53 protein-coding genes (1 of these 53 cut by a window edge) are annotated in these 55,657 nt (G+C 73.3%); 30 read left to right on the top strand and 23 right to left on the bottom strand.

The window, feature by feature from the left end; translation table 11 throughout:
- Positions 1-2,446, bottom strand: partial view of a glycosyl hydrolase gene (locus tag AB0D01_RS16510; RefSeq protein ID WP_363055869.1) — the 5' portion only. 335 nt of this gene lie to the left of the window's left edge; 2,446 of the gene's 2,781 nt are visible here — the first part of the coding sequence; the start codon lies at positions 2,444-2,446; its stop codon lies off the left edge, out of view.
- 242 nt (positions 2,447-2,688) lie between these two features.
- On the opposite strand from AB0D01_RS16510, the gene AB0D01_RS16505 reads away from it, so the two are divergent.
- The 4 genes from AB0D01_RS16505 to AB0D01_RS16490 all read left to right on the top strand — a co-directional run bounded on the left by AB0D01_RS16505 (position 2,689) and on the right by AB0D01_RS16490 (position 7,715).
- Positions 2,689-4,029 carry an extracellular solute-binding protein gene (locus AB0D01_RS16505; protein WP_363055868.1) on the top strand — a complete coding sequence of 447 codons (1,341 nt, stop codon included), beginning with the start codon at positions 2,689-2,691 and terminating at the stop codon, positions 4,027-4,029.
- A 225-nt stretch (positions 4,030-4,254) separates the two neighbouring features.
- Positions 4,255-5,256 (top strand): sugar ABC transporter permease, encoded by a 1,002-nt coding sequence (locus tag AB0D01_RS16500; protein WP_363055867.1) that lies wholly within the window; start codon positions 4,255-4,257, stop codon positions 5,254-5,256.
- A complete protein-coding gene (locus AB0D01_RS16495; RefSeq protein ID WP_363055866.1) occupies positions 5,253-6,107 on the top strand; it encodes a carbohydrate ABC transporter permease in 855 nt (284 codons plus the stop codon). The genes AB0D01_RS16500 and AB0D01_RS16495 overlap by 4 nt, the downstream gene beginning before the upstream one ends.
- Before the next feature lie 180 nt (positions 6,108-6,287).
- Positions 6,288-7,715, top strand: a complete 1,428-nt coding sequence (locus AB0D01_RS16490; RefSeq protein WP_363055865.1) for a GH1 family beta-glucosidase — start codon at positions 6,288-6,290, stop codon at positions 7,713-7,715.
- A gap of 42 nt (positions 7,716-7,757) precedes the next feature.
- Here the strand turns inward: AB0D01_RS16490 and AB0D01_RS16485 are convergent, their stop codons facing one another.
- The gene (locus AB0D01_RS16485; protein WP_363055864.1) at positions 7,758-8,072 is read right to left on the bottom strand and encodes a hypothetical protein; all 315 of its coding nucleotides are present in this window, start codon (positions 8,070-8,072) and stop codon (positions 7,758-7,760) included.
- 323 nt (positions 8,073-8,395) lie between these two features.
- Here AB0D01_RS16485 and AB0D01_RS16480 point away from each other — a divergent pair, with 323 nt between their 5' ends.
- From AB0D01_RS16480 to AB0D01_RS16450, 7 genes are all read left to right on the top strand, one after another.
- A complete protein-coding gene (locus tag AB0D01_RS16480; protein WP_363055863.1) occupies positions 8,396-9,163 on the top strand; it encodes an NPP1 family protein in 768 nt (255 codons plus the stop codon).
- Positions 9,164-9,240: 77 nt separating this feature from the next.
- Positions 9,241-9,651, top strand: coding sequence for a VOC family protein (locus tag AB0D01_RS16475; protein ID WP_363055862.1), 411 nt, complete (start codon positions 9,241-9,243; stop codon positions 9,649-9,651).
- Between the two features lie 178 nt (positions 9,652-9,829).
- Positions 9,830-10,225, top strand: a complete 396-nt coding sequence (locus AB0D01_RS16470) for a hypothetical protein (RefSeq protein WP_363055861.1) — start codon at positions 9,830-9,832, stop codon at positions 10,223-10,225.
- 151 nt (positions 10,226-10,376) lie between these two features.
- A complete protein-coding gene (locus AB0D01_RS16465) occupies positions 10,377-10,655 on the top strand; it encodes a polyprenyl synthetase (RefSeq protein WP_363055860.1) in 279 nt (92 codons plus the stop codon).
- Positions 10,648-11,700, top strand: coding sequence for a polyprenyl synthetase family protein (locus AB0D01_RS16460; protein WP_363055859.1), 1,053 nt, complete (start codon positions 10,648-10,650; stop codon positions 11,698-11,700). Before AB0D01_RS16465 ends, AB0D01_RS16460 begins: the two co-directional genes overlap by 8 nt.
- An 88-nt stretch (positions 11,701-11,788) precedes the next feature.
- Positions 11,789-12,952 carry an oxygenase MpaB family protein gene (locus tag AB0D01_RS16455; protein WP_363055858.1) on the top strand — a complete coding sequence of 388 codons (1,164 nt, stop codon included), beginning with the start codon at positions 11,789-11,791 and terminating at the stop codon, positions 12,950-12,952.
- A gap of 206 nt (positions 12,953-13,158) precedes the next feature.
- The gene (locus tag AB0D01_RS16450; RefSeq protein WP_363055857.1) at positions 13,159-13,893 is read left to right on the top strand and encodes an alpha/beta hydrolase; all 735 of its coding nucleotides are present in this window, start codon (positions 13,159-13,161) and stop codon (positions 13,891-13,893) included.
- Between the two features lie 55 nt (positions 13,894-13,948).
- Here AB0D01_RS16450 and AB0D01_RS16445 read toward each other — a convergent pair whose 3' ends face one another.
- The 3 genes from AB0D01_RS16445 to AB0D01_RS16435 form a co-directional block, all read right to left on the bottom strand.
- On the bottom strand, positions 13,949-14,299 hold the full coding sequence (locus AB0D01_RS16445) for a hypothetical protein (protein ID WP_363055856.1): 351 nt from the start codon (positions 14,297-14,299) through the stop codon (positions 13,949-13,951).
- A gap of 184 nt (positions 14,300-14,483) precedes the next feature.
- A complete protein-coding gene (locus AB0D01_RS16440) occupies positions 14,484-16,031 on the bottom strand; it encodes a glycerol-3-phosphate dehydrogenase/oxidase (RefSeq protein WP_363055855.1) in 1,548 nt (515 codons plus the stop codon).
- On the bottom strand, positions 16,028-16,627 hold the full coding sequence (locus AB0D01_RS16435; protein WP_363055854.1) for a helix-turn-helix domain-containing protein: 600 nt from the start codon (positions 16,625-16,627) through the stop codon (positions 16,028-16,030). The genes AB0D01_RS16440 and AB0D01_RS16435 overlap by 4 nt, the downstream gene beginning before the upstream one ends.
- Before the next feature lie 20 nt (positions 16,628-16,647).
- Between AB0D01_RS16435 and AB0D01_RS16430 the strand changes: the two genes are divergently transcribed.
- The 4 genes from AB0D01_RS16430 (at position 16,648) to AB0D01_RS16415 (ending at position 20,802) form a co-directional block, all read left to right on the top strand.
- The gene (locus AB0D01_RS16430) at positions 16,648-18,285 is read left to right on the top strand and encodes an FAD-binding oxidoreductase (protein WP_363055853.1); all 1,638 of its coding nucleotides are present in this window, start codon (positions 16,648-16,650) and stop codon (positions 18,283-18,285) included.
- The gene (locus tag AB0D01_RS16425; protein ID WP_363055852.1) at positions 18,180-19,205 is read left to right on the top strand and encodes a diacylglycerol kinase; all 1,026 of its coding nucleotides are present in this window, start codon (positions 18,180-18,182) and stop codon (positions 19,203-19,205) included. The genes AB0D01_RS16430 and AB0D01_RS16425 overlap by 106 nt, the downstream gene beginning before the upstream one ends.
- Positions 19,206-19,508: 303 nt before the next feature.
- Positions 19,509-20,210: a M24 family metallopeptidase gene (locus AB0D01_RS16420; RefSeq protein ID WP_363055851.1), complete on the top strand. Its 702-nt coding sequence runs from the start codon at positions 19,509-19,511 to the stop codon at positions 20,208-20,210.
- 85 nt (positions 20,211-20,295) lie between these two features.
- Positions 20,296-20,802, top strand: coding sequence for a tRNA adenosine deaminase-associated protein (locus AB0D01_RS16415; protein ID WP_363055850.1), 507 nt, complete (start codon positions 20,296-20,298; stop codon positions 20,800-20,802).
- A 53-nt stretch (positions 20,803-20,855) separates the two neighbouring features.
- Here AB0D01_RS16415 and AB0D01_RS16410 read toward each other — a convergent pair whose 3' ends face one another.
- From AB0D01_RS16410 to AB0D01_RS16400, 3 genes are all read right to left on the bottom strand, one after another.
- The gene (locus AB0D01_RS16410) at positions 20,856-21,176 is read right to left on the bottom strand and encodes an excalibur calcium-binding domain-containing protein (RefSeq protein ID WP_363055849.1); all 321 of its coding nucleotides are present in this window, start codon (positions 21,174-21,176) and stop codon (positions 20,856-20,858) included.
- Between the two features lie 109 nt (positions 21,177-21,285).
- Positions 21,286-22,875: a prepilin-type N-terminal cleavage/methylation domain-containing protein gene (locus tag AB0D01_RS16405; protein WP_363055848.1), complete on the bottom strand. Its 1,590-nt coding sequence runs from the start codon at positions 22,873-22,875 to the stop codon at positions 21,286-21,288.
- 68 nt (positions 22,876-22,943) lie between these two features.
- The gene (locus AB0D01_RS16400; RefSeq protein WP_363055847.1) at positions 22,944-23,579 is read right to left on the bottom strand and encodes a hypothetical protein; all 636 of its coding nucleotides are present in this window, start codon (positions 23,577-23,579) and stop codon (positions 22,944-22,946) included.
- Positions 23,580-23,875: 296 nt separating this feature from the next.
- Between AB0D01_RS16400 and AB0D01_RS16395 the strand changes: the two genes are divergently transcribed.
- Both AB0D01_RS16395 and AB0D01_RS16390 read left to right on the top strand, forming a co-directional pair.
- Positions 23,876-25,102, top strand: a complete 1,227-nt coding sequence (locus tag AB0D01_RS16395) for a hypothetical protein (RefSeq protein WP_363055846.1) — start codon at positions 23,876-23,878, stop codon at positions 25,100-25,102.
- A 127-nt stretch (positions 25,103-25,229) separates the two neighbouring features.
- A complete protein-coding gene (locus AB0D01_RS16390; protein WP_363055845.1) occupies positions 25,230-27,236 on the top strand; it encodes an FG-GAP-like repeat-containing protein in 2,007 nt (668 codons plus the stop codon).
- Between the two features lie 165 nt (positions 27,237-27,401).
- Here AB0D01_RS16390 and AB0D01_RS16385 read toward each other — a convergent pair whose 3' ends face one another.
- The 3 genes from AB0D01_RS16385 to AB0D01_RS16375 all read right to left on the bottom strand — a co-directional run bounded on the left by AB0D01_RS16385 (position 27,402) and on the right by AB0D01_RS16375 (position 29,399).
- Positions 27,402-27,953, bottom strand: coding sequence for a PadR family transcriptional regulator (locus AB0D01_RS16385; protein WP_363055844.1), 552 nt, complete (start codon positions 27,951-27,953; stop codon positions 27,402-27,404).
- A 155-nt stretch (positions 27,954-28,108) separates the two neighbouring features.
- Positions 28,109-28,927, bottom strand: coding sequence for a prepilin peptidase (locus tag AB0D01_RS16380; protein ID WP_363055843.1), 819 nt, complete (start codon positions 28,925-28,927; stop codon positions 28,109-28,111).
- 103 nt (positions 28,928-29,030) lie between these two features.
- On the bottom strand, positions 29,031-29,399 hold the full coding sequence (locus tag AB0D01_RS16375; protein ID WP_363055842.1) for a prepilin-type N-terminal cleavage/methylation domain-containing protein: 369 nt from the start codon (positions 29,397-29,399) through the stop codon (positions 29,031-29,033).
- A gap of 288 nt (positions 29,400-29,687) precedes the next feature.
- On the opposite strand from AB0D01_RS16375, the gene AB0D01_RS16370 reads away from it, so the two are divergent.
- The 6 genes from AB0D01_RS16370 (at position 29,688) to AB0D01_RS16345 (ending at position 38,744) form a co-directional block, all read left to right on the top strand.
- Positions 29,688-31,469, top strand: a complete 1,782-nt coding sequence (locus AB0D01_RS16370) for a GspE/PulE family protein (protein ID WP_363055841.1) — start codon at positions 29,688-29,690, stop codon at positions 31,467-31,469.
- A gap of 79 nt (positions 31,470-31,548) precedes the next feature.
- On the top strand, positions 31,549-32,760 hold the full coding sequence (locus AB0D01_RS16365; RefSeq protein ID WP_363055840.1) for a type II secretion system F family protein: 1,212 nt from the start codon (positions 31,549-31,551) through the stop codon (positions 32,758-32,760).
- Positions 32,757-33,191: a type II secretion system protein gene (locus AB0D01_RS16360; protein ID WP_363055839.1), complete on the top strand. Its 435-nt coding sequence runs from the start codon at positions 32,757-32,759 to the stop codon at positions 33,189-33,191. The genes AB0D01_RS16365 and AB0D01_RS16360 overlap by 4 nt, the downstream gene beginning before the upstream one ends.
- On the top strand, positions 33,188-33,712 hold the full coding sequence (locus AB0D01_RS16355; protein ID WP_363055838.1) for a type II secretion system protein: 525 nt from the start codon (positions 33,188-33,190) through the stop codon (positions 33,710-33,712). The genes AB0D01_RS16360 and AB0D01_RS16355 overlap by 4 nt, the downstream gene beginning before the upstream one ends.
- Positions 33,709-37,632: a hypothetical protein gene (locus AB0D01_RS16350; RefSeq protein WP_363055837.1), complete on the top strand. Its 3,924-nt coding sequence runs from the start codon at positions 33,709-33,711 to the stop codon at positions 37,630-37,632. Before AB0D01_RS16355 ends, AB0D01_RS16350 begins: the two co-directional genes overlap by 4 nt.
- Entirely contained in the window at positions 37,629-38,744 is a 1,116-nt protein-coding gene (locus AB0D01_RS16345; protein WP_363055836.1) for a type IV pilus twitching motility protein PilT, read from the top strand. Before AB0D01_RS16350 ends, AB0D01_RS16345 begins: the two co-directional genes overlap by 4 nt.
- Before the next feature lie 109 nt (positions 38,745-38,853).
- Here AB0D01_RS16345 and AB0D01_RS16340 read toward each other — a convergent pair whose 3' ends face one another.
- Positions 38,854-40,590: an amidase gene (locus tag AB0D01_RS16340; protein WP_363055835.1), complete on the bottom strand. Its 1,737-nt coding sequence runs from the start codon at positions 40,588-40,590 to the stop codon at positions 38,854-38,856.
- Positions 40,591-40,769: 179 nt separating this feature from the next.
- On the opposite strand from AB0D01_RS16340, the gene AB0D01_RS16335 reads away from it, so the two are divergent.
- Positions 40,770-41,423: a TetR/AcrR family transcriptional regulator gene (locus AB0D01_RS16335; protein WP_363055834.1), complete on the top strand. Its 654-nt coding sequence runs from the start codon at positions 40,770-40,772 to the stop codon at positions 41,421-41,423.
- 57 nt (positions 41,424-41,480) lie between these two features.
- Entirely contained in the window at positions 41,481-42,074 is a 594-nt protein-coding gene (locus AB0D01_RS16330; protein ID WP_363055833.1) for a hypothetical protein, read from the top strand.
- A 103-nt stretch (positions 42,075-42,177) separates the two neighbouring features.
- Here the strand turns inward: AB0D01_RS16330 and AB0D01_RS16325 are convergent, their stop codons facing one another.
- The 3 genes from AB0D01_RS16325 to AB0D01_RS16315 form a co-directional block, all read right to left on the bottom strand.
- Positions 42,178-42,552 carry a VOC family protein gene (locus tag AB0D01_RS16325; protein ID WP_363055832.1) on the bottom strand — a complete coding sequence of 125 codons (375 nt, stop codon included), beginning with the start codon at positions 42,550-42,552 and terminating at the stop codon, positions 42,178-42,180.
- Positions 42,553-42,603: 51 nt separating this feature from the next.
- The gene (locus AB0D01_RS16320) at positions 42,604-42,951 is read right to left on the bottom strand and encodes a VOC family protein (RefSeq protein WP_363055831.1); all 348 of its coding nucleotides are present in this window, start codon (positions 42,949-42,951) and stop codon (positions 42,604-42,606) included.
- A gap of 188 nt (positions 42,952-43,139) precedes the next feature.
- The gene (locus tag AB0D01_RS16315) at positions 43,140-43,721 is read right to left on the bottom strand and encodes a snapalysin family zinc-dependent metalloprotease (RefSeq protein ID WP_363055830.1); all 582 of its coding nucleotides are present in this window, start codon (positions 43,719-43,721) and stop codon (positions 43,140-43,142) included.
- 270 nt (positions 43,722-43,991) lie between these two features.
- Here AB0D01_RS16315 and AB0D01_RS16310 point away from each other — a divergent pair, with 270 nt between their 5' ends.
- Entirely contained in the window at positions 43,992-44,216 is a 225-nt protein-coding gene (locus tag AB0D01_RS16310; protein ID WP_356815647.1) for a hypothetical protein, read from the top strand.
- A gap of 168 nt (positions 44,217-44,384) precedes the next feature.
- Positions 44,385-45,224 carry an SDR family oxidoreductase gene (locus AB0D01_RS16305; RefSeq protein WP_363055829.1) on the top strand — a complete coding sequence of 280 codons (840 nt, stop codon included), beginning with the start codon at positions 44,385-44,387 and terminating at the stop codon, positions 45,222-45,224.
- Here the strand turns inward: AB0D01_RS16305 and AB0D01_RS16300 are convergent.
- The 4 genes from AB0D01_RS16300 to AB0D01_RS16285 all read right to left on the bottom strand — a co-directional run bounded on the left by AB0D01_RS16300 (position 45,193) and on the right by AB0D01_RS16285 (position 48,077).
- Entirely contained in the window at positions 45,193-46,506 is a 1,314-nt protein-coding gene (locus AB0D01_RS16300; protein ID WP_363056012.1) for an MFS transporter, read from the bottom strand. The genes AB0D01_RS16305 and AB0D01_RS16300 overlap by 32 nt on opposite strands.
- 20 nt (positions 46,507-46,526) lie before the next feature.
- Positions 46,527-47,066, bottom strand: a complete 540-nt coding sequence (locus AB0D01_RS16295; RefSeq protein ID WP_363055828.1) for a helix-turn-helix domain-containing protein — start codon at positions 47,064-47,066, stop codon at positions 46,527-46,529.
- A gap of 88 nt (positions 47,067-47,154) precedes the next feature.
- Positions 47,155-47,664: a hypothetical protein gene (locus AB0D01_RS16290; RefSeq protein WP_363055827.1), complete on the bottom strand. Its 510-nt coding sequence runs from the start codon at positions 47,662-47,664 to the stop codon at positions 47,155-47,157.
- Positions 47,665-47,753: 89 nt separating this feature from the next.
- Positions 47,754-48,077: a cupin domain-containing protein gene (locus AB0D01_RS16285; protein WP_363055826.1), complete on the bottom strand. Its 324-nt coding sequence runs from the start codon at positions 48,075-48,077 to the stop codon at positions 47,754-47,756.
- A gap of 71 nt (positions 48,078-48,148) precedes the next feature.
- On the opposite strand from AB0D01_RS16285, the gene AB0D01_RS16280 reads away from it, so the two are divergent.
- Positions 48,149-49,207 (top strand): helix-turn-helix domain-containing protein, encoded by a 1,059-nt coding sequence (locus tag AB0D01_RS16280; RefSeq protein ID WP_363055825.1) that lies wholly within the window; start codon positions 48,149-48,151, stop codon positions 49,205-49,207.
- Between the two features lie 66 nt (positions 49,208-49,273).
- Here AB0D01_RS16280 and AB0D01_RS16275 read toward each other — a convergent pair whose 3' ends face one another.
- Complete coding sequence (locus tag AB0D01_RS16275; protein ID WP_363055824.1) at positions 49,274-49,849, bottom strand: hypothetical protein; 576 nt, start codon at positions 49,847-49,849, stop codon at positions 49,274-49,276.
- Positions 49,850-50,020: 171 nt separating this feature from the next.
- Between AB0D01_RS16275 and AB0D01_RS16270 the strand changes: the two genes are divergently transcribed.
- Positions 50,021-52,141 (top strand): DnaJ C-terminal domain-containing protein, encoded by a 2,121-nt coding sequence (locus AB0D01_RS16270; protein WP_363055823.1) that lies wholly within the window; start codon positions 50,021-50,023, stop codon positions 52,139-52,141.
- A 58-nt stretch (positions 52,142-52,199) separates the two neighbouring features.
- Here AB0D01_RS16270 and AB0D01_RS16265 read toward each other — a convergent pair whose 3' ends face one another.
- The gene (locus AB0D01_RS16265; RefSeq protein WP_363055822.1) at positions 52,200-53,156 is read right to left on the bottom strand and encodes a DUF1963 domain-containing protein; all 957 of its coding nucleotides are present in this window, start codon (positions 53,154-53,156) and stop codon (positions 52,200-52,202) included.
- Between the two features lie 100 nt (positions 53,157-53,256).
- Positions 53,257-53,820, bottom strand: coding sequence for a DUF6817 domain-containing protein (locus AB0D01_RS16260; RefSeq protein WP_363055821.1), 564 nt, complete (start codon positions 53,818-53,820; stop codon positions 53,257-53,259).
- A 187-nt stretch (positions 53,821-54,007) separates the two neighbouring features.
- Between AB0D01_RS16260 and AB0D01_RS16255 the strand changes: the two genes are divergently transcribed.
- Positions 54,008-54,499, top strand: coding sequence for a hypothetical protein (locus tag AB0D01_RS16255; RefSeq protein ID WP_363055820.1), 492 nt, complete (start codon positions 54,008-54,010; stop codon positions 54,497-54,499).
- Positions 54,500-54,595: 96 nt separating this feature from the next.
- Here the strand turns inward: AB0D01_RS16255 and AB0D01_RS16250 are convergent, their stop codons facing one another.
- A complete protein-coding gene (locus AB0D01_RS16250) occupies positions 54,596-55,360 on the bottom strand; it encodes an FAD binding domain-containing protein (RefSeq protein ID WP_363055819.1) in 765 nt (254 codons plus the stop codon).
- Positions 55,361-55,657 lie beyond the last annotated feature (297 nt).

Genomic DNA, 55,657 nt, shown 5'->3' with positions numbered 1-55,657 from the left:
CCTGCCGCGCCTCGTAGACGGTCGGCCGGTACGGGGTGCCGTCCCGGTTGACGCCGTCGGCCGAGGCCAGGGTGTCCGCCCCGGCCGGGTCCGTGGTGGCGGTGGTCAGGACGCCGCCGGTCTTGAGGCGGAAGGTGTTGCCGGTGGACGGGCCCGGTTCCGGCGGGTCGGGGTCCTGACCGCCGGGGCCGGTGGCCGTGGCCGTCGAACGGGCCGCCACCGCGAGGGTCCTGCCGTCCGTGAAGGTCACCGTACGGGCGGTGGAACCGTGGTTGTGGGCGGTGTAGGTACGGACGCCGTTCCTGGTGAAGACGGCGGCGGTGGGCAGGTCCGCGCCGACCGTCGTGTCCGGCGCGCCGAGGGTGTCGAGCGTGCCGATCCAGTGGTAGGTGTGCGCCCTGGACTCCCCCTGTTCCGGGGTGTAGTTCCCGTTCACCGCATCCCACTTGGCCTTCGCCGAGGCCGGAGCGGCCAGCGCCTCGAACTCCCAGAGCAGGTCGCGCCACTCCTGGGCCGGGCCGCCGTTCTCGCGCTCCATCTCGGCGATGTTCCGGGTGATTGCGGCCTTCTCGCGGGCCAGGTGCAGTGAGCCACCGGTCACGGGAAGGACGTTGATGCCGTGGATCTCCTCCGGGTTGGCGGTCCACCAGGTGGAGTAGGCGGCGCCGCTCCCCCAGACCATGCCGACCGTCCCGTAACGGTACGACGCGGGGAAGACCTGTTCGTTCGCGTCGAACCAGTACTGGGTGATCGCCTCGGATTCGGTCGTCAGCAGGTAGCTGCCGAGGTCGCGCAGCGAGGTGTCGCCGGTCGCCGCGCCCCAGAGCACCAGCGCGGCGCTGAGGTTGGTGGACTCCGACGAGGACTCCTGGTTGTTGCCCGCCGCGAAGCCCTGGTGGCCGGAGGCCCAGCTGTGGCCCGCGTAGACGTCGAAGCCCCGCAGGAAGGGGTACGCGGCGTCGGTGCGGCTCGGGTTGGCCGTGTCGCGGATCAGGTGCTTGACCATCGTGCCCCAGGCCGAGTCCGCCGCCCAGGCCTGGTCGTACTGGGCGACGATCGCCGCCGCGTAGACGTAGTAGCCGTAGTGGAAGTGGTGGTCGTTGAGCTCGGTGTCACTGCCGTACGAGGCCGGATAGCCGGTGAGGGTCTTCCAGTCCCCGTCGTAGGCGAACCCACTGGCCCCGCCCGCCGTGAGCCACTCCTGGAGCCGGCCCTTCATCAGGCCGAGGAGCTTGTCGCGGGTCGCGGTCCGGCCGATCTGGTCGGCCACGGGCACCAGTTGGGCGAGCCGGCCGAGCGCCTTGCCGGTCCAGTAGGTGTCGGATGCCCCGGAGAACGGGTCGGAGGCGTTGGCGACCTCGTCGAGGTAGGCGCCGAGGCGGGCCCGGTCGATCCCGTCGGAGGCGGGCAGGGCGGGCACCACACCGCTGCTTCGCTGACTGGTGGTGAAGGAGGCGGACGCGCGCACCTTCATGGTGCCGCGCGGTGAGACGTACGTGTACGGGGTCAACGCGTCGGTGGTGTGGAGCCACTGGTGGCGGTAGAGGGCCTGGAGCGTGCCGCGTTCGGTGCCCTCCTTGGCCTCCGTGGTCAGGGTGTAGGTCGCCCGGACGTCGGCGCCGACGCTCTGCCAGGTCACCCGGGAGCCGGTGACGAAGCTGAACGCGTACGTGCGGTAGGTCGCCAGCGCGTCCGTGGAGGGCAGGACGGCGAGCGAGAAGTAGTCCTTGCCCGCCAGCGCGGCGGTGATGGTGGTGCCGGACACGTTCCAGTCGGCGCCGGTCGGGGCGAAGAGGGCGTAGTGGTGACCGGCGACCGTGATGCCGAGGACGTTGCCGTCGTCCGCGAAGACGGTGGGCGCGGAGGCGGTCGTGACGCGGGCGTCGCCGCCGGAGCCCTTGGCGTATACGAACGGCATGCCGTGGCCGATGGTGGCGCGGAAGGTCCGGGTGCCGTCCGCCCAGTACGGGGTGACGGTCCAGTCCGACCAGGCGTCGGCCTTGGTGTCGGGGGAGTTCAGGCCGGTGAGGCCTACGGTGAGATCGGCCTTGTGGGCGTACTCGTACTGCCGGCCGTCACCGACGATCGCGGGCGTGGTCGGGTAGCCGACCTCCAGGCCGGAGGCCTTGGCCTGGTACGTGAGGGGGTGACCGTACATGGGGGTGGAGTACGGGTTGTCGCCATAGCGCTGGTAGGCGAGCGAGGTCCACCAGTCGTTGGTCGGGACGGGCTTGTCCCGGGCGGCCGCCGTGAGCTTGGGGGTGACGGGTGCGCCGGTGTTCGTCGTGGGGCCGGACGTGCCGGCGGGTCGGACGTCGGTGTAACTGCCCGAACCGGCGGGGATGGTGGCGGCGACCGCGGGGGTGGCGGCGGACGTCAGACCGACGGCGGCCAGGGCGATGGCCAGGAGCGTCGCCGCGGCCGGTCTGAAGGGTGAGGCTCGCACGAAACAACACCTCGATCATGGGGGGGAAGAGCGCGTTCGAGAGCGCTCTCAAGTGCCAAGGAACGTAAATCTCCTGAAACCGTGATGTCAAGAGAGGTCGCACCGAGGCCAGTTGACGGGAACGGCGGGCTGTTATGCGTTCGACTCTTGACGGGGAGCAGGTGGTGGGAGACGCTCCAAGCGCACCGAGTGAGAGCGCTCTCAAGGCGCTCGGTTCACCCCGACGTCCAGGGAGGCTTCCCATGCCCATCGCCCGAGCCACCACGAGAGCGGCCACGAGAGCCACCGCGAGGGCCGTCGGGAGGGCCACGGTCCGCCTCGGCGCCGTCGTCCTCACGGGGGCCCTCCTCGCCGGCTGCGGGTCCGGCTCCGCTCCGGACGCCTCCGCCGGGGCGAGCGGGAAGGTCACCCTCACCGTCGACCTCTTCGGATCCTTCGGTTTCAAGGAGGCCGGGCTCTACGAGGAGTACCAGCGGCTCCACCCCAACGTGACGATCAAGCAGAGCGACACCCAGGACGAGGCGGACTACTGGAAGTCGCTCCAGACCCGCATCTCCGGCGGCGGCGGTCTCGCGGACGTGCAGGGCGTCGAGGTGGGACGGATAGCGTCGGTCACCCAGCAGCAGTCCGACAGGTTCCTGGACCTCAAGGCGTTCGGGGCGGACCGGCTCAAGGACCAGTTCGCCGAGGCCAAGTGGTCGGCGGCGACCACGAAGGACGGCAGGATCCTGGGCCTCGGCACGGACGTGGGCCCCGAGGCCATGTGCTACCGCACCGACCTCTTCAAGGAGGCCGGCCTGCCCACCGACCGCGAGGAACTCGCGAAGAGGTGGTCCACCTGGGACGGCTACCTGGAGCTGGGCAAGGAGTACAAGCGGAAGGCGCCCGCCCAGAGCGCCTGGCTGGACAGCGTCGGATCCCTCTACGGGGTCATGATCGGCCAGGAGAAGGAGCGGTACTACGACGCCTCGGGCACGTTGGTCTACGAGACGAACCCGGCGGTCAAGACCGCCTGGGACGCCTCCGTGAAGGCGGCCGAGGCCGGCCTGAGCGCGAAGCTCGACCAGTGGTCGCCGCAGTGGAACCAGGCCTTCGCCGCCGGTTCGTTCGCCACGATCCCCTGCCCGGCGTGGATGCTCGGCTACGTCAAGGGCCAGGCCGGCGACGCGGGCCGGGGCAAGTGGGACGTCGCCAAGCTCCCCGGCGGAGCGGGCAACTGGGGCGGCTCGTACCTCGCGATCCCGCGTGCGGCCAAGCACAAGGAGGAGGCGTACCGGCTGATCGAATGGCTGACCGCGCCCGAGCAGCAGGAGAAGGTCTTCCGGAAGCAGGGGAACTTCCCGTCCTCGACGGGCGCCATCGCGAAGATCGCGGACGCCACGGACCCGTACTTCTCGGACGCCCCGATCGGCAGGATCTTCGGTGACGCGGCCAAGGAGTCCCCGGTCCAGGTGCTGGGCGTGCACGACCAGAACGTGATGCAGCAGCTGACGAACGCGCTGAGCGAGGTCGAGCGCAAGGGAGTCCCCTCGGGAACGGCGTGGGAGACGGCCAAGAAGGGCGTGGCCAACGTGATCGGCTGACACCGGTCCGCCCGGCCGGCCGCGCGCACGACCGGCCGTCCCCTCCCGGACGGCCGGGCTCCCCGCGCGGCCCGACGGACCCGCCGCGCCCGTGGGCCCCGCCGCCCCGGCGCGAGCCCCGAGCCGTCGGCCCGGCCCCGACCCCGCTCCGGCTCCGGCTCCGGCTCCGGCTCCGTGACCCTCCCGCCCCCGTCCCCTCCCGTCCCGATCCCGAAGGGCCGCATCGTGTCCCCCACCTCCCTCGCGAAGGCCGGGCCCCGCCGGGCCGGAACCGGCCCCGGCCTCGGTCCCGCCCCCGGGGCCGACCCGGGCGACGGTCCGGCAGCCGCTCTCCGGCGCACCTGGCGCAAGGCCTCCCCGTACGCCTACGTCGCCCCCTTCTTCACCCTGTTCCTCGCCTTCGGCCTCTTCCCGCTCCTCTACACGGCGTTCGTCTCCCTCTACCGCGTCGAGCTCCAGACGAGCGGCGAGATGGAGTGGCGGGGCATCGCCAACTACACCGCGCTCTTCGGCGACGAGTACTTCTGGATCGCGCTGCGCAACACGTTCACCATCGGTGTGCTGTCCACCGTCCCCCAGCTCGCGATGGCACTGGGTCTGGCGCACCTGCTCAACTACAGACTGCGCGGCCGGACGTTCATCCGGACCGCGATCCTGCTCCCCTACGCGACCTCCGTCGCCGCCGCCACGCTCGTCTTCGCGCAGCTCTTCGGCCGCGACTTCGGGCTGATCAACTACGTGATCGGGCTCGTCGGATTCGACCCGGTGGACTGGCAGACGGGCACGGTCGCCTCGCAGATCGCCGTGTCGACGATCGTGATCTGGCGCTGGACCGGCTACAACGCGCTGATCTACCTGGCGGGCATGCAGTCGATCCCGCACGAGCTCTACGAGGCCGCGGAAATGGACGGGGCCTCCCGCTGGCGCCAGTTCATCCACGTGACCCTTCCCGGACTGCGGCCGACGATCGTCTTCACCGTGATCGTCTCGACGATCGGCGCGACCCAGCTCTTCGGCGAACCCCTGCTGTTCGAGGGGTCGATCTCCGGCGGCATCTCGCACCAGTACCAGACCCTGGGCCTGTACATGTACGAACAGGGCTGGGGCTTCTTCCACCTGGGGCGGGCCGCGGCCATCGCCTGGGTGATGTTCGTCCTGATCGTGCTGCTCGTCGGGGTCAACGCCCTGATCGCGCGCCGCCGCACCCGCAAGGAGGCTGGCCGATGACCGCGCTCGCCCGACCGTCGTCCGGGGCCGGGAAGACGATGACGGGCGGCTGGTTCGCCTACCTCGTCCTCGGCTTCGCGCTGCTGATCTCGGCGTTCCCCTTCTACTGGACGATCGTCGCGGCCAGCCGCTCCAACGCGGACCTGGCGCGGGTGCCGCCGAGCCTGCTGCCCGGCCCGAACCTGGTGAAGAACTTCGAGGCGGTCCTCGAAGAGGCGGACATCGGCAAGGCCCTGCTGAACTCGCTGATCGTCTCCGGGGCGATCACCGTGGGCACGGTGCTCTCCTGCACGCTGGCCGGGTTCGCCTTCGCCAAGCTCCGCTTCCGGGGCAGGGGCGCTCTGCTGACGTTGACGATCGGCACGATGATGATCCCGCCGCAGCTCGGGGTGATCCCGCTGTTCATGCTGATCGCCGAACTCCAGTGGGTGAACCAGCTCCAGGCGGTGATCCTGCCGGGTCTGGTGTCGGCGTTCGGGGTGTTCTTCATGCGCCAGTACCTGGTCCAGTCGCTGCCGGACGAGCTGATCGAGGCGGCCCGCGTGGACGGGGCCTCCACGGCCCGCGTCTTCTGGTCGATCGTGATCCCGATCGCGCGGCCGGGGATGGCGGTGCTCGGAATGCTCACGTTCATGACGGCGTGGAACGACTTCTTCTGGCCGGTGATCGCGCTGTCCTCGCAGGAGCCGACGGTGCAGGTCGCCCTGCGACAGCTGGGCGGCGGCTACGTCAACGACCAGTCGGTCATCATGGCCGGAACTCTGCTCGGCACGCTGCCGGTACTGCTCGTCTTCGGCCTGCTGGGCCGGCAGATCGTCGGCGGCATCATGCAGGGCGCGGTGAAGGGCTGACGCGCTCGCCCCACCCGGCCGATGGACCCACCGGCCCGATCGCTCCTACCGGTCCGATCGACCCACCGGCCGCACCGCCCACACCGCCCGCATGCACCCCCATGAGCTCATCGGACTCATGGGGCTCATGGGCCCCTCCGATCGTCCCCTTTCCCCCTACCCTCCTGGAGTGTCCGTCTCATGACCGCTGTCGACGCCCGCCCGGCGACCTCCACGGGCACCCGCCCCGAGACCGGGACCGCACTGCGCTTCCCCACGGGATTCCGTTGGGGCACCGCCACCGCCGCCTACCAGATCGAGGGGGCGGCAGCCGAGAACGGCCGGACGCCGTCCATCTGGGACACCTTCAGCCGTACGCCCGGCAAGGTCCGCAACGGTGACACCGGTGACATCGCCGCCGACCACCTGCACCGGATGCCGGACGACGTGAAGCTGATGAGGGAACTCGGCGTCACGGACTACCGCTTCTCCGTCTCCTGGCCCCGGGTCCAGCCGACGGGGCGGGGCCCGGCCGTGGAGTGCGGCCTGGACTTCTACCGCCGTCTGGTGGACGAGCTGCTGGCGAACGGCATCAGGCCGGTCGCGACGCTCTACCACTGGGACCTCCCCCAGGAGCTGGAGGACGCGGGCGGCTGGCCGCACCGCGACACCGCGCACCGGTTCGCGGACTACGCGGACCTGGTGGCCGGGGCGTTGGGCGACCGGGTGGCCACCTGGACGACGCTGAACGAGCCCTGGTGCGGCGCGTTCCTCGGGTACGGGAACGGGGTCCACGCCCCCGGCCGCACCAGTGACCTCGCCGCGCTGCGCGCGGCCCACCACTTCAACCTGGCGCACGGGGCCGCGGTCCGCGTCCTGCGTGACCGCCTCGCGTCCACCGCCGAGATCTCCCTGACCCTGAACCTCCACGCCCTGCGCCCGCTGACGGACACGGCGGCGGACCTGGACGCGGTACGCCGCATCGACGCGGTGGCGAACCGGATCTTCCTGGACCCCGTGTTCCACGGGCGGCTGCCGTCGGACCTGGTCGAGGACACGAAGCGGGTGACGGACTGGTCGTTCGTCCAGGACGGTGACCTGGAGGTCACGTCCGCCCCCATCGACTCGCTGGGCCTCAACTACTACTCCCCCAGCGTGGTTTCGGCCGGCTCCTCCGCCTCGCCGGCCCCCTGGGCGGGCGCGGAGCGACATGTGGCGTTCACCCCGGCGGCGGGCCCGCGCACGGCGATGGACTGGCCGGTGGACGCGAACGGCCTGTACGAGTTGCTGACCCGACTGCGCGACGAACTCCCCGGCCTGCCGCTCCTGGTGACGGAGAACGGGGCGGCGTACGACGACTACGCGGACCCGGAGGGACAGGTCCACGACCCCGAGCGGGTGGCGTACCTGGACGCGCACCTGACGGCCGTGCACCGGGCCATCGAGGACGGCGTGGACGTACGGGGCTACTTCCTGTGGAGCCTGCTGGACAACTTCGAGTGGGCCTACGGGTACAGCAAGCGGTTCGGCATCGTCCACGTGGACTTCGCGTCCCAGCGCCGGACGGTGAAGGACAGCGCGCGATGGTACGCGCGGGTCATCGCGCGGAACGGGCTGGCGCGGGGCTGAGCGGGACCCGCCTCGTACGGGAACGGGACGCCGGGTGGCGGGCTACCGGTTCTGCCACACCGGCGCGGGGCGGAGGGGCGCGCGCCGCTTGCCGGCTTCGATGCCGAGGAACAGGGCCCCCGAGGCGAGGGTCGCGAGGAAAGACAGCACCATGGCGAGCGGCAGCAGGACGTTGGCGGTCTGCCCCAGGCCCAGCCACAGCGTCGCCGTGGCCGAGGCCAGGGCCACCAGCAGCGGGATCCTCGCGGTGAGCGACAGTCTGCCGCTCACCGCGACGAAGGCGTACCCGATGAGCAGGCCCGGCCCGATGGCCACCACCACACCCAGGAACAGGAAGATGAGCAGGGCGACGATCATGTGTTACCGACCTCCGGGTCTCGTGGCCGGCGCACGCCGAAGGCGCGCGGATTCACGTTCGCCCCGGCCCGGCGGGCCTGTCCGTACGTCATGCTGTCAGATTTTCTGAACACGTTCAACGCGGATCGTGGAGGGTGCCGCGGGGGTGCGTTTCCGGGCACTCCGCCCATCGGCAACGCACATGCGGGGCAAGGGAGTTGGTGACACGCGTAGGTGACGGATCCGTTGCCGCACGCCCCTTGCCCTGGTGGACGCGGCTCGCCAATGATGCTGCGGGCGTTCACCGGCCCGCGCATCGGCCACGACACTCCAGGAGACCTCGTATGCGGACCAGTCATCGCGGCCGGAAGTCGGCGGCCGTCGTCGGAGCCGCCCTCGCGCTGGTCGTCGCCGTCCCCCAGGTGGCCTTCGCGGCGCCGCCCCCGGGCCTCGCGGGCAACGCCTCCGCCCTGGAGTCGACGTTCCAGCCGGCCTACGACTACGACACCGACGGCTGTTACCCGACGCCCGCGATCGGCGTGAACGGCGAACTCAACGGCGGGTTGAAGCCCACGGGCGCCCTCAACGGGAACTGCCGGGACGCCTCGGACCTCGACAACACCAACGGCTATTCCCGCGCCAAGTGCAACAACGGCTGGTGCGCGGTCCTGTACGCCCTCTACTTCGAGAAGGACCAGGCCCTCGCCGGCGTCAGCCTGGGCGGACACCGCCACGACTGGGAGCACGTGGTGGTGTGGACCAGGAACGGTACGGCCGAGTACGTGTCGACCTCGGCGCACGGCGACTTCGTCGTCCACGCGCGGGACCGGATCCGGTGGGACGGCGACCACCCGAAGATCGTCTACCACAAGGACGGCATCGGCACCCACTGCTTCCGGGCGGCGAACAACAACGACGAGCCGCCGGAGAACCACCGCCGCACCTGGCAGTTCCCCACCCTCGTCGGCTGGGACGGCTATCCCGCGAACCTCCGGGACAAGCTGAGCACGGCCGACTTCGGCAGCGCGCACTTCGGCCTGCGCGACGACTCCTTCGCCTCGCACCTGACGAAGGCCAAGCCCGCGGGGATCGCCTTCGACCCGAACGCCTGACGGGCCCGGCCCGGCGCGGCCGGCGCGGCCTCGGAGCCTCGGCGCGTACGGACCGCGACACAGGGCAAACGGCGGGCATGACCGTACCCAAGACGACCGTTCTCGTCCTCGACAGCGCCGAGCCCGAGCTGCTGGCCCGCTTCTACGCCGACCTGCTCGGCGCGGCGGTGGAGCCGGCGCCGGGAGACGGGGAACTCCTCCTCATCACCGGCCCCACGGGCGCGGCGCTCGGCATCCGCCGCGACCCGTCCCACATACCTCCGACCTGGCCGCTCCCGGAGGGCTCCCACCAGGCCCACGTGCTGATCCGGGTCGACGGGCGGGACCTCGACGAGGCCGAGCGCGAGGCCGTGGCCCTCGGGGCCCGACCGATGACCGCCCGGGACGACGGGGCCGCACCGGGCAGCCGCACGACCGTACGGCGCTACGCCGATCCGGCGGGCCACGCGTTCGTCCTCGAAGCGGAGGCTCCTCCCCTGCGACTGTAGGGCGAATCGCCTGGTACCGGGGGAATCCGTCCCTTGGTCTCGCCGGTCCCCGAGACTTCCCCAGGAGAGGGAAAGCGGTGGGGTCGGCAGACACCGATGAGTTTTCCGGTCCCGGGCGGTCTACCTCTCCGACGGGCCGAAAGCCGGCCCCGGCGGAAGCCCGGGAAGGGTGAGGAACATGAGGTACATGATCCAGATGAACGTGCCGGTCGAGGAGTGGGACGCCATCATGTCGTCGTACTCGAAGGACGACATGGAGGCCATGTTCGCCCACATGAACGCCCTCAACGCGGATCTGACCTCCGCGGGGGAATGGGTGGACGGTCAGGGGCTGGGCGGTCCCTCCCTGGTCAAGACGGTACGGGCCGGCAGCGACGGGCGGCCGCAGGTGACCTCGGGTCCCGGCCAGGCCGGCGGGCACATCCTGGCCGGGTACTGGGTGGTCGACGTCCAGAGCGAGGAACGGGCCCTGGAGATCGCCGCCCGGGCGTCGGCGTGCCCCGGCCCGGGCGGCACGCCCGGCAACGACCCGGTCGAGGTGCACCCGATCCCCGGTGACCCCACGCAGGCCTGAGCCCGGCCACCCCTGCCGCGCGCCGCACTCCGCCCACGGCCGGTTCACCCGATCGTGAGTTCCTCCGGCCGGGGGTCGGGCGCGCTGCGAACCTGGGAGGCGCGGCAGGTCACGGGCGTCCGCCCGGCCGCGCCCCAGGGGAGGAGAGGCCATGACAGGGAACACGGGACGACGCGGGGGCCCGGAGGAACGGGCCGTCCTGGTGGCGGTGGGACTCGCCGACCTGGCGGTGAACTTCGTGGGCACGGCCCTGGAGTACGTGTGGGGGGCGCTGCGCCGCTCGGACACGGCCGAGCTGGCGGCGGACGCCGAGCGTGATCTGCTCGCGCACGGCCGCCTGGTGATGGACCGGTACGCGTCCGCCCCGCCGGCCCACCTGGAGGTCCTCGCCCGACACGCTCTGGCCCGGCGCGCCGGTGATCATGTCTGATCGGTGGGATCCCGCCGCGTTCAAGGCCCGCGTCGACGAGGTGCTGCGGGAATTCGTCGCCGTCGAGGCCGACCTGCTGTCGGCCGTCGACCCCCTTCTCGGGCCGGTGGCCGGCGCGCTGGAGGACGCGGTCGCCGACGGCAAGCGGTTGCGCGCGGCGTTCTGCTACTGGGGCTGGCGCGCGGCCGGGCAGCCCGACAGCCACGCGTTGGTGCGGGCGGCGGCCTCGATGGAGCTGGTGCACGCCGCCGCGGTGGTGCACGACGACCTCATCGACGACAGCCCCCTCCGGCACGGCCGCCCCACGGCGCACATCGCGTTGCGCGAGGCCGTACGTCGTCGATCGCATGCCGACGCGGCCGCCCGGTCGCTCGCGATGCTGGTGGGCGATCTGCTGATGTCGCTGGCCGGGCAGCTCTTCGCCACCAGCGGCCTGCCCGCCGCGTACCTGTCCCGGGCCCGCCCGCTGTGGTCGGTGATGGCCCGGGAACTGATCGCGGGCGAGTGCCTGGAGATCCTGCGTACCGGGACCCCTCCGGACACCTCGGAATCGCTGAAGGTGATCCGGTACAAGACCGCCAAGTACACCGTCGAGCAGCCCCTGCTGATCGGCGCGGCCCTGGCGGGAGCCGGCGACCGGCTCCGGCAGGGCTGCTCCGCGTACGGGCTGCCGCTCGGGGAGGCGTTCCAGCTGCGGGACGATCTGCTCGGGCTGTTCGGCGACCCGGCGCGCACGGGCAAGGCCAACGCCGACGACGTACGCGGTCACCGGCCCACCGCCCTGCTGGCCGAGACGTGGCGCCTGGCCGGCGGGGGCGAGCGGGAGCGGCTCTCCTCGCTGCTCGGCCGCCGCGACCTCGACGAGGCGGGACTGGCCGAGATCCGCGAGGTGATGCGCGGGGTGAAGGCCCCCGACCGCATCGAGGTGATGATCGGCGAGCGGGTCGACGAGGCCCTGACCGTGCTCGGGACCCTGAACGTGCCCGCGCCCGCCACGGCCGCCCTCACCTCCCTGGCGGGTTCCGCCGCGATCCGGCGGTCCTGACCCCCCGCCCGGCGCCGACGACCGATGGCGGATGACGGATTCCGGATGACCGATGACCGATGACCGATGACGTACGAGGAGACCCGTCGTGACCTACACCGAGGCATCCATGGACTCGTTGCGGCAGGCCGGTGACGAACTCGCCGACGCCACCGTGGCCACGCTCTTCGAACGGGGGGAGGTGGGCAAGTTCAACACCCTGATGCGGTACGTCTCCACCGTCGGCGCCCCCTTGCCGGACGGGCTGCCCGAGGTGGCCCGGGAGTACCTGCACGTCACGGGTGCGCCGCCGGCGTGGGTGGACTGGGGCGAGATGGAGCGGGCCCGGCTCTTCTTCATCGACAACAACGTGCACATCTCCACCGCCCTGTCCTTCGCCTCCATGCCCGCCTGCTACGTCGTCCCGCACGTGGCGAAGCTCCTGTCGGCCACCCACGGACTGAAGTACCCGTCCAAGCGGATGGCGGAGACCGGCCAGTTCACCGTCTACCTGATGCAGCCCGACGCCTTCGAGAGCGGCAGCCGCTTTATCCCCGCCGCCCAGAAGGTGCGCCTCCTGCACGCCTCCATCCGCCACCACCTCGTCCGCGAGAACCGGTGGGACACCGGGGCACTCGGCACGCCGATCTGTCAGGAGGACATGATCGGTGGGCAGATGTTCTTCTCGATGCTCGTCCTGGACAGCCTGCACCGCCTGGGCATCCACATGTCCACGGAGGGCGCCGAGGCCTACTACTACGCCTGGCGCGTGGTCGGCGCGATGCTCGGCGTCGACCAGGACGCCGTCCCCAAGACCCTGGAGGAGGCGCGAGCGTTCCTCGATCTGTACATGGTCCGGCACATGGCGCCGTCCGAGGAGGGCGCCCATCTGACCCGGCAGCTCATCGACCTCTACGAGGAGATCGTGCCGGGCACCTTCTTCGACCCGATCGTCTCGGCGCTCATCCGCCATCTGGTCGGCGACACCTGCGCGGACTGGCTCCGGGTGCCGCGCACCCCCTGGGACACCGTCGTCAAGGCCGTGCCGCACCTCCTCGGCGTCCTGGAGAGCATCGAGGACCACTCCCCCCTCGGCGCCTGGGTGCTCGACCGCCTCGGCCACCTCACGACCGTCCTCGAACTGTCCTCCCTCACCCGTGGTCGTGTCATGCACTACGCGATCCCGGAGCAGCTGAAGAAGGAGTTCGACGTCGACGCGACGGTGCCCCGCACCCACCGCTGGGTTCCCCCCGCCCCGACGCTCTCCTCCTGACGGGCCCCGGAGCGTACGGGGCGGCGAGAAAACCGGTTGGCCGTCCCGACGGACGCTGTTAGGTTTTCCGAGGCCGTGCGAGAGATCGAGGAGGTGGTACCCGTGAACGCAGTATCGACATGGGTGCTCCCCTCAGGGGTCACGGTCGGACGCTGAACAGGTCGTCCGGGAGCGCCGTCTCACGAGCACTCCCGAAAGGCACGACCATGCGGTTCACCTCCGAACAGCACCTCGACGACACCATCCTCGAACGCGAGTTCACCCTCGACGGGATTCCCGGCATCCTGTGGACACCCACCTCCGTGTCCGGGCCGACGCCCCTGATCCTGCTCGGCCACCCGCCCCTCGGGCTGCGCCGGATGTACCCCCGCCTGGTGGACCGGGCCGGGCAGGCCGCGGCGGAGGGCTTCGCCGCGGCCACGATCGAGCTGCCCGGAAGCGGCGACCGGCCCCGCCTGCCCGGCGTCGAACAGGCCCGTGCCGCCATGCGCCGGGCGATGGACGCGGACGAGCCGGTCGGCCCCGAGATCGTCGACGCCCTCGTCCTGCCCCTCGTCGAGCGGGCGGTACCGGAGTGGCGGGCCGCCCTGGACTCCCTCCTGGCGCTGCCCGGGATCGGCGGCCCGGTCGGCTACTCGGGGGGAGTGATCTCCATCGGCGTCCGCCTCGCGGCGGTGGAGCCCCGCGTCGCGGCCGCCGTTCTGTTCGCGGGCAGCCTCGTACCGCGCGCCGTGTTCGAGGAGGCCCGACAGGTCACGGTTCCCCTGCACGTCCTCTTGCAGTGGGACGACGAGGGCAACGAACGGGAGGCGGCCCTGGAGCTGTTCGACGCCTTCGGTTCGAAGGACAAGTCCCTGCACGCCCATCTCGGCGGTCATGCCGGCGTCCCGCGGTCCGCCGGTGAGGCGGCGACGCGGTTCTTCGCCCGGCACCTGAAGTAGGTCCGGGAGGCCGCCCCGCCCCGCCCGCCCGTGTCGGGTCGGGGCGGGGCGGCTGTCAGCCCTCCGTCACGGTGCCCTGGTGCTCGCCGCCGGTGTCGAAGTACCGGTCCAGGTAGGACTCCTCGTCGAGCGGGCTGTCGCGCAGGAGGGAGAAGACCTCGTCTCCGTCGCCCGGCCGCCCCCCGGTGGCCAGGCGGTAGCACTGGGCCAGCTCCAGGTAGCGCAGGCCGTTCTCCCCCGCGTAGGTCCGCGCCTCGTCCTCCGCCCTGGCGGCGGCCTGGGACATCGAGACGGCCTGCCACAGGGTCAGGCGCTCCTCGTAGGTCGTGTCGTCCACGACGTCCCACCGGAACACGCAGCGCACCGCGTACCAGGCCTTCTCGTCTGCGATGTCCGCGGTTGACATGGTGCTCTCCTTGGCTGACACACCGCACGGGGCATGATCGGTCGAGTGCCCAGGGTCTGGACTGGCACCGAGTTTCACCTCGGCGGACCCTCCCCGCAACCGCCTGCTTGCTCTGCCGAGGTCGTCAAGGGCCCGCTCCCGCACGACCGGTGATCCAGGCAGGGCGGGGCCGGGCCTTCGCGCGTCAGGATCCGAGTTGGGCGAGGACGTCCTCGACGCCGGGGCGCGCGGCCCGCGCGTCCCGGTCGACGAGGCCGATGCGGGTGCGGCGGTGCAGGACGTCGTCGGCGTCGAGGGCCCCCTCGTGGGTGACCGTGTAGGCGATCTCGGCGCGGGTGACGTTGACGCGGGGGGCTATGCGTCCGAGCGGGTCCGAGACCGTGGCGGTGTCGAGTACGGCGCCGGCCTCGCCGCCGTAGCGGGCGAGGAGGGGCGCGGGGACGTCCGCGCGGACGGCGGTGGGGGTCTCGGGGTGGCCGGGGGCGCCGACGAGCGGGAGGTCGCGGGTGCGGCAGGGGTCCGCTCGCAGGTCCCGGATCCGGCAGGCCAGGTCCACGGCGTCCTGGGCCATGGCGCGGTAGGTGGTGAGCTTGCCGCCGACGACGGTGATGGTGCCGGACGGGGCCTCGCGGACGGCGTGGCGGCGGGAGAGGTCGGCGGTCTCCCCGCCGCCCGTGTCGAGCAGGGGGCGCAGTCCGGCGAAGGAGCCCAGGACGTCGGCGCGGGTCAGGTCGCGTTCCAGGGCCGTGTTCACGGTGGCGAGGAGGAAGTCGATCTCCTCCTCGGTGGGCACGGGGACGTCCGGGACCGGCCCGGGGGCGTCCTCGTCGGTCAGGCCCAGGACGACGCGCCCCAGTTGCTGCGGCAGGGCGAAGACGAAGCGGCTCGTCGTGCCGGGCACCGGTACGGTCAGCGCGCCGCGCGGCCGGCCGAGGGTGGCGGCGTCGAGGACGAGGTGGGTGCCGCGGCTGGGGCGCAGCCGTATGGAGTCGTCGACCTGGTCGGCCCAGACGCCGGTCGCGTTGATCACGGCGCGTGCCGTGACCTCGATGGCGGTGTCGGTCAGGGTGTCCGTGAGGACGGCGGAGGAACCGGTGACCCGGCCGGCGCGGACGCGCGTGAGGACGCGGGCGCCGTGTCCGGCGGCGGTGCGGGCGAGTGCGGTGACGAGGCGGGCGTCGTCGACGAGTTGGCCGTCGTGGGCGACGAGGGCGCCGCGCAGGCCCTGGGTGCGGACGGCGGGCACCAGGCGGGCCGCCTCGGCGGGGCCGACGCGTCGGGCGCGGGGCAGCAGGGCCGCCGGGGTGCGCGCGGCCATCCGCAGGGCGTCTCCGGCCGTGAAGCCGGTGCGGACCAGCAGCGCGGCGCGGCGGGAGACGGAGGGCAGGAGGGGGACCATCTGCGGCAGGGCGCGGATGAGGTGCGGTGCGGTGCGGGTCATGAGGACGCCGCGTTCGACCGCGCTCTCGTGGGCGACGCCGATCCGGCCGGAGGCGAGGTAGCGCAGGCCTCCGTGGACGAGTTTGGAGCTCCAGCGGCTGGTGCCGAAGGCGAGGTCGTTGGCCTCGACGAGGACGGTGCGCAGTCCGCGCGAGGCGGCGTCCAGGGCCACGCCGGTGCCGGTCACTCCCCCACCGATGACGAGCACGTCCACGCCGGCGCCGCCGGCGAGGGCTTCGAGGTCGGCGGTGCGGCGGGCGGAGTCCAGGGCGGTCGGGGAGCGTCGGTTCATGGTTTCAGGTATCCGTTCAGTGCGATCGCCAGTTCGCGACGCCACGCGGTCTCGGGCAGCAGCTCGGCGACCATGCGGTGCGACTGGACCGTGGACTGGGTGATGAGCAGCACCATGGCGGAGAGTTCCAGGGGTTCCCCGGCGCGCACCGTGCCGTCCTGTTGGGCGGCGGCCAGCAGGCCGCTGAGCTGGTCGATCAGGTCGCGCTGGCTGGTGCCGAGCCGCTGGACGACGTACTCGGAGATCAGGTCGGCGTCGCCCTGGAAGAGGGCGCCGAGCACGCGGTGGTCGCGCATCTGGACGGCGATCTCGACGATCCACCGGACGAGGCCCTCGCGGTCGTCCGAGGCGCGCGGCGTGCGGGCGACGGTGTCGAGGATCTCGCGGGTCAGCAGGGAGCCGACGAGGGCGCGGACGTCCGGCCAGCGCCGGTAGACGGTGGGGCGGCTGACGCCCGCGCGCCGTGCGATCTCGGTGAGCTGGACGCGACCGCCCAGCACCGCGACCAGTTCGGCGGCGGCGTCGAGGATCCGGTCGTCGAGACTGCGGTCTCCGGTTCGGGGAGATGTGGTGGCATCAGCGTTACGCATTGACATGATGTGGAAAACTGTAACGCATGTCTACGGAACCTCACCTGCCGCCGGGCGGTGCCTCGACCCTTCCGCTGCCTCCGATGGCCTGGAACGCCTGGGGCGACCCGGCGCTCGCCAAGCCCCTGACCGACGAGATCGCGGCGCTGGTCCGCGGGCTCCTGGAGATATCCCCCTCGGACGCCGCCCCGATCGCCGCCGGGGACGTCCGCCTCAAGCCCTCGCGCCTGAGCGGGGTGCACCTGCGGGGGCTCGCCGGGATCGTCGGCGAGGAGCACGTGTCCACCCTGGACGGCGACCGGCTGCCCCGGGCGGGCGGGAAGTCCACGCCGGACCTGCTGCGGCGACGCTCCTCGGAGCCGCAGGACGCCCCGGACGGTGTGGTGGTGCCGGGCAGCGAGGGGGAGATCGCCGAGCTGCTCACCTTCTGCACCCGCCAGCGCATCGCGGTGGTGCCGTTCGGCGGCGGTACGAGCGTCGTCGGCGGACTCGACCCGGTGCGCGGGGAGTTCGCCGCGGTCGTCTCCCTGGACCTGCGGCGCTTCGACGTCCTGCACTCCCTGGACGAGGTGTCCGGGGAGGCCGAACTCGGCGCGGGCGTGACGGGTCCGCGCGCCGAGGAACTCCTCGCGGCACGCGGCTTCGAACTGGGCCACTACCCGCAGAGCTTCCGCTTCGCCACGATCGGCGGGTTCGCGGCGACCCGGTCCTCGGGGCAGGACTCCGCCGGCCACGGCCGCTTCGACGACATGGTCCAGGGGCTGCGGGTGATCACCCCCTCCGGCGTCCTCGACCTCGGTCGCGGGCCGGCCTCGGCCGCCGGGCCGGACCTGCGCCAGGTGTTCCTGGGCTCGGAGGGCGCGCTGGGGGTGATCACCCGGGTCAGGGTGCGGGTGCACCCGCTGCCCGACGTCAAGCGCTACGAGGCGTGGAGCTTCCCGGACTTCGCCACCGGCGCCGCCGCCCTGCGCGCGGTCGCCCAGCAGGGCACCGGACCCACCGTGCTGCGCCTGTCGGACGAGACCGAGACGGGGGTCAACCTGGCGATGACGGCGAAGATCGGCGCGCCCCAGGCGGTGTCCGGCGCTCTCGCGATCACCGTCTTCGAGGGGTCCGAGGCGGCGACCGCGGCCCGGCAGCAACTGACTCGCGCCGTCCTGACGGAGGCCGGGGGCACCTCGCTGGGCGAGGAGCCGGCCCGAGCCTGGGAACACGGCCGGTTCGGCGCCCCGTACCTGCGCGACGCCCTGCTGGACGGCGGCGCGCTGTGCGAGACGTTGGAGACCGCGACCAGCTGGTCGAACCTGGAGGACCTGCGGACCGCCGTGACCGCGGCGCTCCAGACGGCCCTGCGGGCGACGGGCTCCACCTCCCTGGTCATGTGCCACATCTCGCACGTGTACGCGACCGGCGCCTCGCTGTACTTCACCGTGCTCGGCGCCCAGCGCGGGGACGCCGTCGAGCAGTGGCGGAGCGTCAAGACCGCCGCCGGCGACGCGATCCTCGGCCACGGCGGCACCATCACCCACCACCACGCGGTGGGCACGGACCACAAGCCGTGGATGCGCGAGGAGATCGGCGACCTGGGCGCGGCGGTACTGCGCGCCGTCAAGGGCGCCGTGGATCCGGCCGGCATCCTCAACCCGGGAAAGCTCATCCCGTGAGACCGGAGCCGACGCGGCGCCCGGTGAAGGACGTAACGGTGCTGACGAACCCGGCGGCGGGCTCCGGCCGCGCCGCCGGGGTCGCCGGGGCGGCGGTGGCACGGCTGCGCGAACTCGGCGTACGCACGCACGTCGAGGCGGGCACGGATCCGCGGGACGCCCTGCGCCGGGCCCGTGCGGCCGTCGACCGGGGCGTCGACGCGCTCGTGGTGGTCGGCGGGGACGGGATGGCGGCCCTGGCCGTCCAGGCGCTCGCCGGCACGGACGTGCCGCTCGGCGTCGTACCCGCCGGGACGGGCAACGACGTCGCGCGGCAGTACGGCCTCCCCCGGGGGAACCCGGGCGCCGCGGCGGAGGTCGTCGCGGCCGGCCGGACGCTGCGCGTGGACACGGGTCTCGTGGAGACGGCCGACGGGACGAGCCGGTACTTCGTCTCGGTCCTGGCCATCGGCTTCGACTCCCTGGTGAGCGACCGGGCCAACCGGATGCGCCGACCGCGCGGGCGCGCCCGGTACAACATCGCCATGCTGCGGGAACTGGCCGGGCTGCGCCCCCTGCCGTTCCGGCTCGTGCTCGACGGCGGACGGGAGGTCATCGCGCGCGACCTGGCGCTGGCGTCGGTGGGCAACTCGCGGAGCTACGGCGGGGGCATGCTCATCTGTCCGGACGCGGACCCCTGCGACGGGCTGCTCGACCTGACGCTCGTGGACGCCATGCCGCGCGCCAGGCTCGTGCGGTTCTTCCCCACCGTCTTCACGGGCGGGCACGTGCGCAGGAGCGAGGTGACCACGCGCCGCACGACGTCGCTGCGCGTGGAGAGCCCGGGGATCAACGTGTACGCGGACGGGGACCACGTGGGTCCGCTGCCGGCCGAGATCCGCGTGGTACCGCGCTCCTTGTCGCTGCTGGTCCCGGACTGATCCGGCCGCCCGGACGCGGACCCGCGTCCGGGCGGCGGACCGCGTGGGCGGGCCCCGCCGGCCGGGTGTGGACCCGCGTCCGGACGTCCGGGAGCGCGGCGCGGGCCCGCCGGGCCTCGTACGACGGACCAGTGCGGGCGTCCGGTTTCGGCCGAGCCCTGGATGATCAACCGGTGATGCCGGGCGGGTGGGCGCTGTTAGGTTCGGCCGGGTCGTCAGGGCTCCTCCCTCGGCGCCGATCGAACACCACCCCGCCACCGCCGCGGGCGGCGCGGGCACGGGCTCACAGCAAGGACGCACACGATGTCGACGTTGGACCGGATGGACGCGGGCCTGCGCGCCCTGCACCTGCTGGAAGGTCAGCGCATGGCGCAGCGCCTGTTCTCGCGGGTGATCGCCACTCAGGTGATCAGGCCGGGACGCAGCGAGGAGGAGGTCGACAACCGGATCGCCCTGATCGCCCGCGAGGTGTTCGGCGCCCGGGCGGGCCGGGCCGGCCGTCGGTTCGTACGGTCCTGGCCGAACACCGTGGTGGGCGGGACCTGTCCGGAACGGGTCATCGGCGCGCAGGACCTGGTCGTGCTGGACTTCGAGTCGCTGTTGGCCCCGTACGAGACTGGCTTCGCCCGGACCGTGGCCCTCGGCGACGGCCCCGTGCGCCGGCGCCTCGTCCACGACCTGGCCGTCGTGGCCGCCGGCGCCCGGGAGGCCTTCCGGGCCGACGACTCCCTCACCGGCCGCGAACTGTACGCGGAGGTCCGCGCCCTGGCGGCCCGGGTCGGCCGGAGCCTGGGCGCCCGGCACTGCGGTCGGCTGACCGGCACCGCGCCCGCCCCGCGTGCGCGGGCGACGCGGCCGGAGGTCTTCATCGGCCCGGACAACGACCGGCCCCTGCGCCGGACCCTGGAGGAGGGGGGCCGGGCCCACTGGATCCTCCAGGTCCACCTCGTCGACGAACACCACGGCCGGGCGGCCGTGCACACGGAACTGCTCGACCTCGCCTGACGCGCCCGACCGGCCGTTGGTCCGTGCGGACCACGCCGGGGCCGCGCGCGGCTACGGGGCGGGCCGGCGGGGCACCACTGGGGCCGTGAGAGTACACAGGAACCATCGATACGCGATCACCGTGGAGCGCCGGGACGGCGCCTGGCGGTGCACCCGACTCGACCGCACCGCCCTCACCGGACTCGACGAGGCGATCGCCGCGGTCCGCGCCGTCGGTGCCCCGGAGACGGTGTTCGGGTTCTTCAACGCGGACGAGTCCTTCTTCCTGATCCTGCGTTCCGCGCCGGGCGGCACCGCCCTGCTGCTCTCGGACGCACGCGCCGCGCACCGGCACACGCTCGCGGCCCAGGCCCTGGACGCCCTGGGCATGGCCCCTCCCGGATCCCCGGACGCACCGGGATCGGAGGCCCCCGGAGAGGGAGCATCCGGCCCGCGCCCGGCCGGGGATCCGGGGATCCTCGCCGACCTGGGACTCACGGCCGAGGCCATGGAGGCCGTCCTGGCCGGGCCGGACGGCGTACCGGACGACCAACTGCGCGCCGTCGCGGACCGGTGCGGATTCGCCGCGGAGTTCGACCGCCTGCGCCGGTAGCGAGCCGGCCGGTCGGTCCCGATGAGCGGAGACCGACCGGCCGGCGGCCACCCCTATGGCGACGGCGGCGACGACGAGGGCGACGGCGGCGGTTTGAGCGGCTCGGCGATCGGCGCGCCGTCCACGTCGGTCATGAAGTCGCGGCGGACGGGCCGCTTGTCCGTCGGCTCGGGGAGGTTCGGGCAGGCGATGCCGTCGCCGTCCCGGTCGAGCGCGTTCGGGTCGAGCGGGTCCGCCCGCAGTACCGCCTGCGCGTCGGCCTGGGCCTTGAACGCCTCGCAGTCGACCACGTGCCCCTTGTGCACGTAGGGGGCGACGTCGAACGCGGGCCTCGGGGCCTCGTTGCCGGCGCACGCGGTCAGCGTGAGCGCCACGATCACACCGGCCGTCGCGAGCGAGCCACGGCGGCGACGGCGACGGCGATCCGGTCGTGACCGTTCGCCCCGGTCCTGGGCGATGTCGCGTGACTGATCCGCCATGGCCTCAGACCGATCCCGTCCGGAACACGGCGACCGTCTTGTTCGCCGGATCGAGCGCGTACACCTTGCCCGTGGTGTTGTTGACGGCCAGTGAGGCGTACTCGCTGGGCGTGCCGAGCAGACCCTGCGTCAGCATCGTGCTGCCGTCGACCACCCCCAGGCCGCCCGGAGAGGGCCGGGTGACCTCCGTGGCCTCGACCCTTCGTTGTGCGATGAAGACCCTGTTGAAGTTCTTCAGCATGGCGACCTTGTGGGCCGTGTTCCCCGCGCTCTGGACCGACAGCCCGCAGACCGACGCCTCCCCCATGGCGGAGGTGCCTACGATCCGGCTGACGCGGCCCTCGACCGATCCGCACGTCCCATCCGGTTTGCCCTGCATGCTGGAGAAGAGGTAGACCGACCCGGCCGCGGCGTTGTAGACGGCGATCAGGGGAGTGGCGTTCACGGTCGCCGGGTCGTCGATCGGCGTCGAGGCACCGCTGCCGGGGTCGATGGCGATCGCCGTCCCGACCTGGACCAGAGCGTTCTTCGCCGGGTCATGGACGCACCTCCTGGCGAGGAGGTAGACGAGGCCCCGGTTCGGGTCGACGGCGGTGACGCCGCGGGCGGACTGGGGCATGAGGTGCCCGTAGCCGCCGACGCTGCAGCCCGACTTCGTCGGGAACTCCGTCACGAGCCTGACCGTGTGGGTCTGCGTCGAGATGGCGAAGAGGCCGATGTGGGGGCTGGCTCCGGCACCGACGCCCTGCTTCGCGAAGTACAGCTCGTGGCGCGCGGCGTGGAAGGAGAAGTCCATGCCGTTGCTCGCGGACACGAGCCGCGCCTCTGTGGGCAGCGGGATCGGCGTCGCCGACGAGCTCCCCGCAGCGATGTAGGAGAGCGTCGTCGTCTCGCCGCCGATGTAGACGTCGCCGTTGTCGGGAGAGACCGCCAGGGCGCCGACCGTCGCGGGGAAGGCGACGCGGGTGACCTGGTTGCCGTTGGCCGTGTCGATGATCGCGACGCTGCCCGTGCCGCCGACGTAGACCCGCCCCGACGCGGGGTCGACCGCGATCCGGGTCGGGTTCGACACGGCACCGGAGACGTCGATCGGAGCGCCGATCGGTTCGTCGGTCTTGCCGTCGATCACGGTCACGCTGTTGGCGATCTTGGACACGACGTACACGCGATCGGCCTTCTCGTCGACCGCGAGGTCGGTCGGCCCCTCACCCACCTTGATCGGCTCCGCCCCGCGCTCCGAGGGTGAGGCGTCGTACAGCGTGTAGGACGACTTCTCGCCCCGACCGCACTTGTTCTCCTCGCCGACCATCATCGCGTTGTAGACCGGGTCGCCGGCCAGCAGGCCGTCGGTCTTCAGGTCGTCGACCGTCCCGTAGTGGCCGTGACGCGCGCAGTAGGACTCCTGCGCGGTGCGGAGCGTGGCCGCGTCCGCGGCGACCGCGTTCTTGCGACCCTTGTCGCCCACGCCCCTGACGGAGAACACCACGATGGCGGCGATGACGCCCAGGATCACGATGACGACGAGCAACTCGATGAGCGTGAAGCCGTCCTGGCGTCCGGGACGCGAGCGGAACGGGCGGTGGTCCGGTGTCATGGCAGTCGGGATTTCCTTGGATCGATGGGTCACGTCCGGCCCGAGCGCGCGGCCGGGTCCTCGCCGGGTCACGGTGTCGTCCGGCGTACGGGCTTGACGTCCTTGGGGCCCGGCAGGTCCGGGCAGGCGACGCCCTCGCCGTCGCGGTCGAGCCGGTTCGGGTCGGCCGGGGCGAAGCGCAGGACGGCCTGTGCGTCCGCCTGGGAAGCGAGGTCGGGGCAGTCGTAGGCGTCGGCGCCGTTGCGCAGGAAGTGGCGGGCGTCGAAGGCTCGTTCCGGCTGTGGACAGAGCGCGCTACGGAGGTCGGTCGGGCGGCACGTGAACTTTTCCGCGATCTGCGCAACCGGTTCGGTGTCGCGCGGTTCCGGCAGTCCGCGACAGGCGACGCCGCCTCCGTCGTCCAGGTGGTTCGGATCGCTCGGGTCGGCCCGCAGAACCGCCTGGGCGTCCGCCTGGCGGGCGAAGTTGAAGCACTCGAAGGAGTCGCCGTGGGCGGCGTACTGCTTCGCGTCGAACACCTCGTTGTTCGGGCAGAGCGCGGTGCGCGGGGTGCCCGGCGTGCACCAGTCGCGCTCGGGCCGCTGGGCCCGGGAGGAGGGATCCGACCCGCCGCGCACGAACACCACGACGCCCACCGCCACCGCGACCAGCGCGAGAACGAGCGCGCCGCGCCTGATCGCGCGCGAGCGCGACGGACCGCTCACCACTGCCATTTCACGCCTCTGCCCATCGTGCCGCAGGCCCCTTCCCAGCTCTCGCAGCGGGCCGGCGACACTCGATCGCGGGCCCGTTGCAGTTTGGATACGTGCATTAGATCCACGGCCAGGCCGGTTGTCAACGATTGACTACTTGGCTCGCGATGAGCACCATCTAGGCGTGTGCGGCACGGTCATGCCGAAAACCTGGCAGATGCCCAGGTGTTCGCGGCATTCGCCTGACCCCGCCGACGGGGTTCGCCCGTCCGGCGGTCGCCGCCGATCAGATCGACTAGGAGTAGCACATGCAAATATGGTCCAGCCGTACGCGAAGCGGTCCGCGCTCCGGCCGCACCGCGATGCGCCGGGTACGGAACGCGTTCGCGGTGGGCGCCCTCGCGACGGCGCTGATCACCACCGCGGCACCGGCGGCGTTCGCGACGACGGATTCGGAGGTCGGCGTCGCGAACAACATGTATCCCGCCATGAAGGACTTGAAGAGCTACATCGCGACCTCCAAGTCGTTCACGCCGTTCACGGCGAACGCCGGCTCGCAGATCGGCGGGTTCTGGAACAAGCCGGCGATCGACACCTCGACGATGCGGGGCATCACCTCGGGCAGCCTGCGCCAGCAGCTGAAGAGCGCCGGCCCCTACACCACGTGCAACCCCTCCTCTTCGAACAACTGCGTCGACGGGCCTTTGCACATCGACGCGTTCCTGTCGGCGGACCAGGCCAACGTGGACGCCGTCATCCCGACCGCGGACGGCGGGACGTGCACGGCGAGCGGCAGCGTGGAGTGCAACGGCGACTACACGACCAAGCACCTCGTGGCGGTCGGGCACCTGGCGATCTACAGCTGCAACGGCTCCTGGGCGGGTTCGTCCAACGGCGACGACCCGTCCAACGCCGCGAGCCCGCCGTTGCCGTTCGGTGCGGACGCCAACGGCAGCGGCAACGGCAAGGCGCAGTCGCCCCGTTGTGACGCCTCGCCGGTCTCGGGCGCGCCCACGACGATGTCGGGCGTGGTGGCCTGGTTGGCCGGCAGCGGGAAGCGGATCGCGGTCGCCGACCCGGCTTCCGCACCGTTCGGCGCGGCGTCCAAGCAGGCCCTGGTGCAGAACGGGTTCACCTGGACCGACAGCGGTCCGGGCCAGAACGTGTTCCGGGGAAGCGCGTGCGACAGCGCGGGCACGGCGTGCAAGGTCCGCCTGGAGTCGGGGATCAGCCAGGTGCGCGGCGCGGTGACGGCGAACGCCGGCGGCAACACCCAGCTGGGCCTCGTCGCGAAGTCGAACGTCATGAACGTGAGCTGGACGTCGAGTTCGCTGAACGGCACCACGGCCAACGACCCCAACACGTGGACCGCGGTCAATCCGAGCGAGTACTCGGGCTACGGAGCCATCGAGCAGTACGGCGTCGCCCTGAACGGCGGGAACCCGGGCGCGGCGGCCATCTGGAGCGACTTGTTCAACAACGACTGGGACCTGGACTCCACGATCCAGCAGACCCTCGCCTCCTACGGCTACTAGGCGCTCCGGAGCAACGGGCGACGGGCCGTCGGCCGGGCACCCACATCGCCCGCCGGCGGTCCGCGTCCACCGCTCACCGCTGCACCGCTGCACTGATGCATCAAGGCCCTGAGGAGGGGCCTCACCCATGAACAGATCACCACGTCGCCACCTCGCGTCGGACGGCCCCGCGCCGGACGGCCTCACGGCCGCGGCCACGCGGCACGGTCGACGACGCAGGCTTCCGACGATCGTGCTCGCGATGGCCACCGTCGTGATGGCCGCCACCCCGGCCGCGGCGACCGGCCCCAACACGACCGGCTTCGGCAGCGCGTCGAACCTCGACGACAACGGCCGCGGCAGCTCCGCCGTCGCGATCGGCGACCTCGACGACGACGGGAAGCCGGACCTCGTCACGGCGATCCGCACCGAGGGCCTCGGCGTGTTCCTCGGCTCCGGCGGCGGCGACTTCGGCGCCGTGACGAAGTACGCGGCGCCGCAGACCCTGTCCACCCGCTTCATCAGCTCGGCGGAGATCCGCGACGTCAACGGCGACGGCCACAAGGACGTCGTCAGCCAGGACGGACGCGGCAACATCGCCCTGGTCTGGCTCGGTGACGGCACCGGCGCCCTCGGCACCGGAGCGGCCGTGGAACTCAACCCGACGCCCGGGTGCGACACCACGGGCGACAACCCGTGCGTCGCCCGCTTCCCCACCGGTGTCGCCGTCGGCGACTTCGACGAGGACGGCAAGCCGGACCTCGCGACGTCCAACGCGAACACGAACAACGTCGCGGTCGTGCTCGGCAACGGGAACGGCACGTTCGCGGCGGCGACGCGGTTCGGCCTGAACGGCGGCGCCGCCCCGCAGGGCATCGCGTCCGCTGATCTGGACGGCGACAGCCACCTGGACCTCGTCACCTCGAACTCGTCGACCGGCACGCTCTCCGTTCTGCGGGGCGACGGCGACGGGGGCTTCGGGACGGCGTCGAGCGTCGCGGCCGGCATGACCCTGCCGTCCAAGCTGAAGCTCGCCGACGTCAACGGGGACGGCAAGCAGGACGCCGTCCTCGTGGCACCCGGAACGCCGGGTCGGATCGCCGTCCTGCTCGGCGACGGCGCGGGCGGGTTCGGCACCGCGAGCCTCCTGTCGGCGGGGGCGAACCTCACCTCCGCCTCGGTGGCCGACCTGAACGGCGACGGTCACGTCGACCTGGTCGCCTCCAGCTCCGCTACGCAGCAGATCGTCGTACTGGAGGGCAACGGCGCCGGCGCGTTCGGCAGCCCGCTCGCCTTCGGGCTGAACGGCGGCACCAACCCGCAGGCCACCGCGGTGGCCGACCTCGACGGCGACGGGCGTCCCGATGTCGTCACCGCCAACGGGAACGGATCGGCGACGTTCGTCAACGACGCGTCGGTGCTGCTCAACACCACGAACCGGACGCCGACGGCCGCCAACGAGTCGTACACCCACATCGGGGCGGACACCGCGCTCTCCGTCGCCGCCCCCGGTGTCCTCGGCAACGACACGGACCCCGACGGCAACGCGCTGACGGCCTCGGTCGTCACCGGACCGGCGCACGGCACGCTCACCCTCAACCCGGACGGCTCGTTCGGCTACCAGCCCGCAGGCGGCCACGTCGGGAGCGACAGCTTCACGTACAAGGCGACCGACGGGACCGGCGATTCGAACATCGCGACCGTGACCGTCAACGTGTCGGCCGGCTGCAACGGCCTCGCCGCCACGATCACCGGCAACGGGATCGTCAACGGCACGAACGGCGCCGACGTCATCGTGACCGGCAACGGGAACGACTCCGTCAGCGGGAACGGCGGCAACGACACGATCTGCGCGTTCGGCGGCAACGACGCCGTTTCGGCCGGCAGCGGCAACGACCACGTCGACGGCGGTGACGGCAACGACTCCATCAGCGGCGGTGACGGCACCGACACCGTCAAGGGCGGCGCCGGCGGCGACGCGCTCTCCGGCGGCAACGGCAACGACACCGTGGTCGGCGGCGCCGACAGCGACACCCTCTCCGGCGGCAGCGGCGCGGACGTCTGCGCCGGTGACGCGAACGGCGGCCCGACGCTCCCGGGCACGGACGCGATCGCGTCGGGCGGCTCCTGCGAGACGGTCGTCGAGGTGCCGTAGCCGACGCACCGACTCAGGCGGCCGGGCATGAGCCGCTGACGTACGCCGCGGGCTCGGCGATCGCGAGGACGCGATCGCCGAGCCCGTCGTCGTGGTTCCGGCGGCCGGCGCCGGTCCGGGTCCCGGCCCCGACCCCGACCCCGACCCCGGCGAGCGGACGCGACGTCAGGCGGTCTTGACGGCGGGCTTCGTCGCGTCGACGTCGACGGCGTCGAGGAACCGGCGCGCGGCGCGGACGTCCTCCAGGCGCAGGGCGTAGCTCGCGCGGGCGATGTGGTCCTCGGCGGCGTCCTGCTTGGCGCGGAGGGACCCCTCGATCTCGTCGATGACGCCCCGTTGACGCTCGACCAGGCGCGCCGGGCTGGTACCGCGACGCTGGAGCAGCAGGAGCTTGCACGTGAGCTCGGCGCGGACGTCGAACAGTTCCGCCACGGGTTCGCCGAGCCACCGGCCGACCGTCGTCTTCGCCGGGCGGGTGGCCGCGTAGATCATGCGCTGCGGGCCCCGGTTGCCTTCCTCGGAGCCGACCGGCGTGATGAGTCCGCGCTCGACCAGCCGCGTGATCGAGCGGTAGACCATGGGGCGCGAGATGTACCAGAACTCGCCGATCTCCGCGCCCTCCGCGGTGAGTGTCGCGATGGCGAAGCCATGGCTGGGTCGTTCGGCGAGGAGTGCGAGCACGATCCACTCGGCCAGTGGCAGGTCAGGTTCCGTCATGGTGAACAGGGTAAGGATCGACGGTGGCATTTGCGATGCCGACCGAGCCCGAAGGCAAAAAGGCCGGTACGGGCGCCGGATCCCGGGAGAACACACCGAGGGGTCCGGCGGACGGCCGCACGACGGATCCGCCGTCCGGCCCCGGGTGGCGAGGGTCAGCGGCGGATCGTGGAGAGCGGCGCACCCGTCGCGTACGGGTCGCTCAAACCGTCGTACCAGTCGATGACGGGCGCGCCCGCGAGGAGGGTGGCGATGGCGCCGGCGGCGAGGAACAGGCCGAAGGGGAGCCGGGTTTGTCGGGTCGCTCGCCCCGTGGCGATGAGCGCGACGCCCACCAGCAGCCCGACGAAGCTGCCGGCCAGCACCGCGAGGACGGGGTACGAGGGGCCCGGCCATCCCAGCCCGGTGCCGAGCAGGCCCGCCAGGCGCACGTCGCCGAATCCGAGCCAGGCCGGCCGTGCCCGGTGGAGGGCGAGGAAGACGGCGAAGGCGCCCACCCCGCAGGCCGCGCTCACCCCGAGCCGATGCCACTGACCGGTGGCCGCGGCGGCGGCGAGGAGACAGCCGGCGGTGAGGGCGAGGGTCGGGTAGACCAGCCGTCGGGGCAGCAGGAAGCGTTCGGCGTCGCAGGCGGCCAGGGCGATCAGTCCGGCCGTGAAGGCGAGTGCGGCCGGGAGCGTTTCCGACGGGCCGAGGACCAGCGCCTCGGCGGCGAACAGGAGCGCGGTGAGCGCTTCGACGAGCGGGTAGCGCGCGGGGATCGCGACCCGGCAGGCGCGGCAGCGTCCGGCCAGCAGGAGCCAGGACACGACGGGAACGTTGTCCCGGGGCGCGATCGGCGTGGCGCAGCGCGGGCAGGCCGAGCGGGGCCGCAGGACCGATCGGCCTTCGGGTACCCGGGAGATGGCGACGTTGAGGAACGAGCCCACGGCGAGCCCCAGGAGGCCGATGAACACGATGAACAGGGGCGCCATGGGAGTAACCGTGCCTTGTCGCGTGAATCGGTGGACGTCGGGTGGGAAGTGTGGGGCGTGGCGCGGGCACGGGCCGCCGCCGGCCGGCGGCGGCCCTCCGGGTTCAGGCGCCGATGCAGGGGTTCGCGTCGCCGGGTATCAGGACGACGTTGGACGCCTTGCCGCCATCGGACAGGGTGACCTCGTGCCATTTGGAGAGGGTGGAGAGGAACCCTTGGCTCTGCAGCGTGCCGACGTCGGTGTACTTGCCGTGATTGGCGTAGTACGCCTCCAGCGCGGTCTGGATCGTGACCTTGTCGGTCCTGCAGGCCGAGCCCTGGCCCTTGTCGTTGATGCCGCGGACGGAGAAGACGACGACGGCGGACAGGATGCCGAGGATCACGATGACGACGAGGAGCTCGATCAGCGTGAAGCCGGCTTCCGTCGTCCCGTTCCGGTCCGTCCGGTCGTCCCGGTCGTTCCGGGCGCGCATGTGCCGACGCAACGTGTCTTGCAGGTTTGTGGACATCGTTCTCCATCTACGGCCACCGCTTCGGCGGCGCCACTTGCTAGTAACAGCCTGAGTAATCAGCGGCAGACTACTGAGCGAACAACGGGCCCACAAGGGGCGGCCCCGACGGGAGGCACCCGCGACGCACCGGACGGTCACCCCACCCCCGTGCTGTAGTATCCGGCTGACTAATCAGCGGCTGACAGTACTGTGACGCGCTCGCGGCAGACGATCGGCCGCCCCTCTGGACGCGCGAAAGGGGTGGGTTCCTTGGCGAACCGCCGGCTTTTCCGGAACCGCGCCGCGGCCACCGACCCCGCGGGCGAGCCGGCCCGGGACGAGAACACCGAAGCCGAGCCGTCGTCGTCCGCGGAGCACCGGGGCCCGCGCATCGGGGAACTGCTGGTGCGGCGCGGTCGACTCACCTCGGCGCAGGTCGACGAGGCGCTCCTGCAGCAGTCGGCGTCCGGCAAGCGGCTCGGCGCCCTGCTGATCGAACTCGGCATGGTCGACGAGCCGTCGCTGATCGAGGCACTGGCGGTGCAGCTCGACGTCCCGGTGGCCGACCTGCGCCAGAGCGAACCCGACCCCGAGGCGGCGGCCCGGGTGCCGGAGGCCTTGGCCCGCTCGCTGGGCGTCGTCGCGGTACGACGGACCGAGGGCACGCTGCTGGTCGCGGCGGGCGACCCGGGCGACCCGCGCGTGCGCGACGAGGTCGTCCGGGCGGTCGCGCCGGACGAGGTGCGGTGGGCGATCGCGTCCCCCGCGGACATCCGCCGCTCGATCGACAACGCCTATCGGGCGCTGACCGGCGTCAGCAGTCTGGTCGAGGCCTTCGAGGCGACCGAGACCGGCCGCAGCGCCGCCGCCGGGGCCCGGGTGGTCAGCGAGGACGCGCCGGTCGTGCACCTGGTCAACCTCATGCTGACCCAGGGCCTGCGCGACCGGGCCTCGGACATCCACATCGAACCGCACGGCGACCGGGTCCGGGTCCGCTACCGCATCGACGGCGCACTGCACGACGTGCTGAGCCTGCCGGAGAACATGGGCCCGGCCGTGGTCAGCCGGATCAAGATCATGGCCAATATGAACATCGTCGACCGACGACGCCCGCAGGACGGGCAGATCGCCACCGAGATCGACGGCAGGTCGGTCGACATCCGGGTCGCGACCACTCCCACCATCTGGGGCGAGAAGGCGGTGCTGCGGCTCCTCGACAGCAACCGCACCCTGCTGCGGCTGGCCGAGCTCGGCATGCCCGCCGCGACCTACGAACGGTTCTCCTCCCTCCTGCGCTCCCCCTACGGCATGGTCGCCTGCGGCGGACCGACGGGCAGCGGCAAGACGACCACCCTGTACGCCACGCTCGGCGAGCTCAACCAGAGCGAGCGCAACATCACCACCATCGAGGACCCGGTGGAGTACGTGGTGCCGTCGGTCAACCAGATCCAGATCAACGAACAGGCGGGCGTCACCTTCGCGACCGGGCTGCGCTCGATCCTGCGACAGGACCCCGACGTGATCCTGGTCGGCGAGATCCGGGACGGCGAGACGGCCCGGATCGCGGTCGAGTCCGCTCTCACCGGCCACTTCGTCCTGTCGTCCATCCACGCCGCCGACGCCTGCTCCGCACTGCACCGGTTCGCCGACATGGGCATCGAACCGTTCCTCATCACCTCCACGGTCTCCGGAGTGGTCAGCCAGCGCCTGGTGCGGCGGACCTGCGACCAGTGCCGCGAGCCCTACCGGCCGGGCGTGGACGAACTGGCCTTCTTCGCCAAGGCCGGCGGGTCGACCGACATCGAGTTCTGGCAGGGCCGGGGCTGCAACTTCTGCTCGCGCACCGGCTACCAGGAACGGATCGGCGTCTTCGAACTGCTCGTGATGAGCGACGCCGTCAAGCGGCTGCTCGTCGAGAAGGCACCGGTCAACCACCTGCGGGCGGCCGCCCGCGAGCAGCACATGGACAGCCTGTTGGACGGAGGCGTCCGTCTGGTGGAGGAGGGCGTCACGACCATCGCCGAGATCATGGCCGGCGTCTACGTGGCGTAGCGCGAAACGGCGCGACACCGCGCGGCACCGCGCGCCACGACACACGAACCCACGACACCGAAACCAGGAGGGCATCGGCATGGCCACCTTCAAGTACGTCGCCGTCGGCCCGGACGGGAAACGGGCCACCGGCGCGCTCACGGGCTCCAGTGTCGAGGGCGTGACCGAGAGCCTCACCCGGCAGGGCTACGAGGTCCGATCGGTCACGGCCGCGGGCCGCGACCTGCTCCGGTTCGAGCTCACCGCGGAGAAGGTCGACCTGGTCGAACTGAGCAACTTCTCGCGCCAGATGGCCGCCTTCATCAAGGCCGGCGTGCCCATCCTGGACGCCCTGGAGATCATCCGCTCCGAGACCAAGGACAAGAAGCTGGCCAGGCTGCTCGTCGACGTCATGGACGCGCTGCGGTTCGGCGAAAGCTTCGCCGGCGCGATGGCCACCCACACGAAGGCGCTCCCGCCGTTCTACGTCTCCGTCCTCCGCTCGGCCGAGGCGACCGGTGAACTCGACGTCGTGATGGCCCAGTTGGGGCGCTACATCGAGCGGGACGTCGAGGGCCGGCGCACCGTCCGCTCCGCCCTGACCTATCCGAGCCTGGTGATGGTCCTGGCCATCGCCGTCATCCTCGTCCTCGTCGTCTTCGTGCTGCCCCGCTTCAAGCTGTTCTTCGAGTCCTTCAATGCCGAACTGCCCCTGCCCACGCGGATCCTGCTGGGCTTCACCGACTTCGTCACGGTCTGGTACCCGGTCATCCTCGGCGCGCTCGTCGTGCTCGTCGTGGCGGTGATCGCCGCTCTGCGGACCGAGCGGGGACGGATCCTGCGCGACCGGTTCCTGCTGGCGATGCCGGTGCTCGGCGACGTGGTCCGCTACATGGTCATCGAACGGTTCTGCCGCATCCTGACCTCGATGATCAAGGCCGGTGTGCCCATCCCCGAGGCGCTCGACCTGGCCGGCTCGGGCGCCAACAACCTCGTGTACGAACGGTCCCTCGGCAAGGCCGGGGTGGAGATGCTCGAAGGCGGCGGCATCTCCGGGCCGATCGCCCGGACCAGGCTGTTCCCCGGAGCCGTCACCCAGATGATGCGCGTGGGGGAGGAGACGGGCACCCTCGACGACCAGCTCGACAACGTCTCCGAGTTCTACGAGAAGGAACTCCAGCACAAGCTCAAGCGGCTGACCAGCCTCTTCGAGCCGGCCATCGTGATCGTGGTCGGGGTCGTCGTGGGGTTCGTGGCCGTCGCCCTCCTCTCGGCGATCTACGGCGTCTACAACCAGGTCGAGGTCCAGTGACCGGCCCGACGCCCCGCCCCCACCTCCCCCGTGGCGAGGAGGGCGAGACGCTGATCGAGGTCCTCGTCGCCGTGGTGCTCATGGGCATCGCCTTCGTGGCCGTCTTCGGCGGCATCGGCACCGCGATCATCGGCTCGGTCAGGCAGCAGAAGGTCACCACCGCCGACTCGGTCGTCCGCAGCGCCGCCGAGGAGGTCGTCGGCCGGCCGTACGCCTCCTGCGCCGCTGGTTACGCGACCGCGCCGCCGCCGACCGGGTACACCGTGACCGTCACGATCGAGTACTGGGACGGCGTGGGCGCCTTCGTCCGGTCCTGCCCGACGGCCGACACCGGAGTGCAGAAGGTGACGCTCACCGTGCGCTCGACCGGACCGCACGCGATCGGGGACCTGACGCTCGAAGTGGTCAAGCGGGAGTCGATGCCGTCATGACGACCCGACGGCCCGCCGGAGGACCGGAGTCGGGCTTCACCCTGACCGAGTTGCTGGTCACGATCGTCATCCTGGGCATCATCGGACTCCTGCTGCCCAAGGCGATCGTCCTCGGACTGCGCTTCACCGCCGACACCGAGCAGCGAATGTCCGCCACCGGCACGGTGGGCGCGCTGGGCCGCTGGTTCTACGGCGACGTGCACGGCGCGACCGCCGTCACGACCGCCCCGGCATGCGGCGTCGCCGAGGTGATCGTCCACCTGGCCGCGCCCGGCAGCGACGTCGTCTACGCCTACGACCCGGCGACCGGCGCCCTCAACCGGGTGAAGTGCACCGACGCGGGCGTCGTCACCACGCCGCTCGGCCGGTTCGACGACGCCGCGTCGTTCCGGCCGGTGACCTTGACCTGCGGTGCCGAGACCTCGTGCACCTCGCCCATGGAGGTAACGCTGACCGTGCGGAGCGAACCCGCCACTGCCCCGACGGCCCTCACCGCCGTCCGACGAGCGAGCGCGTCATGACCGGCCGCGCGCACCCGACCGGCCGGCCGCGTCCGCGCCGCCGGCGCGACGACGAGCAGGGCGCCGCTCTGGTCCTCGCGCTGGCCTTCGTCGTCGTCGTCGGCCTCGTCACCGTGTCCGTGCTGTCCTTCGCCGCCACGGGGCTGAAGGCCGCGAGCGTGTACGTCGACCAGAGCCGGCGGGGCTACGGCGCGGACGGTGCCACGCAGCTCGCGATCAAGAACTTCGCGCAGGGCAACCCGTGCGCCGACTACACCGCCCCGCCGATCAACGGCCGGCAGATGATCGTCCACTGCGACCCCCAGAACGCCTCGCCCGCGGGCACCCGCGCGACCCAACCGCAGGACGCGCTGCTCAGCCTGGGGAAGTCGGAGCGGGACGGCATCACCGTGAGCGCGCCCGGCGTGCGGGTGCAGGGCGGCGTCTTCTCCCACTCGGACATCACCACCGAGGCCGGCGCCTCGATGCTCGTGTCGGGCGACGTGTCCGCCGTCGGAGCCTGCTCCCGCGCCGTGTCCCAGCCCCCGCTGCCGCCGACCCAGGCCCCCTACGCGCACGGCTGCGCCGACGACACCCCGCCGGCCCCCGCCGACGAGGTCGCGGGCGCCGACCCCGACCACGCCCCGCCCGCCACGGCCGTCCCGGTCCTGCGGACGGCGCCCGCCTGCCCCGGCCCCGGTTCCCGGCTGGTGCGGTTGTGGCCCGGCCACTACGACGACGCCCGCGCCCTCACCCGCCTCACCGGCGGCGACTGCCCCGGCGTCGTCGTCTGGCTCCAGCCGGGGCTGTACTACCTCGACTTCGCCTCCACCGGCGACGCCGCGCTCTGGACGGTCGACGACCCCACGGTCAGCGTCGTCGGCGGCACCCCGGCGGGATGGGATCCCGGCTCCGCCACCCGCCCGACCGTCCCCCTCCCTGGCGGTTGCGACAGGACGCGGCCCGAGGGCGTCCAGGTCGTGATGGGCGGCGAGAGCCGATTCCGGGTCGACCGCGGACACGTCGAACTGTGCGCCCCGGTGACCCCGGGCGCGCAGCAGGTGGCGGTGTACGGGATGCGGCCGCCGCAGCCGTCCCACACCCTGCGGCCGACGGCGGTGGTCGCGAACACCGGGTTCCTCGACCCGGGCCACGCCCTGACCGCCGGCGAACGCCCGACCCTGCCGGGGTGCGCGCGTCCGACGGGCACCGCGACCTGCACGGCCGAGGCCGCCTTGGACCCGACACACCGCCGCTCGGCCTCGACGCAGTTCGCCGGGTTCACCCCGCAGGTGCCGCCCGGTTCCGTCGTCACCGGTGCGACGCTGCGCGTCCGGCACGAGGAGGCCGGCGATCTGAGCGCCCCGGGCGCGGTGAGGGTCACCACCGCCGTCGGCGGGGACACCTGCCGCACCGACGAGGCGCCCCGGAACACGGCGCTCACGACCGACCCCCCGATCGACCTGCTGGGCGCGTGCGGGCTCACCGACCCGGCTCGGCTCGCGGGCCTGACCGTGACCTACGCCGCCACCCTGGACGCCCGCGGCGGCGCCGCGACGGCGCGCCTGGACGGGGTCTGGCTGGAGGTGGCGTACCGCACGCCGACCACGTTCAAGCCGACCGCCGTGAGCGCCTCCACCGGGTTCGCCGCCTCCGGCACCGCTCCCGGGAACGCCCTGGAGATCGGCGAACAGCCGACACCGCTGGTGGCCGGCGCCGCCCTGACGTCGACGGCCCCGTCCGCTTCGATCACCCTCGCCGGGTTCGGCCAACCTCCCTTGCCGCCGGGCTCGACGATCCACTCCGCGGTGTTGCGCGTGGCCCACCAGGAGAGCGGCGACGCGGCGGCGCCCACCGTCGACGTCGCCCCCGCGGGCGGCGGCGGCCGTTGTACCGGCCTGCCGCTCACCGCGCGGGCCGTCCCGGGCGAGGACCGCGTCGACCTGAAGGCGTGCGGCATCAACGACCCCGGCGCGCTGACCGGCCTGACCGCGACCTACGCCGCCGGCCTGAAGGAGGGCGGCGCCGCGGGCGCCGGTTCCCTGGACGGCATGTGGCTCGAAGTCGTCCACGACCCGCCGGCGCCCCGGCCGGCGACGAGCGCGGAGTCGACGACGTTCCTCCCCGCGGCCCACGCCCGGGCCATCGACGGCGCCGACACGGCCCGCGCCACGCTCGACCCGGTCACGACGCCGACCGCGGGCATCACCCTCGGCGGGTACGACACCCCCGCGGTGGTTCCCGGCTCGGTCCTGGACGCGGCCCGGCTGCGCGTCGCGCACCGCGACGATCCCGGTGCGGCCGGCGGGGCGCCGCCGACGGCCGCGGTCACCCTGAGCGGACCCGCCCTGCCCCCCTCGTGCGCCGGCCCGCACCGCCTCGCCACCCACCGGGACGCCCTGGGCACCGACACCCTGGACCTGGTCGCCGGCTGCGGACTGACCGACCCCGGGCAGCTGGCCGGTCTGGTCGTGCACTACGCCGCCTCCCTCGGCGCCGGCAGCGCCGGGGCCGCCGCCCGGCTCGACGGCGTCACGCTGGAACTGGCCTACCGGCCCCCGATCGCGGTCCGGCCCACCACGGCGACCAGCACCGCGACGCCCACCACCGCGGCGTTCCTCGACCCGCTGAACGCGCGGACGCTCGACGCCACCGCCTCGACCGCGCGGCTCGCCACGGCCGCCCCGACGGCGTCGATCCGGCTCGGCGCGTTCGCCCTGCCGTCCCTGCCGGCGGGCGCGGTGATCGACAAGGTGGTGCTGCGCGTGGCGCACCAGGCTGACGCCGGCACCCCGCCACCGCCCGCGCCGACGGAACCACCCGCACAGCCGGGACCACCCGCGCCGCCCGGGGCTCCCACGCCGCCCGCACCGCCCGCGCCTGTGGCGGCCACGCTGGCCGTCTCCGGAACCGGTGCCGCCTGCGACGCGGACCACGCCCTGAACGCCCACCCCGGCGCCCTCGGTGTGGACGTCGTCGACCTGGGCGCCTGCGGGATCACGAAGGCCGACCAGTTGTCCGCGCTCGCGGTCGACTACGCGGCGAGGCTGGGCGCGGGCAGCGGCGAGGCCGCCGTCCGGCTCGACGGCGTCGAACTCGACATCGTCTTCCGCGCCCCGTCCATCAGGGCCCTGTCCGGTTGTCCGGCCTCCGGCGACGGTTGCCCGGTGCTGAAGTCGACCGACGACGCCGACACGGCCGGCGCCCGCAGCCGCCTGGTGGTCAACGGCACCGTCTACGCGCCGACGGCCGCCGTCGACCTGTCGATGAGCGGGGTCGACTCCCAGGTCGTCACCCGCGGCATCATCGCCCGGACCATCGCCCTCGGCATCAGGGCGGCCCCCGGGTACCTCCGCCCGGTGATCGGGATCCCCCCGGAACCGGTGCTGTTCACGACCTATCCGGCCGTGACCGCACAGCCGGCGTCGGTGACCGCGATCGCCGGGTTCGAGGCCCCGGCGACCGGCGCGCCCGTCGACGTCACGGAGGCCACCGTCCCCGGCGGTGGCCTGGCCTCCCTCACCCTGGGCTCCTACGCACAGCCGGCCGCACCGGCGCCGAAGCCGGCCGCGACCGGGCCGCTCGACCACGCCGTCCTCCAGGTCGCGCACCACGAGGACGGCGACGTCCGGTCGGTGAAGCTGTCCGTCGACTTCCCCGGCAGCACCTGCGCCGGCGCCGGCAGGGAGCTGGACGTACCGGTCCGTCCCGGAGCGGGCGGCCCGGTCACCGACCGGATCGACCTGACTGCCTGCGGGCTGACCGACGCCTCCCGCCTGGCCGGGCTGACCGTGACCCACACCGTCACCGCCGGCAGCGGCGGCGCGACCGCGCACCTCGGCGGTACCCGGATCGACCTGCTGTCCGGCCCCCTCCTGAAGGCCGCCGTGTCCTTCGACGGCCGCATCGCGACCGTCAGACAGTGGACGGTCCTGCCATGAGCACGCACACCACCCCCTTGGAGACCACCGTGTCCGGGCCGAGCGCCGCGATCATCGACCACCTGCTCGACGAACTCCTGGAGCGGGGCGGCAGCGACCTCCTCCTCACCACCGGATCGGCGCCGTTCCTGCGCGTCGACGGCGCCCTGCGACCGGTCGACGGGGCCGCGCTGAGCGATCGGGAGGCCGACCGCCTGGTGACCGGGGTCCTGGGCGAGGAGCTCACGCGGCGGTTCCGCCGGGAGAAGCAGGTCGACTTCGCGTTCAGCTGGGGGGAGCGGGCCAGGTTGCGCGGGAACGCCTTCGTGCAGCGCGGCGCCTCCGCGCTGGCGCTGCGGATCATCCCGTTCGACGTACCGTCGTCCGAGCGGCTCGGGCTCCCTCCGGTCGTCACCGGGTGGGCGGGCCTGCCGCGAGGATTCGTCCTGGTCACCGGGCCGACCGGGTCGGGGAAGTCGACGAGCCTGGCGGCGCTCCTCGACCACGTCAACACGCACCGGTCGGTGCACATCCTCACCATCGAGGACCCGATCGAGTACCTGCACCGGCACAAGCGCTCGGCGGTCAACCAGCGCGAGGTCGGCACGGACACCGACTCCTTCCCCGCCGCGCTGCGCGCCGCGCTGCGCGAGGACCCCGACGTCCTGCTCCTCGGCGAGATGCGCGACCCGGAGAGCATCTCGGCGGCCCTGACGATCGCCGAGACCGGGCACCTGGTCTTCGCCACCCTGCACACCAACGACGCGTCGCAGACCCTGGACCGCATCGTCGACGTGTTCCCGGCCGGGCAGCAGCCGCAGATCAGGCTGCAACTGGCGCACACCCTGGTCGGCATCCTCAACCAGACGCTGATCCCCCGGATCGGCGGGGGCCGGGTGGCCGCCTTCGAGGTCCTGGTGGGCACGTCGGCGATCCGCAACCTGATCCGCGAGGGCAAGACCCGCCAGATCCGCAACGTGGTCTCGACCGGCCACCGTGACGGCATGCACACCCTCGAAGCGGGCATCAACGCCCTCGTCGCGGCGGGCGCCGTCACCTACGAGGAGGCCGTGCGACACACGGCGTACCCGGAGGAGATCAAGCGGCCCTCCGTCCCGGTCGGCCGCGTCTGACGGGCCCCGACCGCCGCGTGGTCGACGCACCGGCGCGTGGTCGACGCGCCGGTCGCTCCGGAGCCGTCCGACCACCGTGCCGAACGGCGGCCGGACGGCTCCGGTCGACTCACTCCCCCGACAGACGCGGCGTGCGCGGCGGCACCGTGCGTCGGCTGCCGGTCTTCTCGAAGGCGGCGGCCAGGGACAGCAGGGCGTTGTCGTCGTAGGCGCGGCCCGCGAAGGTCAGCCCGACGGGCATGCCGATGTCCGCCATGGTGCCCATCGGTACGGTCACGGTCGGGATGCCGAGGTGGCGGGGGACGAGGTTGCCGTTGGCGACCCAGACGCCGTTGCGCCAGCCGAGGTCGGCGGACGCCTCGCTGACGTGCATGTCGGCGGGGCCGACGTCGGCGACCGCGGGGAAGACGACCGCGTCCAGGCCCAGCCCGTCCATCCACAGCTCCAGGTCGACCCGGCGGGTCTCCTCCAGCCCGCGCAGCCCCTCTTCCAGCCGCGGCATGTCGGTGAGGGAGGCGTAGGGGCGCTCGCGCACGAAGCGCGGGTAGTCGCCGATGGTGTCGTCGAAGCCGTCGTAGCGGTCGGGCAGCTCGCCCTCCTCCTTGGGCCAGATGCGGGTGCCGTCGACCTCGGCCAGGGTGGAGAGGGCCGGGTCGCCGTTGGCGCGCAGGAAGTCGTCCCAGGCCCAGGCGGACAGGTCCTCGATCTCGAAGGTGAGGTACTCGCGGCTGACGAGTCCGCGGGTGAGCAGCGAGGGGGCGCCGGGGCGGTCGGCCTCGTAGTTCGACACGACGGGGAAGTCGACCTCGACGACCTCGGCGCCGGCGGCCTCCAGGTCGCGGCGCGCCGCTTCCCACAGGGTGATGACCGAGGGGCGGGTGTCGATGCGCTGCCCGGTCTGGCCGCCGATGCCACCGTCGGGGTTGGTTCCGGCGTCGGGGTCGGCGTTGATGTACATCCGGGGTACGCCGACGCGCTTGCCGGCGAGCGCGCCGGACGCGGCCTCGGCGCCGGCGGGCGCGAGGGCCGGGTAGGAGGCGGGGCGCACCTGCGAGGGTGCGGGCAGCGCCACCCACGGCTGGGCGCGCCACAGGTCCCCGCGCGTGTGCGGGTCGTCGGCGACGAGGACGTCGAGCAGTTCGAGGAGGTCGGCCATGGTGCGGGTGTGCGGCACGACGACGTCCATGGTCGGTACGAGCGGCCAGTTGCCGCGGACCGAGATCACGCCGCGGCTGGGCGTGTAGGCGCACAGCGCGTTGTTCGAGGCGGGGGCCCGGCCCGAGGACCAGGTCTCCTCGCCGAGGCCGAAGGCGCCGAAGGACGCCGCGGTCGCCGTGCCGGAGCCGTTGGAGGAGCCGGAGCCGTAGGCGCTGGTCAGCCAGTCGGCGCTGTACGGGCTCTCCGCACGGCCGTACACGCCCCGCTGCATGCCGCCGTTGGCCATGGGCGGCATGTTGGTCAGGCCGATGAGGACGGCGCCGCCGGCGCGCAGCCGTTCGATGGCGAAGGCGTCGCGCTGGGCGACAAGGTGCTCGAAGGCCGGGGAGCCGGACGCGGCGGTGAGGCCCTTGGCGAGGTAGCTGTCCTTGGCGGTGTAGGGGATGCCGTCCAGCGGGCCGAGCGTCTCGCCGCGCGCGCGGCGTGCGTCGGAGGCCTCGGCTTCCGCGCGGGCGTCCGGGTTCATCACGACCATCGCGTTCAGGGCGGTGTCGGTGCCGGGCCGGTCGTAGGCGTCGATCCGCGCGAGATAGGCGTCGAGCAGCCCGACGGCGGTGGTCTCGCCCTTCTCCAGCGCCGCGCGCAGGTCGGCGATACAGGTCTCCACTACATCGAATCCACGCGTCATGCGGGTGTCTCCAGGGTGGTCGGGTCGGACGGGCGAGCCGTGGGGCGTCAGGCCGGCCGAGGGGCGACCGAGGGGCGGCGCCTTCTCCATCAGGCTGACTTGATTTTCAGTCTAGGTCAAGAATCTAGATTTTCGGAACCTAGACTTGGAGCCTGGATCCCGTTACCGAAAGTGAGCTCATGGCGACGTCAGAGACCGGGCCCTCGCGCTCCGCGGCCCCGACGCCGATCGACAGGAAGCGCCAGCCCAGCGGGGACGAGGCGCGGGGTCGGGCGATGCGGGCCGCCGTCAGCGTCATAGCCGAGAAGGGCGCGGCGGCCCTGCGGATGTCGGACATCGCCGAGCGGGCCGGGATGAGCACCGGGCACATCCACTACCACTTCGGCAAGAAGGACCGGCTGCTGCTGGAAGTCCTCGCGTGGAGCCAGGCGGACCTGTGGAGCCGGCTCCAGGAGGCCGCCGAGCAGGCCTCTTCCCCCGCCGAGAAGCTGGACCTGTTCGTCCGCTCCTACCTGCCCCGCCACCAGGGCGACGAACGCTACGCCCTGTGGACGCAGGTCCTGGCCCAGCGCCACGACGAGGCGGGCCGCCAGGTCCTCACCGAGCTCCTGGACGGCTGGGACGAGCGCCTGGAGGCCATCGTGCGCGAGGGCCGGGACCTGGGGCAGTTCGCCGACGTGGACCTGCCCGGGTTCACCATCCGGGCCGTGGCCATGCTGAGCGGGCTCGCCGAGGACGTGATGTTCGGACGCTCCCGCTGGCAGCACACCTCCGCGCACGCGTTCGCCCTGTCCGCCCTCGAACGCGAACTGCGCCCCACCGACCGACCCTGACGACGCGCGGTGGCGAAGGTCCAGGGTCGGGTTCCGACGGGAACGGGGGCAGGGAACATGGCGGACGAAGTGACGGGCGTGACCGACGCGTTGGTGGAAGCGGCGGGCGAGGGGCTACGGGCGGGTGCCACACCCGTCGCGGTCTTCGCCGAGCTGGCCGCCCGGTCGACCGACTGGCCGGCTGCGGCGCGGGCCGTCTGCCTGGCGCTCGGCGTGAGTGCCGAGGAGGTGGACAGGCGGCTCGGCCCCCGGAGCCGCCACGCGTTCCTGCGGGACTTCGAGGCGGGAGAGGAGGAGGCGTGCGGGGAACTCCTCGAACTGGTCGGGGCGTTCGACGTCCCCCGCCCGCTGGACGAACGCGGCCAGGAGATCCGCCGTCTGCTCAGTGCCGCCGTCAGGGCGTCCGGCGGCCTGGGCGGCGGCCATGCGTTGAGCCTGTCGCGCCGGTTCATGAAAGCCGAGCCGGCCGAGGCGTTCCTGTCCCTCGCGCACTCCGGTCCCCGCGGCGCGGGATGCCGCGGGACGGTGGAATTCTGGGAGGCGATGAACACGGCCGGCACCCTCCTGGCGTCGGACGAGGCCGGGGACGACGACCGCATCGCGCGCGCCGTCGAAGCGTGCCACGACCACCTGACCAGAGCCCGCGCGTAGACCCGAAACCCCGTCGACGACGCGGCGCGGGTACACCCGGGGCGGCGGCGACGGGGCAGCCGGCCTGTCCCGCACCGCCCTGCCGGCGTGGGGCTGAACGGAACTACGCTTCGGCCCAGACGCCCAGTTCGTTCCCGCTCGGGTCGGCGAAGTGGAACCGGCGCCCGCCGGGGAACCCGTACGGCCCGTTCACGACGCGACCGCCCGCCTTCCGCACCGCCTCGACCGACGCGTCCAGGTCCGAGGAGTAGAGCAGCACCAACGGTCCTCCCGCCCGCGCCTCGGGTCCTGCGCACAGACCGCCCACCTCCCCAGCGCCCTCGTCCCGCGCACCCCGGATGCCGGCGTAGCCCGGCCCGTAGTCGTTGAACTCCCAGCCGAACGCGTCGGCGTAGAAGCGCTTGGCCCGCTCGAGGTCGGTGACCGTCAGTTCCACGTAGTCGAGGGCGTGGTGTCGGTGAGGAGACGACTGAGTCATGCGGTGCATTATGCGCCCGCCGACCGCCACGAACCACGCTTCCGACCGGTGTCAGCGGTGGGACAGTACGTTGATGACGCGGCCGCTGGGGTCTCGGACGAAGAAGCGTCGGACCCCCCACTCCTCGTCCCGCAGGGGGTGGACGATCTCGGCGCCCCGTTCCCGCATGAGCGCGTAGGCCGCGTCCACGTCGTCCACCTCCACGCTCAGGTCCGGTGCGACCGGCGCGGTCAGGTCGGCGGTCATGAAGCTGATCTGCGCCGCCGGATGGGAGGGCGAGGCGAGGGTCATGATCCAGCCGTGGTTCATGACCTCCTCGAACCCCAGCAGGCCGTAGAACTCCCGGCTCTCCCGCACCGCCTGCGACTGAACGTTGGGCACGACACGGCGTACGGCCATCCGACGACTCCGATCGAGTGGGGGGCACCTGTGGGACTCCCCCAGGAGTACTACGGCACGCCGGTCCGCGCACACGGTTTCGACCCGCCGTTCGGGCGCGGCGGTGGGCCGGCGCGGGCGCCCTCCGGGAGTCACGCCCCGGCCGGGCCCCGCGCCGGCCCGGCGGCCGACGCGGACGACGCCGCCGGTCAGGGGGCGTCGACGAGCACCCTGCCGTCCATCGGCACGATCGCGGCGAGGCCGTTCGCGTACGCGTTCTGCACACGAGATCGCTCGGTCGCGTTGGGCACCGCGTTGGTGCAGGCCGTCCCCGCGCTGGATCCGGACATCAGCTGCGAGCACGGCCCGGGCTTGGTGTCCGGGAGGCCCAGGCTGTGGCCCAGCTCGTGCGCGGCGATGCGGGTCTTGTCGTACCCCTGGCTCACGGCCTGCGAGCCGAGTTCGACCCGCACCTGTCGGCCCGGACGGACCGGGCCGAGGGTGGCCTGCGGCCAGCCGGTGGTGGCCACGATGACGATCTCGGCCCGGACGCCGGGGGCGGCCTTCACCAGCCGTACGTTGCCGACGTTCGCGTTCCAGGTGGCGACGCCGGCCGTGACGGCCGCTTCCCAGCCGACGGCACGGCTGTCGTCGTAACGGAGCGTCACGACCGCCGCGTTGGTGTCCGCCGGTGCGGGTGCGGGTGCGGGTGCCGCGGTCGCGGCGGTGGCCGCCGCGAGGACCAGCGCGGCGGCGGAGGTTCCGACTCTCAGCCAGGTGCCCAGGGTCATGGTCGTCTTCCTTCATGGTGTGGGGGACCCGGCGCCTCGACGGAGCCGGGGCACCGGAGACGCCGTCACCGCCCGTCCGTGGCGCGTGCGTTCGGACGGCCGCCCCTCCGGAGCCCTAAGAACGTAGCCCCGGAATTCACCGACACGTCATGCGCATGCCGGCCATTTCCGTCGCGCACTCCGGCCGGTGCCCGCTCAGCGGGCGGCCGCCGGGTCCGCGCGCCCGGCCCTCTTCGGGGTGGGCGGCGGGACGGTTCGTAGACTCGCCCGGTGGACGCGATGAGATGTACGTACTGCGGTGGTGTCGGCCTGGAGCCGGGATTCGTCGAGGACGCCGGCGAGGGGGCTCGGGGGTACGCCCGCTGGATCGCCGGGCCCCTGGAGCGCGGCCTGTTCGGGGGTGCCAAGCGGCTGGGTCGACCCCGGCGCCGCATCGAGGCCTACCGCTGCCCGCACTGCTCCCACCTGGAACTCTTCGCCACCGAAGCCGTCTGAGGGCGGCCGGGCCGGGGCCTCGGCACGCGTGGGGCGCGCGGCATGCTCGCACGTGTGCGCCCGCGCGCCTCCGCACGCCCCCGCGCGAGGTGATGACCGCGCGCCCTCGCACCTCGACCATGACCGTCACCACCACATCCGAAGCGGCTCGACGGTCACGGGGGAACGATGGGACGACGCTGGCTGATCACGGGATGCTCCTCGGGGCTCGGCCACGCCCTGGCCACGGCCGCGGCGCGGGCCGGGGACGAACTGGCGGTCACCGCGCGCAAGACCGCCGCTCTGGAGGACCTCGCCGCCTCCTGGCCGGGCCGGATCGTGCCGATCCCGCTCGAACTGCGCGACGCCGCCTCCTGCGAGGAGGCCGTACGGTTCGCCGCCGACCGCCTCGGCGGCATCGACGTCCTCGTGAACAACGCGGGCGTCGGGCTGTTCGGCGCCGTCGAGGAGGTGTCGGACGCCGAGTTGCGCGACCAGTTGGAGACCCTGGTGGTGGGACCGTGGCGGCTCGCCCGCCTCGTCCTGCCGCTGATGCGCGCGCAGGGCCACGGGCACATCGTCAACGTCTCCTCCGTGGTGGGCCGCATGGCGTTCCCGGGGCTGGCCGCCTACGTCGCCGGCAAGCACGCGCTGGAGGGCATGAGCCAGGCCCTGGCCGTGGAGGGCGCCCCGCACGGCGTCCGCGTCACGGTGATCGAGCCGGGCATGTTCGCCACGCGCTACGGCACGTCCATGCGGGAGGCCCACCGGCGGATCCCGGCCTACGACGTGACCAACCGCGAGATGCTCGAAGGCGCGCGGGGCCTCGCGGACCACCCGGAGACCGGGCGCCCCGAGGACTTCGCGGCGCGGGTCCTGGGGATCGTCGCGGCCGAGGGTCCCACTCCGCTGCGGATCCCGGTCGGCGAGGACGCGTACGGCTACCTGGAAGTGGCCGAGGAGGCCTGGCGCGAGGAGTTCGCCGCGGCCCGGATCCTCACGCAGAGCCCTCCCCCGCCGTCGCACTGACGCGAGGACCGGCGACGACCCCGGCGCCCTCGGCGCCCTCGGCGACACGTTCCCGGACGGGATCCGCAGGCTCCGGGGCGGCGGCGCGCAGCGCCGCCTCCACCCGGCGGTTGCCGGTCATCGTCGCGGTGACGGCGGTCATGGCGAGGAGGAGCCCGGCAGCGGCGTAGAGCGGGGTGCGCACGTCGTGGGCGGTGGCCAACCAGCCGCCGAGGAAGGCGCCGAACGGGGCGGCGCACATGGAGAGCATGCGGGAGGTCGAGGCGACCCGGCCCATCAGGTGGGCGGGGACGATCGCCTGGCGCAGGGAGGGGGCGAGCACCATCGTGGCGCCCATGCCCGCGCCGCAGACGGCGAGCGCGAGGCCGGCGACGTACGCGTCGGGGGCGGCGGCGAGGCCCAGGATGGCGAGTCCCTCGATCGCGGCCGTGCAGGTCAGCGCGGTGCCGGTGCCGAGGCGTCGGCCGAGGAAGGAGGCGATGCCCGCGCCGAGCAGGCCGCCGGTGGCCTCCGCGGTGAGGAGCAGGCCGAAGCCGAGGGCGCCGACGCCGAGCCGCTCGTGGGCGAAGAGCGCGAGGACGGTCTCCACGGCGAGGAAGGCGACGTTGCCGACCGCCGGACGCAGCGCGAGGCCGAGCAACAGCCGGTCGCGGAACACGTACGAGGCGCCGGCGCGCGCCTGTCGCAGCAGCGACTCGCGGGCCTGCGGCACGGGTCGGGGGGCTGCGGGCAGCGACCGTACGAGCAGGGCGGAGAGCGCGAACGACACCGCGTCGGCGAGCAGGGGGACCGCCCGCCCGAGCGCGAGCAGCGCACTGCCCGCGGGCGGCCCGGCGAAGCCGGAGGCGGCGGTCTGGGTGCCGCGCAGGCGGGAGTTGGCGCGTTCCAGGAGCGCGGGGTCGCGGCCGAGCAGGTCCGGGAGGTAGGCCGTGGCGGCCGTGTCGAAGAAGAGGCCGCCGAGGCCGAGGAGGAAGGCGACGGCCGCGAGCAGGGGGACGCTCAGCGCGTCGAGCGCGGCAGCCCCCACCGGTATGACGAGCAGCGCCGCGCGCGCCGCGTCCGCGACCCACATCGTGCGCCGACGGTCCCAGCGGTCCACCAGCGCGCCGCCGATCACCCCGAAGATCAGCCACGGCAGCGTTCCGGCGGCCGCGACGACGGCGAGTGCCATCGGGTCGCGCGTGAGCGTCAGCGCGATCAGCGGCAGCGCGGCGTGGGTCACCCCGTCTCCGAGGGAGGACACCGTCTGCGCCGTCCACAGTCGGCCGAACCCGGCCGGCATCTTCTTCTTCGGGTCTCGGGTCACTTGGCCTCCCCTTCGGCGTCGTCGCCCGTCGCGGGGTGGAACAGCGCGAACACGAGCGACGCGTCCGCCAGCGCGGGGTCGGACAGTGCGCGGTACTCGTCCGCGAGGGCCTCCAGGCGCGCCCCCAGCTCCGCGAACTGCTCGTCGGTGAGCCGCAGGTGCGCCATGCGCACGTGCCGTTCGGCCCGCGCGGGTGATGCCTCCAGGTCGGCGACCGCGTGCCGCATCAGGACGTCCGGGCCGCCCTCGCCCGGGTCCGGCAGCTCGATCGACCGCGCGGCCATGGCGTAGTACCGCTCGGTGACCCCCCGGACCTTCCGCGTGCGGACGACCTTCACCAGTCCGGCCCGCTCCAGCAGCCGCACGTGGTAGCTGGAACTGCCCTTGGCGAGGCCCACGCGTTCGGCGATCTGGGTGATGGTCGCGGGCTCGAAGCGGAGCACGGCCATGATCCGGTGGCGGGTGAGGTTGGAGACGGCGCGCAGTTGCTCGTCCGTGGTGACGTGAAACGTCTCGGGAAGATCATCGGTTGGCATGCCCCCAATGGTCAACACTTCTTGACCATTGCGCAAGGGGGTCGGTCGCACGGACTTCATCCGGCGCCCGGAACCCGCGCCCGCGCCCCTACGCCGGGAGCCCGCCTGACCGTCGACGGTCTGCCGCGAAACGGGTCGGAAGATAGGCCCACAGCGCGACGCCGATGAAGAGCGCCTGCTCGGGAACCCTGAACCACAGCGGCGTCGCCGGCTCGCCGCCCGGCGGGACGTGCGCCAGCGCCGCGTGGACGTTGGCCGGGAGCAGCAGGACGAACAGCACGGCGAGGGCGAGCCCGGCCATCGGCCGGGTGGCCTCCCGGACGAGCCCGGCGGCGCCGAGGAGTTCCAGGACGCCCGTCGCGTACACCGCGAGGCGGGGGAACGGCACGAACGGCGGAACCATCGCGACCAGGTCCTGATGGCCGGGCATCGGGAGCGGGCCGGAGGGCACGAAGTGCGCGCTCGCCGTGAACACCAGCATGACCGCCAGGCCGTGCAGGACGGACACCCTCCAGGTCGCGAACCGTCGGACGCCGAAGGCGCCCAGCAGCCTGAACGACAGGGCGGGAACGGCGATGAGCAGGAGTGTGCCGAACACGAGAGGAGGATCCTTTCGCCAGGGGGGGGTGGGGGCGGGGACGGGCGTGCGGGGCGGCGGGTGGGCGTGGGCCGGGGGCCGCCGGTCGGTCACCCGAGGATCGTGATGCCGATCATGCGCGCCCCGGTCTCCGTGCGGGGGCGGTGCGTACTGCCCGGTGCGAAGACGACGTAGCTGCCGGCCGGGAGGCGCCGGCCGCAGTCGATGAACTCGCCGGACACCACGTAGTAGCGCTCCTCGGTGTCGTGCACGTCCTCTTCGGGCCATCGCGCGCCCGGGGCGAAGTCGTACACCCAGCCGCGCGCCCACGCGGTGGCGGCCAGGGGCCTGCGGACGATGCCGGGGGCGACCTCGGTCGCCTCGATCTCTTCGACGTGGACGATCCGCACGCCGTCGGATGCTGCTCGGGTCATGGAGAACATGCTCGCGGCCGTTCCCCCTTCGCCCCAGAGTCCGGATTGACGCGGAGGGGTACTTTCCTGCCATGAGCCTTCACCACGTGGTGTGCCTCCTCCTGCCTCCGCAGTCCACCTTCGAACTGGCCTGCGCCGCCGAGGTGTTCGGGCTGGACCGCCCCGGTCTGCCGGCCCGTTACACGTTCGAGGTGTGCGCGGAGCGGCCCGGTCCCCTGCCGACGTTGGCGGGCTACGACATGGCGGTGGCCCACGGGTTGTCGGCCCTGGAGCGTGCCCGGACGGTGGTCGTCCCCGGTTGGGTGGGGCGCGCGGGCGCCGCCCCGCCCCGTGTCGTCGACGCGCTGCGGCGGGCGCACGAGCGCGGTGCGCACATCGTCGCCCTGTGCTCCGCCGCCTTCCTCCTCGCGGAGGCCGGGCTGCTGGAGGGCCGCCGGGCGACCACCCACTGGCGCATGGCCGACGAACTCGCCGCCCGTCATCCCGGGGTCCGCGTCGAGCCGGACGTGCTCTACGTCGACCTGGGCGACGTCTCGACGAGCGCGGGCACGGCCGCGGGCGTCGACCTGTGCCTGCACCTGATCCGTACCGACCACGGCGCCGCCTACGCCGACCGGGTCGCCCGGCACATGGTGATGCCGCCCCATCGCGAGGGCGGGCAGGCCCAGTACGCGACGCCGCCCCTCTCCGACCGCGTCCCCGACTCGCTGGCACCCGTACTGGACTGGGCCGCGCGGCGTCTGCACGAGCCGCTGGGCGTCGACGACCTCGCCGCGGTCGGGGCCGTCTCCGCACGCACGCTCGCCCGGAGGTTCGCCGAGCAGCTCGGCACCAGCCCCGGCAACTGGCTGCTCCGGCAGCGGGTCATGGCGGCCCGGACCCTCCTGGAGGAGACGGATCTGGCCGTCGAGACGATCGCGGCCAGGACCGGACTGTCCTCGGCGGCCAACCTCCGCAGGCGCTTCCGGGCCCTGGTGCACACCACGCCCGCCGCCTACCGCCGCTCCTTCCGGCTCCACGCGGCGGGCACGCGCGCCGACGGGACCCACCCGGCCTCCCGGTCCTCCCCGTCGGCCCCGTCTTCCCTGCCGGCCGCGCGCGGCGCGACGGCGTACGAGGTCCAGGCGTGACGCCGGGGGTGCGGCCCACCGCGTCGTCCACCGCGCGGGTCCACCCCCGCGCGCGTCGCGTCGCGCCTACCCCTGGCGGCCGCGGCCGGCCTGCCGCTCGATCAGCCGGTAGTGGGACGTGCGCTTGCCGCGGGTCGCCGCCCGCCGGGAGAACGACTGCCCCATCGCCGCGCGGACCAGCTGGTCGACGTCCGGGTTGCGCTCGCGCAGGCGCCGCAGTTGCTCGGCCGTGAGACCCACCACACCGACCGCCTTGGCCATCGCCGTACCGCGGGCCACCACCTGGAGGAGGAGGCCCAGGCTCATGCCGCTGAGCCGGCCGGGCGTGGCGACCTTCTCCACGGACGCGAACGCCGTTGCCGAAGCCATGGCCGCGTCGAACACCGGGCTCTTCGCACGCCAGCTCGCCAGCAGCGCCTCGGACACCCCGGCGGACGCCGCGCAGCCGGCCGGTCCCAGCCCCATGGCGGCGGCGTGTACGGCCCGGGCGCGCCGTTCGTGGTTCTCGGCGATCAGGTCGTGCGCGCCGTGGACGGCCGTGTGGAGCGCCCAGTCCGCGTCCACGCGGGTGTCGAGGGCCGTGACGGTCTGCTCCGCCCGGCTCTCGGGGCGGTGCGCGACGTCGGGGAGTTCGATGGTCATGGATGTCCTTTCCGGCCTTCCCCCCATTGTCTGGCCGAAAAGCGCCGTTGGACAGGGCTGTCGAACAGGCGGACATCACACCGCCGTCGGGAACTAGAGTTGGCACCCGTGTGAGGACCCGCCGACGCGCGGGCGACACGGGCACGGGGCACGAGAGCGGGCGGGGGACTGTTGAAGGACCTGGAGGCGGACGATCCGCGGGAGGTCGGCGGGTACCGGGTGGTACGCCGACTCGGCGCGGGCGGCATGGGGCGGGTCTACCTGGCGCGGGACGACGGCGGACGCCACCTCGCCGTCAAGATGGTGCATCCCGCGCTCGCGGGCGACCGGGTGCACCGTGAACGGTTCGCCCGCGAGGTACGGGCCGCGTGGAAGGTGCGCGGCCCCGGCGTGGTGCCCATCCTGGCCGCCGACCCCCACGCCGAGGTGCCCTGGCTGGCCGTGGCGTACGTCGCCGGCCCGGACCTCGGGCAGGCCGTGGCCGCGCACGGACCCCTGCCCGGGTACAGCTGGTGGCTGCTGGCCCGGGGCCTGACCGAGGCCCTGCTCGGGGTCCACCAGGTCGGGGTGCTCCACCGCGACCTCACCCCCGCCAACGTCCTGCTGGACCAGACCCGGCCCTGGCTGATCGACTTCGGGATCGCCCGCACCGCCGACGAAACGGGCCTGACCCGGGGCGGCGCCATCGGCACGCTGCGCTACATGGCGCCGGAACGGCAGCTCGGCCACGAGGCGGTGGCCGCCTCGGACGTCTTCGCGCTGGGCGCCGTCCTCGCGTACGCCGGCACCGGCCGGCACGCGTACGGGGCGAGCACCGTAAATTCCACCCCCCTGCTCGACGGGCTCGACCCGCACCGCAGGGCGCTGGTGAGCGCCTGCCTCGACGCCACGCCGGAGGCGCGCCCGCCGCTGTCCGAGCTGCTGCGGCGCATCGACGACCGGCGCGGCGGTCCGGCCGGGACGGCGGGGCCGAACGACGTGACCGTCCCCGTCGGGGAGCCGTGGTTGCCGCGCGACATCGCGGGCGACATCGTCGGGCGCATCCAACGCATCCAGCGGCTGGCGGCCGAGGACCGGGACGCGGAAACGGCCGGGGAGCGGCTCTCGCGGGAGTCGACGAGGACCCGGTTCGACCCCCGGGCCGGTGCGGGCGGCGCCTCCCGCACCCGCCCCTGGACCCGGGTGCGCCCGGGGGACCGGGACACGCCCGCGGGCACGGGTGAGGAGGCGCCCGTACGGCCGCCGCGCAGGCTGTTCGCCCTCCAGCCCAGCACCCCCACGGGGCTGTCCCGCCCGGACCGGCGGGCGCTGTGGCGGGAGCGGGCGCTGGGCCGTCACCTCTCCCCCGGGACCGCGGACGTCGGACCCGAACGCGGGCCGGACCGTACGCTCCTGTTGCCGCTCGGCCTCGACGAGGCCGCCCGCGGCACCGTCACCCGGATGACCACCGACCAGCCGTGCTTCGACTGCGGGGGCACCGGCGCCGCTCCGGGCAGCGGCCCGGGTCGGCGCTGTCCGGCGGGCTGCCTCACCGGCTTCCGGTACGGCAGCCGGGGCGTGTGCCAGGGCTGCCGCGGGCGCACGGCCCTGCCCGCGACGCCCTGCCCGGCCTGCGACGTCGGGCGGGTCCCGGCCACCCTGGACGTCCGCGTGCCGGCCGGGCTGCGGGAGAACCAGCGTCTGCGCCTGACCGGCAAGGGCGAGCCCGGCCGACGGGGCGGACTGCCCGGCGACCTCTACCTGACCGTCACCTTCCGGGGGATCAGCGCCTCCACGGCCGACACGACCGTGGAGGACGGACCGGAGTACCGCCGGGCGCTGCGCTCCCGGCGCCGGTTCCTGGAACTGCGCCCGCCGAACCCGGCCCGCCCCGGCGCGGACACGCAACAGACGCTGACGCTGTGGCCGCGCCGGGCCCTGGCCGGCGGGGTACGGGAGGTCGTCACGACCCGGCTGGTCACCTGCGGCCGGTGCCGGGGCGCGGGCATCCCCGAGGAGCGCCGCCGCACCGCGGCCTGGTACCGCTGCGAGCCCTGCCGCGGCGCCGGGTACGTACGCGGGCTCGACCACTGCCTGCGCTGCCTGGGACTGGGCGCCGTCACCCCGACGCCCTGCCCGGGCTGCTCCGGACACGGCGTCGCCCCCGCGCAGGAGACCGTCAAGGTGGCCGTCCGGGGCGGGGTGCGCCAGGGCGACCGGCTCCGGGTCCCGGGGAAGGGCGACACGGGCGCGCTGTCCGGCTCGACGGGCGACCTCTACCTGCGGATCAGGGTCCGCGGCCGGTCCCGCTGACCGGGGCGGCGCGCACGCCGACCCGGGGGCGGGCACGCGGCGGGGCGGTGCGTCCCGTTCACGGGGCGCGGAACAGGACGGCCTCCTCGAAGGCCCGCCGGGCGAGGTCCTCGGGGCGGATCAGCCAGAGCAGCACGCCCCGGCGGGCGGTGCGCGTCCCGCCCGGCTGCGGCGCGACCAACATGCCGCCCGCGGGGTCGCGTTGGAACTGCGCGAGCGCGACCCACCGCGCCGCCCCGTCGGTCTCCTCTACGCCGGGCTGTCGCGGGTGGCCTCCCGCCGGGTGCGCCGCGGGCCCCGCACCGGCCTCGTACGCGGCGGTGGCCGAGGCCGCCGGGTAGCCGCCGATCCGGTTCTCGAAGCGGTGTCCGTACTCGGCGAGTTCGTCGACGAAGGACTGGTCGTTCAGCGGGTGGTCGTGGAACTCCTCGGCCGTGTGCAGGCCGAAGGCCGCTCGGACGCGCGGATGGTCGGGAAACGGCGCGCTCGGCTCACGACACGCGGTCAGGGGGACACGAGGAAACACGGGTACGGCGGGCGGGGCCGGGTGCTCCGTGTCGAGCGTCCCGGCGGGGAGGTGGAGGACCCGGCCCGGGCACCGACCCGCGCGGGAGCCCTCCGCGCCGTCTTCCGCGAAGGGCGTCGAGGCGAAGAAGGCGAGAACGCCCTGCGAGGGCAACGGGAGGTCGAGCCCGCCGGCGCGCACCACCGCCCCGCAGTCCACGGCGGCGACGAAGGCCATCGGCGCGCCGTCGCGGTCCGCCGGCCACGGCACGTCCGCGGACAGTGGGGGCCGCCCGCCCAGGCGGGCCACCGTCGGCTCTCCTCGCGCGCCCCACGACTCCTCCTCGGAGGCGAGCCACACGGAGGGCCGCACCAGCGCACCCCACCGCCGGGCCGCCGCCTCGTCGAGATGGCGGTACGCGATGTCGCGCAGGGCACGGGCGCCGGCCCCGTCCGCGTCTCCGTCTGCGCCCGTGTCCGCGTCCGCGTCGAAACGTTCTGTCTCGTCCATGCGGCGATCATGGCCCGCGCCACTGACAACCCCGTGCCGGGCAGCCCCGTCGACCCGCGAGGCGCTCCGGGTCCGGTTCCCCGGGGCACGGATCGGGCCGTCAGCCGAGGACCTCGGTCACCTCGCGGCGGGTCGCCTCCGACAGCAGGGGCGCCCAGCGCGTGAACAGCTCCAGCAGGCCCGCCCCGTTGCGCTCGCGGAAGGACTCGTTCACCTTGGCCAGGTCCAGTTCGTTGGCCACGGTCAGCTCGGCGAAGTCGCGACGCCGCTGCGCGGACGGCGTGAACTCCTCGCCGGTGAAGCGGTCCCGGAAGGTCACCGGCTCCCCGTCCGGTGCGGCGAGGGTGGGGTAGGAGGCCGCGCGGTCGCAGCTGGCGTAGAAGTACACGAGCTCCTCCGCCTCCGCACCGATCGCCTCGACGAGGCGGTCGCGCTCGGACAGCTCCAGGAGCGCCAGCGGCAGTCCGTCGGTGCCGTAAAAGGCGTGGCACAGCGCCGCGGTCCGCAGTGCGGGCCGCGCACCCCACGCGGCGAGCAGTGCCTCGACGCGCAGGAGGTGGGCCAGGAGGGTGCCGCCGGAGTGCTTGGTCGTCTCCGCTCCGACCTCCTTGAGCAGGGCTATCGCCGGCGAGTCGGTGTGCTGGTCGTCGTCGCTGTGCATCATGGGCCCATCATGACGATCCGCCCGCGTTCGCGTACGACGGGACCGGCATGCGGACACGGGACGGGGAGGCGGGGTGCCCGCGCGGCGCCCCGGGCGCCGCGCGGGCACCCTTCGCACGGGTGCGCGGCGGACCACTGTGGTCGACACCGGTGCGGGGCGGTGGTGAAGCGGCGTAGCGTGGTGGGGTATGAGCGAGGTCGTGGAAGCCAAGGGTCCCGAGGTTCCGCCGAGTTGCCCCACGACGGCGGCGGGGCCGACGTCGGCCACCGGGGTGCCTCCCCGGCTGGTGGTGACGAGCCGGCGGGCGAGGGTGTGGGCGTTCCGGGCGGACCGGTGGGCGGCGAGGAAGGCCGCCGGGCAGGCGGCGCTGGCCGTCGCCGGGTGGGGTTGTCCGCTGCTGGACGAGCACGACTTCCTCAAGGCCGTCCACGGGCTGGTCAACACGGCCGTGGCGGCCGGCGGCAAGCGCGTCAGCGTCCACCTCGCCGATCAGGAGGGCGAGATCCTCGTCATGGTGTTGAACCACCGGGTCGGCGAGGGGGGCACGGTGGGACGGGTCCCGCCGGAGGTCGTGGCCCTGCGCACGGTCGACGCCTGCGGCACCCACCTCGACCACGACGGCCACGCCTGGTGGGCGCTCCTGGACGCCCGCCCCCGGCCGAGGAAGCAGCTGACGTAACGCCCCGGGCCGGCGCGGGCCGCTCACGACGCACCGCACCGACCCCGAGGCGACCGCGCCCGTAGAGGTGGGCCCCCTCCCCCGCGAACCGCCCCCCTACCCGGCGCTCCCGGTCCCCGGTCCGGTCCGCGGCCCGCCGGCGGGAGGCGTCAGCAGCTCCGTGACCTGCCGTCGGACCACTTCCCAGGCGGTGTCCGAGAGACGGGCCAAACGGCCTTCGCGCAGGGCGCGGAGATCCTCCTCGGCCGTGGCGTGGCACCTGACGCCGCCGCCGAACAGCTCGCCCTCGTCGCGGACGGCCACGCGCAGGCGCCGGTGTCCGCCCTGTCCGCCCTCCTCGCGGTGCAGGGCCGCCGCCACGACCAGGGGTGGCGGTCCGCCCGCCTCGTCCGGCGCCTTGTGGTGGTTGCTCGCGATCGGCGTGCGCCAGCCCAGGCTCAGCAGCAGATGGCGTTTGGCCAGGACTTCGGCCAGGTCGGTGGTGTGGACGCCCTCCGGTTCGAGGATCACGGCGCGGGCGTCCAGGACTAGCGCCGCGGGCAGCAGGCAACGCAGCGTGCTGCCGACGAGGTTGCCCCCGACCGTGGCCGTGCGGCGCACGGCTCCGGTTCCCACGCCGGCGGCGGCCTTGCGCAGCACTTCGGGCACCCGGTCGTCCACGCGGTTCAGCACGACGGCGGCGCCCAGGGTCTCGGCCCCGATCCCGTTGGCCTCGGGGAGATCGCGAAGTGACATGGCCTGGGCGGGGAAGCCGTCCCGCTGCCAGGTGGCCCACACCAGGGTGGCGCCGCCTATCGGCACCGCTCCCTCGGCCATGCACTCCTGTGCTTCGGACACGGACGTGGGCAAACGCAGCAGCACGGCAGCCGACCTGCTTCCCGGTGACTTGACGGCGGGGTACGTGGCGTTCCGGCCAAAAGGCCGTCGGCAGGCGCATTTTGGCCGTTCGGCCAGGGGCGCGTACAGAGCTCACGTCGTCCGGTCGTGCGCCCCCACGTGCTTCGATTCGTGACGGCGCGCGCTTCGTTCCGCGCTCCGGCACGAACCACCGCGCGAAGGCGGCCCGTACGGAAGATCCGTACGGGCCGCGCGCGGGCGGGGGGGGGAACACACCCGGCCCGCCCGGCGGGCCGGGGGGGGGCGCGGGCAGGTGGGTGG

Origin of the sequence: Streptomyces sp. NPDC048606 (assembly GCF_040650855.1) — a bacterium.
Taxonomy (GTDB): domain Bacteria; phylum Actinomycetota; class Actinomycetes; order Streptomycetales; family Streptomycetaceae; genus Streptomyces.
This window is presented reverse-complemented; position numbering and strand designations above follow the sequence as displayed.

Bases quoted from the DNA above. Each gene is read 5' to 3' on its own strand.
- AB0D01_RS16505 (WP_363055868.1), top strand. From the start codon at position 2,689: ATGCCCATCGCCCGAGCCACCACGAGAGCGGCCACGAGAGCCACCGCG.
- AB0D01_RS16495 (WP_363055866.1), top strand. From the start codon at position 5,253: ATGACCGCGCTCGCCCGACCGTCGTCCGGGGCCGGGAAGACGATGACG.
- AB0D01_RS16490 (WP_363055865.1), top strand. From the start codon at position 6,288: ATGACCGCTGTCGACGCCCGCCCGGCGACCTCCACGGGCACCCGCCCC.
- AB0D01_RS16485 (WP_363055864.1), bottom strand. From the start codon at position 8,072: ATGATCGTCGCCCTGCTCATCTTCCTGTTCCTGGGTGTGGTGGTGGCC.
- AB0D01_RS16480 (WP_363055863.1), top strand. From the start codon at position 8,396: ATGCGGACCAGTCATCGCGGCCGGAAGTCGGCGGCCGTCGTCGGAGCC.
- AB0D01_RS16475 (WP_363055862.1), top strand. From the start codon at position 9,241: ATGACCGTACCCAAGACGACCGTTCTCGTCCTCGACAGCGCCGAGCCC.
- AB0D01_RS16470 (WP_363055861.1), top strand. From the start codon at position 9,830: ATGAGGTACATGATCCAGATGAACGTGCCGGTCGAGGAGTGGGACGCC.
- AB0D01_RS16465 (WP_363055860.1), top strand. From the start codon at position 10,377: ATGACAGGGAACACGGGACGACGCGGGGGCCCGGAGGAACGGGCCGTC.
- AB0D01_RS16460 (WP_363055859.1), top strand. From the start codon at position 10,648: ATGTCTGATCGGTGGGATCCCGCCGCGTTCAAGGCCCGCGTCGACGAG.
- AB0D01_RS16450 (WP_363055857.1), top strand. From the start codon at position 13,159: ATGCGGTTCACCTCCGAACAGCACCTCGACGACACCATCCTCGAACGC.
- AB0D01_RS16445 (WP_363055856.1), bottom strand. From the start codon at position 14,299: ATGTCAACCGCGGACATCGCAGACGAGAAGGCCTGGTACGCGGTGCGC.
- AB0D01_RS16440 (WP_363055855.1), bottom strand. From the start codon at position 16,031: ATGAACCGACGCTCCCCGACCGCCCTGGACTCCGCCCGCCGCACCGCC.
- AB0D01_RS16435 (WP_363055854.1), bottom strand. From the start codon at position 16,627: ATGTCAATGCGTAACGCTGATGCCACCACATCTCCCCGAACCGGAGAC.
- AB0D01_RS16430 (WP_363055853.1), top strand. From the start codon at position 16,648: ATGTCTACGGAACCTCACCTGCCGCCGGGCGGTGCCTCGACCCTTCCG.
- AB0D01_RS16420 (WP_363055851.1), top strand. From the start codon at position 19,509: ATGTCGACGTTGGACCGGATGGACGCGGGCCTGCGCGCCCTGCACCTG.
- AB0D01_RS16405 (WP_363055848.1), bottom strand. From the start codon at position 22,875: ATGACACCGGACCACCGCCCGTTCCGCTCGCGTCCCGGACGCCAGGAC.
- AB0D01_RS16395 (WP_363055846.1), top strand. From the start codon at position 23,876: ATGCAAATATGGTCCAGCCGTACGCGAAGCGGTCCGCGCTCCGGCCGC.
- AB0D01_RS16390 (WP_363055845.1), top strand. From the start codon at position 25,230: ATGAACAGATCACCACGTCGCCACCTCGCGTCGGACGGCCCCGCGCCG.
- AB0D01_RS16385 (WP_363055844.1), bottom strand. From the start codon at position 27,953: ATGACGGAACCTGACCTGCCACTGGCCGAGTGGATCGTGCTCGCACTC.
- AB0D01_RS16380 (WP_363055843.1), bottom strand. From the start codon at position 28,927: ATGGCGCCCCTGTTCATCGTGTTCATCGGCCTCCTGGGGCTCGCCGTG.
- AB0D01_RS16375 (WP_363055842.1), bottom strand. From the start codon at position 29,399: ATGCGCGCCCGGAACGACCGGGACGACCGGACGGACCGGAACGGGACG.
- AB0D01_RS16365 (WP_363055840.1), top strand. From the start codon at position 31,549: ATGGCCACCTTCAAGTACGTCGCCGTCGGCCCGGACGGGAAACGGGCC.
- AB0D01_RS16355 (WP_363055838.1), top strand. From the start codon at position 33,188: ATGACGACCCGACGGCCCGCCGGAGGACCGGAGTCGGGCTTCACCCTG.
- AB0D01_RS16350 (WP_363055837.1), top strand. From the start codon at position 33,709: ATGACCGGCCGCGCGCACCCGACCGGCCGGCCGCGTCCGCGCCGCCGG.
- AB0D01_RS16345 (WP_363055836.1), top strand. From the start codon at position 37,629: ATGAGCACGCACACCACCCCCTTGGAGACCACCGTGTCCGGGCCGAGC.
- AB0D01_RS16340 (WP_363055835.1), bottom strand. From the start codon at position 40,590: ATGACGCGTGGATTCGATGTAGTGGAGACCTGTATCGCCGACCTGCGC.
- AB0D01_RS16335 (WP_363055834.1), top strand. From the start codon at position 40,770: ATGGCGACGTCAGAGACCGGGCCCTCGCGCTCCGCGGCCCCGACGCCG.
- AB0D01_RS16330 (WP_363055833.1), top strand. From the start codon at position 41,481: ATGGCGGACGAAGTGACGGGCGTGACCGACGCGTTGGTGGAAGCGGCG.
- AB0D01_RS16325 (WP_363055832.1), bottom strand. From the start codon at position 42,552: ATGACTCAGTCGTCTCCTCACCGACACCACGCCCTCGACTACGTGGAA.
- AB0D01_RS16320 (WP_363055831.1), bottom strand. From the start codon at position 42,951: ATGGCCGTACGCCGTGTCGTGCCCAACGTTCAGTCGCAGGCGGTGCGG.
- AB0D01_RS16315 (WP_363055830.1), bottom strand. From the start codon at position 43,721: ATGACCCTGGGCACCTGGCTGAGAGTCGGAACCTCCGCCGCCGCGCTG.
- AB0D01_RS16305 (WP_363055829.1), top strand. From the start codon at position 44,385: ATGGGACGACGCTGGCTGATCACGGGATGCTCCTCGGGGCTCGGCCAC.
- AB0D01_RS16300 (WP_363056012.1), bottom strand. From the start codon at position 46,506: ATGCCGGCCGGGTTCGGCCGACTGTGGACGGCGCAGACGGTGTCCTCC.
- AB0D01_RS16295 (WP_363055828.1), bottom strand. From the start codon at position 47,066: ATGCCAACCGATGATCTTCCCGAGACGTTTCACGTCACCACGGACGAG.
- AB0D01_RS16285 (WP_363055826.1), bottom strand. From the start codon at position 48,077: ATGACCCGAGCAGCATCCGACGGCGTGCGGATCGTCCACGTCGAAGAG.
- AB0D01_RS16280 (WP_363055825.1), top strand. From the start codon at position 48,149: ATGAGCCTTCACCACGTGGTGTGCCTCCTCCTGCCTCCGCAGTCCACC.
- AB0D01_RS16275 (WP_363055824.1), bottom strand. From the start codon at position 49,849: ATGACCATCGAACTCCCCGACGTCGCGCACCGCCCCGAGAGCCGGGCG.
- AB0D01_RS16265 (WP_363055822.1), bottom strand. From the start codon at position 53,156: ATGGACGAGACAGAACGTTTCGACGCGGACGCGGACACGGGCGCAGAC.
- AB0D01_RS16260 (WP_363055821.1), bottom strand. From the start codon at position 53,820: ATGATGCACAGCGACGACGACCAGCACACCGACTCGCCGGCGATAGCC.
- AB0D01_RS16255 (WP_363055820.1), top strand. From the start codon at position 54,008: ATGAGCGAGGTCGTGGAAGCCAAGGGTCCCGAGGTTCCGCCGAGTTGC.